This window comes from Sphingopyxis sp. LK2115 (genome assembly GCF_014595975.1).
Taxonomy (GTDB): Bacteria; Pseudomonadota; Alphaproteobacteria; order Sphingomonadales; family Sphingomonadaceae; genus Sphingopyxis.
On sequence record NZ_JABWGQ010000048.1, the window covers coordinates 1 to 56,376 of the forward strand.

A 56,376-nucleotide genomic window follows, 5' to 3' on the forward strand; every position below is an offset into this window, starting at 1 on the left:
ATCCGGCGGCCTTTCCTGTCAGAAATCCTCTGCCGCTGCCATCAGCCCGGCCAGCTTTTTCGGCGCGACCGCCAGCCAGCTCTTGCGCAGCCATTCGGCGATCGCATCCCAGTCCGTGTCGCCAAGGTCGAGCCGGATACCGATCCAGCCGTCGCCGAAATAGGCGGGGCGGTAATAGCGGTCGCCGTCCATTTCGATCAGCGCTGCCTGTTCGTCGGCACCGCTGATCTTGACCAGCAAGGCGATCTTGCCGTCGCCATGATGGTCTTCAGTGAAATAGGCGAATTTCTTGCCCTTCACGATCCCGAAGCAGGGCATCCCATGCGACAGCACTTCATCGCTTTCGGGCAGCGCCAGCGCCAGCTCGCGCACGCGGGCGCGCAGATAATCGGGCGAGCGTTCGCGCGTGACAAAGGCGGCGAGCGCCGCGGGGTAAAGCTGGTGCTCGGCAAAGCGCACGCGCGCCGCCAGTGTTTCGGGCGTGTCGCCGGGCACGATCGCAACGGGGGTTTGCGCGAGCACCGGGCCGTCGTCGAGCGCGGGGGTCACGACATGCACGCTGCATCCGCCGAACGCATCGCCCGCGTCGATGGCTTGCCGGTGCGTGTTCAGCCCCTTGTATTTGGGAAGCAGGCTGGGATGGATGTTCAGCATCCGCCCCGCCCAGCGTTCGACGAAAGCGTCCGACAATATGCGCATATAGCCCGCGAGCGCGACATATTCGGCGTCCGCGGCGCGCAATTGTTCATCGACCAGCGCGTCGAAAGCGTCGCGCGTCAACCCCTTGTGCGAATGCGCCCAGGTCGCAATCCCCTCCGCCTCGGCGATTTTCAGCCCCGGTGCGCCAGGGTCGTTGCTCGCGACGAGCACCAGTTCATAGGGACAGGTTTCGGCTTTCGCGGCGTAAAGCAGCGCGGCCATATTGGTCCCGGCGCCCGAAATCAGGACGGCAACCCTGGCTTTGGTCACGGCGTTACCCCCTGATCCGTTCGTGCTGAGCCTGTCGAAGCACTTTTCTTCGCTTTCACCCTCAAAAGGAAGGACGGCCCTTTGGCAGGCTCAGGGCCAACGGCTTTGGAAAATCACCCGCGATGCGTTGCGCTCCACGCCGCGCCCGCGCTCCAGGTTTCGGCGCTGCCGAAAACGGTGCATCCTTTTTCGCCCTCGGCGATATGCCCTATGCGGTGGACCGTCTCGCCCGCCGCTTCAAGCGCCGCCGTCACCTCGGCAACATCGGCATCGGCGACGACAACCGCCATGCCGATGCCGCAGTTGAAGGTGCGCGCCATTTCCTCCGGTTCGATATTGCCCTGCGCCTGCAAAAAGGCCATCAACCGCGGCTGCTCCCACGCATCGGCATTGACGTGCGCGTGCAGCGATCCGGGCAACACACGGGGGATATTTTCCAGTAACCCGCCGCCGGTGATATGCGCGAGCGCGTGAACCTTGCCGGTCTTCACGAGCGGGAGCAGGCTCTTCACATAGATGCGCGTCGGCGCCATCAGCGCGTCGATCAGCAGGATATTGTGGTCGAACAGCGCCGGGCGATTTAGCTTCCAGCCCTTGTCGGCGGCCAGCCGCCGCACAAGTGAAAAGCCGTTCGAGTGGACACCCGACGAGGCGAGGCCAAGGATCACGTCGCCCGCCGCGACCTTGTCGGCGGTGAGCACCTGGTCGCGCTCGACCGCACCGACGCAAAAGCCCGCAAGGTCATAGTCGCCGTCCGAATACATGCCCGGCATTTCCGCGGTCTCGCCGCCGATCAGCGCGCATCCCGCCTGCCTGCACCCTTCGGCGATGCTTGCGACCACCGCGGTCGCTTGCGTCTTGTCAAGCTTGCCTGTCGCATAATAATCGAGGAAAAACAGAGGCTCGGCGCCCTGCACGATCAGGTCGTTCGCGCACATCGCGACCAGGTCGATACCAACGCCGTCGTGGCGATCCGATTCGATCGCAAGCTTGAGCTTCGTTCCGACGCCATCGTTCGCCGCGACGAGCAGCGGGTCGTTGAACCCCGCGGCCTTCAGGTCGAAGAAACCGCCAAAGCCGCCGAGGTCGGCGTCGGCCCCAGGCCGCCGCGTCGCGCGGGCCAGCGGGGCGATGGCGCGGACCAGCGCGTTGCCGGTCGCGATCGACACGCCGGCGTCGGCATAGGTGTAGGCGGCGGGTTTGTTCTGCTTGGAATCCATGGCCCGCGCGACTAACGCTTCCGGCCGACAAATGCCATGATTTCCTTGTCGGGGCCCGCGCTTTTGGGCAGAGCATAGAGAAGATATGATTTCGGCCGCTTTCCCCCGCTTCGCTCCGCGCCTTTCCCTGGGCATTCGGCAAGGCCGCGACTGGCGCTGGGCCGCGCTGATCGGCCTGTTTTTCGCGATTTTGCTTGCGGGAATCGTCGATGGGCAGATCACGCGCGGCAACCGGGGCATCACGCCAATCAATTCGAGCGGCGATTTTCTGGCGAGCGGCATCCGCGTCGACGTCACCGGCGACAATGCCGACGACGCGCGGACCAAGGGCTGGCGCGAAGCGCAGCGGCGGGGCTGGGCCCAGCTCTATCGCCGCCTCAACGGCACCGAAGGTCCGGCGCTCAGCGATTCGGTGCTCGACGGCATCGTCACCGCGATCATCGTCGAGGACGAGCAGATCGGCCCGCGCCGCTATGTCGCCCGGCTCGGCGTCCAGTTCGACCGCGTGCGCGCGGGGCAGATTCTGGGCGTCAGCGGTCGCACGCTGCGCTCGCCGCCGCTGCTCGTCATCCCCGTCTATTCGGTCGACGGCATCCAGCAGGTGTTCGAGCAGCGCAGCGCCTGGCAACGCGCCTGGGCCGAATATAATACGGGGCAAAGCGCGATCGACTATATCCGCACGGCGGGGACGGGCGCCGACACCTTGCTGCTCAATCCGGGGCAGATCGGCCGCCGCGGCCGCGTGTGGTGGCGCGTGATCCTTGACCAATATGGCGCCGCCGACGTGCTGATTCCCATTGCGCGCGTCGAATATGCCTGGCCCGGCGGCCCGATCCGCGGCCATTTCACCGCGCGTTTCGGCCCCGACAACAAATATATCGCCAGCTTCTCGATGACCGGACCCAGCCCCGCGGCGCTGCCCGACATGATGGAAAAGGCGGTCGCACGAATGGACCGCATCTATACCGAGGCGCTGGAATCCGGCGTGCTGCGCACCGACACCTATCTCGTGCTCGAAAAGACGATCGAACGCGAGGACCTGCCCGAAGATGCGAGCGCCGACGACGCGGACGCGCTGCCCGCCGAAACCGACAGCAGCCTGCCCGCAACGCCGCCCGCCGGGGTGCAGAGCTTCACCGTCCAATATAGCTCGCCCGACGTCGAATCGGTCGCCGCCACGGAGCGTGCGGTCGCCGCCGCGGCGGGAGTCCAGTCGGCGTCGACGACCAGTCTCGCGCTTGGCGGGACGTCGGTGATGCGCGTGACCTTCCGTGGCGACCTGGCGGCGCTGCGCGCGGCGCTGGCGGCGCGCGGCTTCACCGTTCAGGAAGGCGGCGGCCAGCTCCGGATCAGCCGCTGATGGCCGCGCGCGCGCCCTCCGGCCAGATCGCGCTGCCGCTCGATTGGAGCGCGGGCGGCGCGAATGACGGCCCGCTCGTCATCGGCACCAGCAATGCCGACGCGGTGCGTTATCTTCGCCATGTCGCGACCTGGCCCGTGCGCACCGCCGTGCTCACCGGGCCGCGCGGTTCGGGCCGCAGCCTGATGGGGCGGCTGTTCGCACGCGACACCGGCGGCCGCGTGATCGACGGCCAGGCCAGCGTCAGCGAGGAAGATCTGTTCCACGCCTGGAACGCCGCCCAGGCAAGCGGGTCGCCGCTGCTGATCATCGCCGACGCGCCGCCTGCCGAATGGGATGTCGCGTTGCCCGACCTGCGCTCGCGCCTTGCCGCGGTGCCGGTGCTGGTCATCGGCGAGCCCGACGACTGCCTGGCGCGCGACCTGATCGAAGCGCTCTTCGCACAGCGCGGCGTTGCGCTTGCGCCCGGCGTCGCCTCCTATATCGTGCCGCGGATGGAGCGCAGCTATGCCACGATCCACCGCGTCGTCGCGGCGCTCGACGCCGCGTCGCTCGAACAGGGGCGGCGACTGGGCGTTCGTCTCGCGCGTGAAACATTGCTGTCACAAGGGCTGATCGACCCCGATCTCCTGGAGCGGGATTCGCGCTCCGCAAAGGCAGGATGACAACCCATGTCGATGACCGGCCAGCCGCTCCGCGCCGACAACGATCCCGTGGCCGCCGCGCCGCCACCCTGTTTCGGTCCCGAACGCTTCTTCAATCGTGAACTGTCGTGGCTCGCCTTCAATCGCCGGGTGATGGAGGAGGCGCGCAATCCCGCGCATCCGCTGCTTGAACGTCTGCGTTTCCTGTCGATTTCGGGCAGCAATCTCGACGAGTTTTTCATGGTCCGCGTCGCGGGGCTGAAGGGGCAGCAGCTGCAGGGGATCGACGATCCGTCCGCCGACGGGCGTTCGCCGGGACAGCAACTCGCCGAGATCGAGGCCGAGGTGAACCGCCTCGTCGACCAGCAGCAGAGCGAATGGCAGCGCCTGCACCGCCAGCTCGCGGACCAGGGCATCGTCGTCCACGGCGCGGGGTCGGACAAGGAGGCGCTGCGCGCCAGTCTGCGCCAGTATTTCATCGACCAGATTTTCCCGATTCTGACGCCGCAGGTGCTCGATCCGGCGCACCCCTTTCCTTTCATCCCCAATCGCGGTCTGGGGGTGATTTTCGACCTTCAGCGCCGCGCCAGCGGCGACACCGTTCTCGAACTGGTGATGATCCCCGCATCGCTGCCGCGCTTTGTCCCGGTGCCTGGCGAGGCGAGCGGTTTCGTTCCGATCGAATATCTGATCGAACTGTTCGGCGACCTCTTGTTTCCCGGCTTCACGATCCGTTCGTTGGGCGTGTTCCGCATCATCCGCGACAGCGACATCGAACTGGAGGAAGAGGCGGAGGATCTTGTCCGCCTGTTCCGCACCGCGATCCGCCGCCGCCGCCGAGGCCGCGTGATCCTGATGGAGCTGGAAGCCGACATGCCGGCAGAGATTGCCGCGGTGCTGGGCGCCGACATTCAGGGACACGAGGCGATCGTCGCCAAGATCGGCGGCTTCATCGGCCTGGCTGCGCTTTCCGCGCTCGTCGACGTCGACCGCCCCGACCTCAAGTTCCCCGCCTATTCGCCCCGCTTTCCCGAACGCATCCGCGAGCACGGCGGCGACTGTTTCGCGGCGATCCGGTCGAAGGACATCGTCGTCCATCACCCCTATGAAAGTTTCGACGTCGTCCTGTCCTTTCTGCGTCAGGCCGCCGCCGACCCCGACGTGGTCGCGATCAAGCAGACGCTCTATCGCGCCGGCAATCAGTCGCCGGTGATCCGCGCGCTGATCGAGGCGGCCGAGGCGGGCAAGTCGGTGACCGCGGTGGTCGAACTCAAGGCGCGCTTTGACGAGGAACAGAATCTCCTGTGGGCGAACCAGCTTGAACGCGCCGGGGTGCAGGTCGTCTACGGCTTCATCGAGTGGAAGACGCACGCCAAGATTTCGATGGTCGTGCGGCGCGAGGGGCAGGGGTATCGCACCTATTGCCACTTCGGCACCGGAAATTACCATCCCGTGACCGCGCGCATCTACACCGATTTGAGCTTCTTTACTGCCGACCCGCGCGCGGGCCGCGACGCGGCGCAGCTCTTCAACTACATCACCGGCTATGTCGAGCCCGAACGGCTCGAGCTCATCACCATGTCGCCGCTCAACATGCGCCAGCACCTCAGCGAGCTGATCGACGCAGAGATCGTCGCGGCCAGGGCGGGACGGCCGTCGGGCGTGTGGGCCAAGATGAACAGCATCGTCGACCCCGACATTATCGACAAGCTCTATGAGGCGAGCGCGGCGGGCGTGCCGATCGAACTGATCGTGCGCGGCATCTGTTGCCTGCGCCCCGGCGTTCCCGGCTTGTCCGACAATATCCGCGTCAAGTCGGTCGTCGGGCGTTTCCTCGAACACAGCCGCGTCTGGGCCTTTGCCAATGGTGCGGCGTTGCCGAGCCGCGCGGCGCGGCTTTACATCTCCAGCGCCGACTGGATGCCGCGCAATTTCGACCGCCGCGTCGAATATATGATCCCGATCGAAAATCCGACCGTTCACGACCAGATTCTCGACCAGGTGCTCGTCGCCAATCTGATCGACAATGAACAAAGCTGGATATTGCAGGCGGACGGCACATCGGCGCGGCTGACGCCGGGCGACAAGCCGTTCAACCTGCATCATTATTTTATGAACAACCCGTCGCTGTCGGGCCGCGGCACCGCGCTGCACCAGCGTCAGGACGTGCCGACGCTCGCTTACGATCTTCGCAAAGATTGAGACGAAACGGCTTGGCCCTGCTCCGCACCTCGAAACCGGCGGTCCATCGTTCGGCGGTCATCGACATCGGGTCCAACTCGGTCCGCCTCGTCGTTTATGAAGGGCCGGCGCGCGCGCCGGCGGTGATTTTCAACGAAAAGGTTGCTGCGGGGCTTGGCCGGGGCCTTGCGATCGACGGCCGCATCGCGGCGGCCGATGCGGAACGCGGACTCACCGCGCTGCGCCGCTATGCGCTGCTCGCGCGGCATATGGAGGTAAAGGATCTGGTCTGCGTCGCCACGGCCGCGGTGCGCGATGCCGAAAATGGCCCCGATTTCATCGCCGCCGCCGCGCAAGCGGGGCTCAAGATCCGCCTGCTGTCGGGCGAGGAAGAAGCCGAAGCGGCGGGTTATGGCGTGCTGTCGGCGATCCCCGAAGCGCATGGCATCGCCGTCGACCTTGGCGGCGGCAGCCTTGAACTTGCTGAAGTTGCGCATGGCGAGGTCGGGCGCCGCGCTTCCTTTCCGCTCGGCGTGCTGCGCCTGCCCGCGCTGCGCCGCGACGGGCAGCAGGCGTTCGAGCGCGCGGTGCGCAAGATGCTGCGCGCCGCGGGCTGGCCGGGGGGTATGGCCGGACTGCCGCTCTATCTCGTCGGCGGATCGTGGCGTGCGCTGTCGCGCCTCGACCTCGAACTCACCAATGATCCGCTCGCGGTGCTCGACCAGCACAGCTTTCCGCGCACCGCGCTCCGCCGCCTGGTGCGCGCGACGCGGCGGCTGAGTTTCGAGGAATTGCGCGCGATCCCCGGCATGGCGTCGAACCGCGCGGCGACGCTTCCCGACGCCGCCGCGCTGCTCGCGGCGCTCGTCAGCATCATCGACGTGCCCGAAATGACCGTCTCCTCTTCGGGGCTGCGCGAAGGGCTGCTTTATCAGGCGCTCGACCCCGATACGCGCGCGCAGGATCCGCTGATCGTCGCGGCTGAGTTCGAGGGGCGGCGCCTTGCGCGCTTTGCGCCGCACGGGCGCGCGATCGCCGAATGGATCGCGCCGCTCTTTTTCGGTGAAGCTCCCGCCGACAGTCGCATTCGCCTCGCCGCCAGCCTGCTCAGCGACGTCGCCTGGTCGGCCAATCCCGATTTCCGCGCCGAACGCGGGATGGAGATCGGGCTGCACGGCAACTGGCGCGGCATCGACATTCCGGGGCGCATCCTGCTGGCGCGCGCGCTCCACGCGGGCTTTGGCGGCGCCGACGGCGATTTTCCCGCGATGGGCACGCTGGTCGGCGCCGATCGGCTGGCGCGGGCGCGGCAATGGGGGTTGGCGATCCGGCTCGCGCAACGACTGACGGGCGGGATCGAGGCGCCGCTGAAGGCAAGCCGCATCGCGCTTGACGCCGGGCGGCTCATCCTCGGCTTGCAAAAAGGCTGGCACCACCTTGCGGGCGAATCGGTCGACCGCCGCCTGCGCTCGCTCGCGCAGGCGATGGGGGCCAGGCCCGAACTGGTGCTGCTATAGAGCGTCGCGCCAAGGCGGCAACGCTTCAGCTCGGCTCGTGTCCCGACGTTGCTCGATACAAACGGATCGGGGGATATGGTCGCTATTCTTGAGCGATCAATCCGCCGCCGACGACGCGTCGATCTCGCTCATCACCAGCTTGCCGTTCTTGACCGCAAAGCCCATGCGCCCTTCGACCAGGTCGAGCGCGGCGTGACCAAAGACGTCGTAACGCCAGCCCTTCATCATCGCGATGCCCTCGCGCGAACCTGCGGCCAGCGCTTCCAGGTCGTCGGTCCGCGCGATCAGCCGCGCCGCGACATTCAGCTCGCGCGCGCGGATTTTCAGAAGCAGCTTGAGCAGGTCGGCGACGAGCACGCCTTCCTTGCCCAGGCCCGGCCCGCGCGGCGCGCGATCGGGCATGTCGTCCTTGCCGAGCGGCCTGGCGTTCGTCAGCGCATCCATCAGCCGCGCGCCGATGTCGTTGCTTTTCCACGTCGCCGACAGCCCGCGGACACGGCCCAGCCCGTCCTGGTCCTTCGGCGGGTGCGCGGCAAGGTCGGCGAGCGTTTCGTCCTTGACGATGCGGCCGCGCGGCAGATTCTTGTTTCGTGCCTCGCGCTCGCGCCACGCGGCGAGCGCGCGCAGGCGGCCGAGCACGTCGGGCTTGCGCGACGGAATCTTGATCCGCTGCCACGCCTGTTCGGGATCGACGCTGTAATTGGCGGGATCGGCCAGCTTTTCCATTTCTTCGTCCAGCCAATGCCCGCGGCCGGTCTTGATGAGCTTGTCGAGCATCATCGGGAATATCCTGGCCAGATGCGTCACATCGCCGATCGCATAATCGATCTGCCGCTTGTCGAGCGGGCGGCGGCTCCAGTCGGTAAAGCGCGCGCCCTTGTCGAGCTGGACGCCCAGCCACGCTTCGACGAGGTTCGAATAGCCGACCTGTTCGGCCTGACCGAGCGCCATCTGGCCGATCTGCGTGTCGAAAATCGGGTGTGGCGTCTTGCCTGTCAGGTTAAAGATGATTTCGACATCCTGCCCGCCCGCGTGAAAGACCTTCAGCATATCCTCATTGTCGACGATCAGGTCGAGCAGGGGGGCAAGGTCGATGTCCGGCGCCATCGGGTCGATGGCCGCGGCATGGTCGGCGTTCGCGACCTGGATCAGGCAGAGTTCCGGCCAGAAAGTGTTTTCGCGCATGAACTCGGTATCGACCGCGATGAAATCGCTGTTCCCGATCAGGTCGCAGAACTGGACAAGCGCGGCATTGGTATCGATCAACGGATGGACTTGCATAGCGCGCCTATACAGCGAGTTGGAACCAACGGGCAGGAAAAATTGCGTGGCGGACGACCGCCGCTCGACGAAGAATGGGGATCGGGACACTGAAGGGCGGCGGCGGGCCTGCCGGGCAACGCGTTGCGTCGGCAGAGGCGGAGGCGTCGGCAAAGGGAAGCAGGGCCGATGACGGCCCGCGCCGCCACGCGGACTATGCCGCGCCGACGATGAGGCAACTTGACAAATCGCTCGCCGACCTGCCTTAGGCACGGCGGTAAATCAGTCGAAACCTGATGTCCCTTCATCTTCGAAAGACCATGAAATGCACGCCTATCGCACCCATCATTGCGGCCAGCTTCGCGCCGAACATGTCGGCCAGACTGTTCGCCTGTCGGGCTGGGTGCATCGCAAGCGCGACCATGGCGGGCTGCTCTTCGTCGACCTGCGCGACCATTATGGCCTGACCCAGATCGTCGTGGATTCGAGCGATGCCGCTTTCGCGACGCTCGACGGCCTCCGCGCGGAAAGCGTCGTGACGATCACTGGCCAGGTCGTCGCGCGGTCGGCGGAAACGGTGAACGTCAATCTGCCGACCGGCGCGATCGAGGTTCGCGCGCGCGACGTGGTGGTGCAGTCGGCGGCCGCCGAACTGCCGATGCCAGTCGCGGGCGAACAGGATTATCCCGAGGACATCCGCCTCAAATACCGCTTTCTCGATCTGCGCCGCGAACGGCTGCACGCGAACATCATGCTGCGCTCGAACGTGATCGCGTCGCTTCGCCGCCGCATGGTCGCGCAGGGCTTCACCGAATATCAGACGCCGATCCTCACCGCTTCGTCGCCGGAGGGCGCGCGCGACTATCTGGTGCCGAGCCGCGTCCACCCCGGCAAATTCTATGCGCTGCCGCAGGCGCCGCAGATGTTCAAGCAGCTGCTGATGGTCGCGGGTTTCGACCGCTATTTCCAGATTGCGCCCTGCTTTCGCGACGAAGACGCGCGCGCCGACCGTTCGCCCGGCGAGTTCTACCAGCTCGATTTCGAGATGAGTTTCGTCACCCAGGACGACGTCTTCAACGCGATCGAGCCGGTGCTGGCCGGGGTGTTCGAGGAGTTTGCGAACGGGAAGTCGGTCACACCGGCGGGGTCGTTTCCGCGCATCCCCTACCGCGAATCGATGCTCAAATATGGCAATGACAAGCCCGATCTTCGCAATCCGCTGATCATCAGCGACGTTTCGGCGCATTTCGCGGGTTCGGGTTTTGGCCGTTTCGCCGACATCGTCGCGGCGGGCGATGTCGTGCGCGCGATCCCGGCGCCGGGGACGGCGGACAAGAGCCGCAAATTCTTTGACGACATGAACAGCTGGGCGCAGGGCGAAGGCTTTGCGGGGCTGGGCTATGCAACGCGCAAGGGCGGCGAATGGGGCGGCCCGATCGCCAAGAATCACGGGCCAGAAAAGATGGACGCGCTGGCCGCCGAACTGGGGCTCGGCCCCGACGACGGCCTGTTCTTTGCCGCGGGCAAGGAAGCGCAGGCGGCAAGGCTCGCGGGCCTTGCGCGCACGCGCGTCGCCGAACAGCTCGACCTCATCGACGCGAACCGTTTCGAGATGTGCTGGATCGTCGATTTCCCGATGTTCGAGCGCGACGAGGAAACGGGCAAGATCGACTTCAGCCACAACCCCTTCTCGATGCCGCAGGGCGAGCTTGAGGCGTTGGAAACGCAAGACCCGCTGGACATTCTGGCGTGGCAATATGACATCGTGTGCAACGGCGTCGAGCTGTCGTCGGGCGCGATCCGCAACCATCGTCCCGACATCATGTACAAGGCGTTCGAGATAGCGGGCTATAGCCAGGCCGAAGTCGACGCCAATTTCGCGGGCATGATCAACGCCTTCAAATATGGCGCGCCGCCGCACGGCGGGTCGGCGCCGGGGGTCGATCGCATCGTCATGCTGCTCGCCGACGAACCGAACATCCGCGAAGTCGTCGTCTTTCCGATGAACCAGAAGGCCGAAGACCTGATGATGGGCGCCCCGGCGCCGGTTTCGGAAAAACAGCTTCGTGAACTGCATATCCGGCTGGTCGACGGACCCAAGGGCTGAGGCTTCGTCCTTGTCCCAAACAGCGTTAACCTCTGTTCGTCATCCCGGCGAAGGCCGGAGTCTCGCCCTCGCATCCCGTCGCAATGTCGAGACCCCGGCCTTTGTCGGGATAGTGATTCAGGGGGTGGCATGATCGAGCCACGCGAACGCCGGCTGGACAGCTCGGCCGGGGAGATATGCTGGTTTGAATGGGGCGCACCGTCGGACCGGCCCTCGCTGCTGCTGTTGCACGCGACCGGATTTCACGCGCGTCTCTGGGATCAGGTCGTCGCGGCATTGCCGCATGGCACCCACGTCATCGCGCCCGACCAGCTGGGCCACGGGCGCAGCGCCAAGCCCGCGTCGCTGTCCGATTGGGCCGTCACCGCCGACGCGCTGTTGCCGCTGGTCGACCGGTTCGCCGCGGCGCGCCTGATCGGATGCGGCCACAGCATGGGCGGCTATGTGCTGACCCGGCTGGCGGCTGAGCGGCCCGATGCCTTTGCGCATATCTTTCTGATCGATCCGGTCATCATGCCCCCCGAACTTTATGTCGGTGCCGCCGATGCGCCGGTCCCCGATCCGGCCGACCACCCGGTAGCACGGCGACGGGCGCGCTGGGACGGGTGGGAGGTGATGAACGCCCATTTTGCCGCGCGTCCGCCCTATGCACACTGGCAGCCCCAGGCGCTTGCAGACTATTGTCGTTTCGGCCTGCTTCCTGCCGCGGATGGGCATGGATGGGATCTTGCCTGTCCGCCGATGCTTGAGGCGTCGGTCTATCAAAATGCGCTCCGCACCAACCCGCACGACTGGCTGGGCGCTGTCGGCGCGCCGGCAAGCGTGATCCGCGCCAGAAACGGCGCGCGCGCGGGCAACCTCGACTTTTCGGTCAGCCCGACCTGGCCAGCCCTGGGCACCGCACTGGCGGCGGTGCGCGACGAGCAATGGGGCGACCAGAGCCACTTCATCCCGATGGAAGCGCCGCAGCGGCTGGCCGATCTGATCGCCAGCGAACTCTGACCCCGGTCCTCCAGCGGTTTTGACAGCCGCCGATGGCTGCGATAGCTCGGCGGAAACTGGCTAATTGGGGGTGCGGTCATGATCGATGCGCGATGGACGCTGGGTGCCGCCTTGTTAAGCGTCGCGGTGCCCGCGCACGCCGAAACGCTGACGATCAACAGCGGTGATCCCGCCGCCGCCGATGTCACCGACCTGCTGAGCATATCGGTCGAGCGGTTCGATGGCGAGGATGGCGCGGCCTTTGCCCAAGCGCTCGAAGCCGAACTCGCCGCCGCGACATTTCACGGCAGCCGCTTTTACCGGGTCGTTGCACCCGAATCCGGGGCACCGACCGACGCGCTGGTCACCGGGACGATCCGCGCCAGCGTCGATGATGTCCCGGTGATCGAAAAGCGCCGCCGCTGCACCGAATATGACCCCGCCGACAAAAAGAAATGCATCAAGGAAATCGACGTCGATATCCGGTGCCGCCGCCGCACGGCGGTCGTTGCGACGACGGTGCGACTGGTTGCCATCGGCGACGGATCGATCCGTTACACCCGGCCGCTGAATGCGCGCGATCAGGTGACGCTTTGCCCCGACCGGAGCGCGCCGCAAAGTGTCGAGGATTATTTCGCCGCCACCTTCCGCAACCAGGTGCGGGCGATCCGCGACGATCTTGCGCCGCGCAGTTACTCGCTCGACGTCCGGGTCGACGAGAGCACGAAGGGGCTGAACAAGCCGGCGCAGGCTGCGTTCAAGGCGGCAGTGCGGCTGACCAAGACCGATCAGGCGGGCGCCTGCGCCGCCTGGAACGCGCTGACGCGCGATGTCGAGCCGACCGCGGCACTGGCGTTCAACCTGGGGCTTTGCAACGAGATGAAGGGCGATCTCGACGCGGCGGCGGACTGGTATGGCGATGCCCAGCGACAGGGTGCGCGCGGCGGCGCGGTTCCCGAAGCGCTGGCACGCCTCGATCGCCATCGGCGCGCGCTGGCCGCGTGGACCGCCCGCAAGGGCGCCATGGGCGCCGAATAGCCGCGGCGAACCCGCTGTGCCATAAAGCGACAGCCTGAGCGCTTGGTAGGACAGGGCGGAGTGCGCTAGACAAGGATATGACCATTTCGCTGTCCGACTATGAAACCGGCGCCAAATATGACGGCGACTATGCCGCGGAACTCGACGCGCTGACCGAGCGGCTCGAACGGATCCAGGCCGCGCACATCGTCCATGCGCAGCGCAGCGTCATCATGGTCGAGGGCTGGGATGCGGCGGGAAAGGGCGGGATCATCCGGCGGCTCACCGCCTCGCTCGATCCACGCTATTTCGAGGTTTGGCCGATCGGCGCGCCGACCGAGGAGGAAAAGGCGCGGCACTTCCTCTGGCGTTTCTGGAAACGCCTGCCCGGCAAGCGTGAAATCTCGATCTTCGACCGCAGCTGGTATGGCCGCGTGCTTGTCGAGCGCGTCGAGGGGTTCGCGACCGAGGCCGAGTGGCGCAAGGCCTATGACGAAATCAACGAGTTTGAGGCGCAATTGACCGGCAGCGCGACCCATCTCGTCAAGCTGTTCGTTCATGTGACGCAGGAGGAACAGGACAGGCGCTTCGCCGACCGGCTCGATCATCCGTGGAAGCGGTGGAAGACCGGGGCCGAAGATTATCGCAACCGGGCGAAGCGCGCCGACTATCTGGCGGCGATGGACGACATGTTCGCGCAGACGCACACGCGCTGGGCGCCGTGGAAAATCATCGACGGCAATAACAAAAAGGCGGCGCGCATCGCGGCGCTAACGCATATCGCCGAAACGCTGGAGGCGGCTGTGCCGATGACTCCTCCCGAACGCGACCCCGCGGTGGTGAAACTGGCCGCCAAGGCGTTCGGTTACAAGCCGAAGGACTAGGATTTTCGGCCTGTTTGGGTAGCAATCAGGCCGCCTAGTCGCTACATGGGGTGGATGAGCCGCGCCAAAAGATCCGACGACTGGGGTTTTCCCCGCTGGCGCCCCTATGGTTCGTCGCGCGAGGCGCAGCAGGTGCGCCTTTGCGACCGGCACGGCTGCACCGAACCCGGCAATTGCCCCGCACCCAAGTCGCCGAACAGCCCTGAACGCTGGTATTTCTGCGAAAGCCACGCCGCCGAATATAATCGTGGCTGGGATTATTTCGCCGGGCTGAGCGCCGAGGACGCCGCGGCCCGCGCCGCCGAGGAAGCGCGGGGCGCGCGCAGCTATGCCCGCGCGCAGCATTATGCCTGGGGCGGCGCCGGCGACGGCAGCCGCAGCGCCGACGAGATGCGCGCGCTCGAAATCCTCGGCCTCGACCCCGACGCCGATTTCGACGCGACGAAAAAGGCATGGCGCGCCTATGCGAAGGAGTGCCACCCCGACGTCAAGCCCGGCGACGACGAAGCCGCAAAGCGCTTTACGGCAGGGCAGGCGGCGTTCGAGGTGCTCAAGCAGGCTGAAGAGCGCAAGAGCTGGAAGCCGGCCTGAGGGGTTGGGGAAGCAACCGGTTCGGGACATAATGCCCTTCCCCGGAAGCGGAGGCGTTTACGGCGCGACACCTGCTCCCGCGGCGTGGCCGCCACCAGCTCCTAATCATAAACGCACCCATCCAGCCCGTCGCGCCGGACCTGGCCGATGCGCGCGGCGATGGTGTTGCCATAACGGCGCGTGAATCCCGACGGGCTCACCGCCTCGCGCTTTTTGGGCAGCGGCAGGATGGCGGCGATGCGCGCCGCCTCGCGCGGGGTCAGCCTGGCCGCGCCATGCTTGAAATAGCGCCGCGCCCCCGCCTCGACGCCATAGGTGCCGATCCCCGTCTCGGCGACGTTGAGGTAAACCTCCATGATCCGCCTTTTGCCCCAGATCGTTTCGATCAGGAAGGTGAACCAGACTTCGGGCACCTTGCGGACATAGCGTGTCCAGCCGCTGCCCTGCCACAGGAAGACATTTTTCGCGGTCTGCTGGCTGATCGTCGATCCGCCGCGCAGCCGCTTGCCCCTGGCGTTGCGCTCGATCGCTTCCTCGATCGCTTCGGTGTCGAAGCCGCGATGGCTACAGAATTTCCCGTCCTCGGCCGCGATCACCGCGCGGACCATGTTGCGGTCGATGTCCGAAAGGCTGGTCCAATCCTTGGTGATGCCGTTGCGGTCGGCCAGCATCGTGAAGGTCACCGGCGGCGGCACCACGGCATAGACGAGCACCCACAGCACCGAAAAGACGATCAGCCATAGCAGCCATTTGAGCGGGCGGAGCAGCCAATGGGGTTTGCGGCGCTTGGTCGATTTCGCAGTGGGCATGACGGTTCATTAGCCGCTTGCCGACGCGCGGCAAGCGGCTGTTTGATGTCGGGTGGGGTGTCAAGCCTTGGGTAGTTCGCCGCCCGGCCCGTCGCCATCCTTCTTGTCGCCGTCCTTCTTGTCCGTTGCGGCGTCGATCGCCTCGCTTGCCTTGGCGGCGGCGCCCTTGGCCGCGTCGGCGGCGTCGGACGCGAGCGAGCGCATCCTTGCCTCGGCCTCGGCTTCCTTGCCGCTCATCACGATCCACGCCATCGCCGCGGCGGCGATCAGCGCAAACAGGGCGAGCCAGTATCCGATTTCCCAATTGACCTGGATCATCGCCATCGCCGCGCGGTCCATGTCGCCGCCGCCGCCGTTTTTCGCGGCCTCGGCCATGATTGCATCCTTGCTGTAGCGCCAGGTGCCAAGGAAGATCAGCACCAGCGCGGCGACCGACGTGCCGAGCACCAGCCGCGCCGCTTCGCGCCCGCGCGCGAAAAGCAGGAACAGCCCTGCCGCAATGGCCAGCAGCGCCAGGATCAGCCACAGGTTCATCGCCGCGCCATCGCCCGCCGACGCGGCGCGCCCCATCGTCGTGACATGGCCAAAGGCGAGGCCAAAGCCCGTCGCTTCGGCGAGCTTCTGTTCAGAACAGCTGATCGTCATCCATGGCAGCAGGAAGGCGACGAGGGCAATGCCCTTGGGAATCCGGATCCATTTCCACATGCTGTTTCCCCCTCACGGTAAATGTGACCCGGCGGGCAAGCTAGCCGATTGTCCCGCCGAGTCAAATCGCCGGTTCAGGGAGCGAATCGGATCACGGCATAGGGGGCGGGCAGGCCGTCGACCGGGCGCACGGGCTGCGCGCGCCAGGGTTTTCCTTCCCCAAAATCCTCGCGGGTCGCATAAGCCCCCACGACATGTCCGGCGGCCATCCGATAGGGCAGGCCTTCGCCGTCGAGCGGCGCGATGGTGTCGGCGACGTGGAAATGCAGGTGCGGCTGGGTGACATGGCCGGTCGCTCCGACCCGGCCGATGACCTGCCCTTTGCGAACGCGCTCGCCTTGCCGGACAGGGATGCCCGGCGTCAGATGCTGGTAAAAGGCATAGCGGCCGCCGGGCAGCCGTTGGACGATCATCGTTCCCGTTTCATCCTCGACGCTGGCGCGCGCACCGGGGGCGGCCGGATCCTTGACGACCAGGATTTCGCCATCGGCGACCGCCAGCACATCGGCGCCCGATCCGTCGGCGGCGACATCGCGTCCCGCCGAGGCGCGGTCGAACCCCGCTGCGGGCATCCAGTCGATCGCGTGACGTCCGGGCAGGCGGACGCGCCCGCTGACGGCATAGGGATAGCGACGATGGCCGTTATCGAGTTCGGGCAGTGCCACAGCAGTCCACGGTCCCCCGCGCAGCGGCGCGCCAAGGTCGAGGCCGGTTGCGGGCTGCGGCGCGAAGGCGCCACCCTCGATCGCAACCGGATCGCCCGGAACATCCGCGCGTTTCGGCACCAGGCCGATCCGGTGGGTCAGCGGCTCCACGCCGCGGCCGCGCCACGGCACCGTGACATAGAAGATCGCCCGCTGTCCGGGGGCGAGGTCGTGCGCACCGCCCGACTGAGCGCCGAGCCGTCGCATGACGCGGGCCGGGTCGACGCGGGCGATGATCGCGCCGTCATCAGCCGCGCGCAGCTCGACAGCGGTGACGGTCAGCGTCTGCGCGGAAAAATTGGTCGCATGAAGCTCGTAGACGAGCCGGTCCTCGCCGTCGATCCGCGCGACCGGCGGACTGTGCGGGACGGAAAGATGCAGCGATTGAAACGGTCGCACCTCGGCCATCGCAGGGGGGGTATCGGGTGCGACGGAAAGCAGGAGGAACAAGAGGCTGAACGGCATCGACGGGTCTCCACGATGAAGGGGAGTCCGTCATGGTGGGAAAGGGCGCCGTCGACGAACGCCAATCGGCGAGCGGGACTATTCGGCCGGACGAACGGGCCGCGGGTCGAGCAGCGCGGCGAGATTGTCGCGGAAGCGACGGCTCAGCCGCAATTGTTCGCCGCCGATCAGCCGGACATGCGCGTCGCCGCGCCCGATCGGCGCGATCTCGCGCACCCGGTCGATACGGATCAGCGCGCTGCGGTGGATGCGCGCGAACTCGGCGGCGGGCAGGCGCTCGCCAAGCGAGGTCAGCGATTCCTCGATCAGCATCGTGCGGCCCGCGGCGTGTATTTCGGCATAGTCGCCCGCGGCCCCGATCCAGTCGATCGTGTCCAGCGGAATGCGCGTCAGTCGTCCGCGGCTGCGCATCTCGAGGACGGCATCGGCGCGAGATCCGTCCTCCCGCTGTCGGCGCGGCCAACGCGTCCAGGCAAGCGTCAGCGCGACCACGCCCGCATAAAGCATGGTGTTGGTGTCGAAATTGCGCACGAACATGATGTCTGCCATCGCGCCCCGCGTCGCGACGCGCGCGCTGCGATAGACGGGCCAATAGACGAGCCCGAACAGCAGGACATGCGCATAAATGGTGACGGGCCACAGCAGCACATAGGCGGCGATCCGCCCCCACCACGGCTTGATCCGGCGTTCGATGGTCAGCGCCGCGCCGACGACCGGCCAGCTGAGCAGCGCCCAGATCGAATAGATGGCAGCAACATATCCGAGCGTCGGGCCCCAGTCCTGCGCATGACCGCGCCAGGCCGCGACGAAATAGCCTTGCCCGGCCTGCGCGAACGTCACCAGCGCCCACGCAGCCAGCATCAGGCCGGTCCAGCCCACAGGGGTCGATGGCACACGCAGGCGGATCACCATATTGTATCCGCCATCATTCCCCCGCCCGGCGTCAGGCGGTGAGGAGGCGCCGGTCGCCGGCGAGCTTCAGCATCGCCTTTTGCAGCTTTTCAAAGGCGCGCACCTCGATCTGGCGCACGCGCTCGCGGCTGACGTCATAAAGCTGGCTCAAATCCTCAAGCGTCTTGGGATCGTCGGTCAGGCGGCGCTCGGTCAGGATATGGCGCTCGCGCTCGTTCAGCGTGTCGAGCGCCTCGGTCAGCAGCTCATGCCGCACATCGCGCTCCTGCGCCTCGGCGACGCGTTCGTCCTGCAACGGGCCTTCGTCGCCCAGCAGATCCTGCCACTGGCTGTCGCCATCCTCGCCCATCGGGACGTTCAGCGACGTGTCGCCGCCCATCGCCATGCGACGGTTCATGCTGACGACTTCTTCCTCGGTGACGCCAAGGTCGGTCGCGATCTTGGCGACATGTTCGGGGCTGAGGTCGCCATCCTCGAAGGCTTCGAGATTGTTCTTTATCCGGCGGAGGTTGAAGAAAAGCTTCTTCTGCGCCGCAGTGGTGCCCATCTTCACGAGGCTCCACGACCGCAGGATGAACTCCTGGATCGACGCGCGGATCCACCACATCGCATAGGTGGCGAGGCGGAAGCCGCGTTCGGGGTCGAACTTCTTCACGCCCTGCATGAGGCCGATATTGCCTTCGCTGATCAGCTCGCTGACCGGCAGGCCATAGCCGCGATAGCCCATCGCGATCTTTGCGACGAGCCGCAGGTGCGAAGTGACCAACTGCGCGGCGGCTTCATTGTCGCCATGCTCCTGAAAACGCTTGGCGAGCATATATTCCTGCTCGGGCGTCAGAAGCGGAAATTTGCGGATTTCGGCCAGATAGCGGTTCAGGCTCGCCTCACCGCCGAGCGTGGGCACCACTGCCGGAACATTGCTTTTATGCGCCATGGAGAGTGTCTTCCCTAAAACCAGAAATCATCTTGCCGCGGTTGATTCCGGCGGTCAAAACAGATTTTTATTCGAAACCTAAACGCGCAGTTCATCGATCAGTTCCCGCATGTCCGCCGGGAGTTCGCTGTCGAGCGCGATGCTGTTACCGTTCACCGGATGAATAAAGCCCAAATGGGCCGCATGCAATGCCTGCCGCGCGAAATTGCAGGCCTTCAACACATCCGAAAGCGGCTTTCGGGCGCGGCCATAGACCGGATCGCCAACCAGCGGATGGCCGATATGCGCCATATGGACGCGCACCTGATGCGTGCGTCCGGTCTCCAGCCGGCATTCGATCAACGTCGCATCTCTGAGCGGCTCGATCGTGCGATAATGGGTGATCGCATGTTTGCCGCGGCCTGCCGCCACCACCGCCATTTTCTTGCGGTGGGTAGCTGACCGGCCGAGCGCGGCGTCGACCGTTCCGTTCGCTGGCATCGGCCGCCCGGTTGCAAGCGCCAGATAGCGGCGGTCGATGCTGTGCGCGGCAAATTGTTTTGCAAGTCCCTCGTGCGCCTTGTCATGCTTTGCCGCGACGATCAGGCCGCTCGTATCCTTGTCGATGCGGTGGACGATTCCCGGCCGCGCGACGCCGCCGATGCCCGACAGCTGCCCCGCGCAATGATGGAGCAGCGCATTGACCATGGTGCCGTCAAGATTGCCGGCGGCGGGGTGGACCACCATTCCCGCGGGCTTGTCGATCACGATCAGATGTTCGTCCTCATAGGCGATGACGAGGTCCAGGTCCTGCGCGGGGTTATGCGCGGGTAGCGTCGCGGGCAGGCGGATTTCGATCGTCGTGGGCGGCGCGGCTTTCGCGGCGGGATCCCACAGGATCGAACCGCGCGCGTCGATCACGCGGCCGCCCTTGATGAGGCTTTTCAATCGCTCGCGCGAGAGGCTGGGCAGCGCCTCGGCAAGCGCCCGGTCGAGCCGCAGCCCGGCCGCGCTGTCCGGAAGCGTCACGGTAAGTATCTCGTCGTCCCCCAACATTGGCAGGGATATTGTGTCAATGCCCGGTAATTCAAGGGCGTCGCAGCTTGGCGCACCCCCATCCGTTACCCCGCCGCTGGCCGGGATGACGACGAAGGGCGGGACGGACGGCGCGGAAATGGAAGCATATGGCATCGCGCTTGCCCTTCCCCCCTTGGCTGCACTAGGAGCGGCCCACGCCGGAAACACCGGCGGCCGCGCTGGGGAGCCTGTTCATCCATGTCCGACGATCGCGTCGATTTCGCCTCCATGCTGGCCTCGCGCCTGTGCCACGACCTGCTCAGTCCTGTCGGCGCCTTCGCCAACGGGCTGGAACTGCTGGCCGACGAGCAAGACCCCGAAATGCGTGCGCGCTGTGTCGAATTGCTCGAACAGAGCGCGCGGACGTCGGCGAACAAGCTCAAATTCTTTCGCCTGGCCTTTGGTTCGGCGGGCGGTTTCGGCGAGCTCGTCCCGCCCGAGGAAGCCAGATCGGCGATCGAGGGGATCATCGGCGACCGCGCGATTACGCTCAACTGGATGATCGGCGCCGACCCGCTGCCCAAACCCGCGGTCAAGATCGTCCTCAACCTCGCGCTGTTGCTGATCGATGCGCTGGTGCGCGGCGGGCGTCTCGACGTCGGTTGCGAAAAGCAGGCGGACGGCATCGAGATCGCCCTGCATGTCGAGGCCGAGCGAATCTTCCTCGACGCCGATGTCGAACGCATTCTGGCGGAAGGCGAAGAGGCCGGCCCGATGACGTCGCGCACCGCGCCCGCGGTGCTGGTGCAGGCGGTGGCGCGGCAAAGCGAGGGCAGGGTCATGCTCGCGCGCGAAACGCCGACATCGCTGCTCGTCGGCGCGGTGCTGCGGGGGCGCGGGTAAAGCCAGTTTTAACCATTGTCCGCCATGGTGTCGCCGCAAGTTTATGGGGCGCACCGATACGGCGATGGACGATCTGCTGAACGACTTTCTGGCCGAAACGGCCGAAATCCTGTCCGATGCGGGCGGGGCGATCGTGGCGTGGGAAGCCGACCCCGCCGACCGCGCGCAGCTCGACGCGATTTTCCGCCTCGTCCACACGATCAAGGGCAGTTCGGGCTTTCTGGCGCTTCCACGTGTCACCGCCCTGGCGCACGCCGCCGAAGATGCGCTCGACCAGGTGCGACGCGGCCACCGCGCCGCTGACGCCGCGCTCGTGTCGGGCGTGCTGGCGGTCATCGACCGGCTGAACGCGCTGTGCGCCGCGCTGGGGCAGGACGGCGCCGAGCCCGTCGGTGACGACGGCGACGTCATCGGCGCGCTGGCACAGCAGGCGGCGGGAGCGCCCGCGCCCGTCGAAGTGACAGGCGTCCGTTTGCGCCGCGAGGAGGATATCGGCGCAGACCTTAACGGTTGGCGGTCGATCCGCGTGCCGCTGCCCCTGCTCGACAGCGTGATGACGGGGGTTACCGACATCGTGCTGGCGCGCAACGAGTTTGCGCGGATGCTGCGCGAATCGGGCGCCGACAGCGCGACGATCGCCGCGTTCGAACGCCTTTCCGATTCGATCGCCGGGATGCGCCAGTCGGTCAGCCAGATGCGGATGCAGCGAATCGACAAATTGTTCGCGCCGCTGCCGCGCATCGTCCGCGATCTGGCGCAGGAACTGGGCAAGAAGGTCGCGTTCCAGACGAGCGGCGGCGAAGTCGAACTCGACCGCGAAATGATGGAGAATATCCGCGACCCGCTGATCCACATTGTCCGCAATGCGATCGATCATGGCATCGAAACGCTGGACGACCGGGTTGCGGCGGGGAAGGATATTACCGCGACGATTTCGGTCGCGGCGCGCCAGTCGGGCAACCAGATCGAAATCGAGGTGCGCGACGACGGGCGTGGCCTGTCGCCCGATGCGCTGGTTGCGAAAGCGATCGCGTCGCGGCTGCTGACCGCGGCCGACGCTCGCGCTCTGTCCCCCAGGGAAAAGCTCGAGCTTATCTTCCGCCCCGGTTTTTCGACCGCGGCCAAGGTCACCGCCCTGTCGGGCCGCGGCGTCGGCATGGACATCGTCAAGGCCAATGTCGAAAAGATCGGCGGCATCGTCGAGCTGCGTAACGACGAAGGCCGCGGCCTTTCGATCCTGCTGCGCGTGCCGATGACGCTGACGATCATTTCGGGGCTGATGGTGCGCGCGGCGGGGCAGTATTTCGCCATCCCGCGCGGCGCGGTGCGTGAAATCCTGCTCGAAAGCGGCGACACGGTGCGCGTCGACCGCGTCGGCGGCAGCGAGCTGGCGACGGTGCGCGGCGAACAATTCCCGCTGCTGCGCCTGGAGACCATTCTCGGCTGCGAACGCGACAGCGACGACGATGCGGACGACCGCGCGCTGGTGATCGTGCGGCCGGGGCAGGGGCAAAGCTATGCGCTGAGTGTGGCGGCCATCCATGACCATGAGGAACTGGTGATCAAGCCCGCGGCGCCGATGATTATGGCGACGGGGCTTTATGCGGGGACGACCTTGCCCGACAACGGCCGCCCGGTGCTCCTCCTCGACGTGCAGGGGCTGCTCGCGGTCGCGGGGATCGACGCCAGCGAAGCGGGGCGCAGCAAGGACGGTCTGGCCGACGCCGAGGCAGATGCGCTGGCGACGCGCAACGCGACGCAGCTGCTGCTGTTCCGCGACCTGAACGCGCGGGTGCGCGGCATCCGCCTGTCGGTGATCGAGCGCGTCGAGGACGTTCCGGCATCCGCGCTGTTCGAAAGCGCGGGCCGCGTGCAGGCGCAGATCGGCGAGGCGATTTTCCCGGTTCACGCCGCCCAGCCGCCGGCCGGAGAGGGCAACATCAAGCTTCTCCGCCTCCACGATGGCCGGTCGGTGCTATGCTACCCGATCGCCGAAGTCATCGACATCGTTCGGCTGCCCGATGCGATCCAGCCATCGCCGACGCCGGGGTTGATCGCGGGCGTTGCGCTGATCGGCGGCGAACCGGTCGAGCTGATCGACCCCTTCTGGCTGATGGAACAACAGGCCGTTCGTTCGGCCCCGTTGCCGTCGCGCGAACCGCTCTGCCATCTGGCCGACGACCATGACGGCTGGGGCGCCAATTTTCTGGCGCCGATCCTGCGCGGGGCGGGGTATCGCGTGACCCTCGCGGGGGAGGCCGCCGACGAAACCCCCGACCTGCTGCTCTGCCTGTCGGACGATGGCGGCGTTTGCGACCATGCGGCGGGCGAGGTGCCGGTGATCCGCCTGCGATCGTCGATCGAGGCGACGGCGCCCGACGACCAGAGCGTCTATCGTTACGACCGCGAGGCGCTGCTCGCCGCGATGCGCCGCCGCGTGGGGGGAGCACGGCCATGATGGAAAAACTCTATCTGATCGCGCGCATCGCCGACACGCGTGTTGCGTTGCGGAGCCGGACCATCCATTCGGTCGTGACCGTCGGAACGCCCGTCGAGGTGCCGGCCGCCCCGCCGCACGTCGCGGGGCTGTTCGCCCTGCGCAGCCGCGTTTTCACGCTGATCGACCCGCATGTCGTGATCGGCCTGCCTGCGGTCCCCGTTGTCGCCGGGCAAAGGGTGATCGTGATCGAAGTCGCCGAACATGGCTATGCGCTGCTTGCCGACGAGATCGAGGACGTGTGCTTCATCGACGCGCCCGAGACGCGCATCGCCGGAAATCTGCTTCCGGGATGGGCGCGGGTCGCCGACGCGATGATCGAACATGACGGCGCTTCGCTGCTCGTCGTCGATCCCTCGCATCTCATTCATTTGCCCTGCCTAAAGGCGGCGTGAATCGTGCCGTTCATTAACTGGCTGCACACGTCTTGCCATTAGCGTGGCGATATGTCCGGGGGTCGGAGTTAAATTGATGTCGAAATCCTGTCTGGTCGTTGATGACAGCAAAGTCATTCGCAAGGTCGCGCGCCATATCCTTGAAAGCATGTCCTTTGCGGTCGAGGAAGCCGCCGACGGGCAAGAGGCGCTGACCTATTGCCGCGCCAATCGGCCCGATGTGATCCTGCTCGACTGGAACATGCCGGTGATGAGCGGGATGGAGTTTCTGGGCGCGTTCAACGACCTGGATTACGGCCATGAGGAACGCCCGCGGGTGGTTTTCTGCACCACTGAAAACAGCATCGACCATATTCGCGCCGCGATCGAGGCGGGCGCGGATGAATATGTGATGAAGCCGTTCGATCGCGAAACGCTGGAAGGAAAGTTGCAGCTCGTCGGCGTCGCCTGACGCAAAGGTCCGGTTCGATGGCGCTTGCGCAACCTCTGGCTCCCGACCCCGATCCGCCGACGCGGGCGGTGCGGGTGATGCTGGTCGACGACAGCCTTGTCGTGCGCAGCATCCTCGAACGCATCGTCGAACAGCGGCCGGGTCTTTGCGTCTGCGCTTCCGTTGCCTCGGCAAAGGATGCATTGGACTATCTGGCGCGCGAATCCGTCGACGTCGTCGTGCTTGATATCGAAATGCCGGGCATGAACGGGATCGACGCCCTGCCGCATATATTGGAACGCGCCGCGCGGGCGCGTGTGCTGATCCTGTCGTCGAACTGCGTCGAAGGCGGTCCCGCCGCGGTCGAGGCGCTGGCGCTAGGGGCAAGCGATACCTTGGCGAAGCCGGGGCGCGGCAGTTTTTCGGGGCGCTTTGCCGAGGTGCTGACCGATCGCATCCTGACGCTGGGCAACCAGCAGGAGTTTCCCGCGCCCGTCGCGGTCGCGCAACGGCGGGCCCCTGCGCCGGTTTCGATGATTGTCGACACCGACCAGCCGATCGATTGCATCGCGGTTGCCGCGTCGACCGGCGGCATCCCGGCCTTTACCAATTTCCTCGCCAATCTCGATCCGCGGGTGACCGCACCGATCCTGCTGACGCAGCATTTGCCCGACGCCTTCATGGCGTTCTACGCGCGGCAGATCGGCATGATGACAAGTCGGCGCGTGCATGTCGCCGCGGCGGGAATGGCGGTCGAGGCGGGGCATATCTATCTGGCGCCGGGCGACGCGCATCTGCTCGTCGTCGCCAATGGCGCGCGCCGCGAGATCGCGCTTGACCGCCGCCCCGTCGACAATGGCTGCTGTCCGTCGGCCGACCCGATGCTCGATTCGGTTGCCGAAACCTATGGCAAGGGCGCCGTCGCGGTGATCCTGAGCGGCATGGGGCGTGACGGGGCGGCCGGCGCGGCGCGGGTGAAATCGGCCGGGGGCACGGTATTTGCCCAGGCCCCGGAAAGCTGTGTCATCTGGGGAATGCCGGGCGCGGTCGCAAAGGCAGGGATCGCCGCGGCGACGCTCAATCCCGATGCGATTGCGCTGATGCTCGGCAGTTTTCTCTCTGGCCGGGCGGCGGGGCGCCACAAGGCATGATGGGGGCGAGCGCCAGCGAATCGGCCTATCGTGTGCTGATGGGGGTGCTCGAATCGCGGACCGGCCAGACGCTGTCGCCCAACCGCATCTGGCGCATCGAAATGTCGCTGAAGCCGGTGATGCAACGCCATGGCATCGCCGACCTCGACGCGCTGGTTGGCGCGCTTGTCACCGCGGACAGCCGTCAGCTGCTCGACGACACGGTCGACGCGATGTTGAACAATGAAACATATTTTTATCGCGAACATAACGTGTTCGACGATATTGCCGCGACAGCACTTGAAAAGTTGCGCGCGATCAACGCCGAACGCCGGCGGCTCACCATCTGGCACTGCGGCGTTTCGACGGGGCAGGAAGCCTATTCGATGGCGATGCTGATCGCCGAACAGGGCGCGAAATGGGCGGGCTGGCAGGTCGACATCGTCGGAACCGACGTCAGCCATCAGGCGATCGGCCGCGCGCGCGTGGGGCTGTTCAGTCAGTTCGAGATCCAGCGCGGCCTTCCCGTGCAGCGCATGGTGCGCTGGTTCGACCAGACCGAGAGCGGCTGGCTGGCCAAGGCGGATCTGCGCCGCCGGATCGACTTTTCGGTGCAGAATATGCTGACCGACCGGCCGCCGCTGGCCTCGCCGGCCGACCTCATCTTCTGCCGTAATCTGCTGCTCTATTTCTCGCTGCCGATGCGGCAGAAGGCGTTCGCGCGACTGCGCGCTGCGGCGGCGCCGCAAAGCTTCCTCGTGCTCGGCGCGGGCGAAACGGTGCTGGGGCAAACCGACCAGTTCGTCGCCAGTCCGCGATTGCGCGGGCTTTACGAACCCGCCGACCAGCAGGCGCGGCGCTTCGGTTCGGGGCGGCCGGTCGCCGCCTGACCTTGCTTTTTGTCCCCCGCTGGCGCAAGCGACGGACAGGCAGCCACAGGACGGGCCCAGAAAGCGCATGAGCGATTTTGTCGAACGCTGGTCTCCCAATTTCGACGAACGCGCGCTGCCCGTTTCGATGATCGTCCTTCATTATACGGGTATGAAGACCGGCGCCGAAGCCATTGATCGGCTTGCCGATCCTGCTGCAAAAGTATCCGCCCATTATGTCGTCAGCGAGGACGGCCAGGTCACCCATATGGTGCCTGAGGACAAGCGTGCATGGCATGCGGGCAAGGCGCACTGGCGCGGCATCAGCGACATCAATTCGGCAAGCATCGGGATCGAGATGGTCAATCCGGGACACGAACATGGTTATGTCCCCTTTCCCGAACCCCAGATCGCTTCGGTCGTGCGGCTCGTTCATCTGATCAAGGACCGTTATGCGATCACGCGCGGCAATGTCGTCGGCCATTCCGACATCGCGCCGACGCGCAAACAGGATCCGGGCGAGCTGTTTCCGTGGGAAGAACTGGCGCGCCGCCGCCTCGCGCTGCCGCGCCCGACCAAGAAGCTGACCGATCCCTTGTGGACCGACGCGGGTTTCCTGCTTGCGCTCGAACGCTTCGGCTATGATGTGACCGACGGTTTTGCGGCGACGGTCGCATTTCAGCGGCGCTTTCGCCCCGAGCTGATCGACGGGACGATCGACGGCGAATGCCGGGCGATCCTGCTCGCCCTGCTGTTGCCGCAGCCCCAAGGGAATTGAGCGGCGGTTTGGGGCCGACAGCGGACAGGCAACCTCCTACATTCGCTCGCCATCCCCCATCATTCGCGCTATATTGGCCGCGTGCCAGAGGGTCGGGCGATCGCCGCTTTCGCAAGGAAGGGGAGGAAAGTCCGGGCTCCACGGAAACCACGGTGCCGGATAACGTCCGGCGGCCCCCCGAAAAGGGGGTCAGGGAAAGTGCCACAGAGAGCAGACCGCCCACGGCTTCGGCCCGGCGAAAGGTGAAAGGGTGCGGTAAGAGCGCACCGCGCGGACGGCAACGGACGCGGCACGGCAAACCCCACCGGGAGCAAGGTCGAATAGGGATGGCACGGGAAACCAGGGCTGGTTCCGGCCCCGCCATCCGGGTTGACTGCTTGAGCGTTCGGGTAACCGTTCGCCTAGACGAATGATCGCCCATCCCCGGCAACGGGGTGGACAGAACCCGGCTTACAGACCCTCTGGCATCTCTCCCCACACCCGGCCGCGGGGAACCGTGCGGCAAAAGGCTGCGTTCTAAGGCGAGGCAGAAGGGAGACATGCGATGAAAGTCGTCGACGATCATGTCGAAGTGGACGAAACCGAAGCGAGCGGCGGCGTCAAAGGGCATAATGTCCGCTATGTGCTGGCGTTTTCGCTGATCGCCGTGGTGATCGTGTTGTCGGCTATCTGGATCATCCCGGTGCTGACGCGACCCTGACGCGGCGGAGTTTCCGCTTTCCTGCCGCGCGCCGTTCACTTACCATCCTCCTGACCGATCGGAAAATGCGGGGTCGTGCGATTTCAATGCGAAGTTGCGCGGATTCCGGCGGTTGTCGATCGGGCGCGTCGCGGTGTCGCATTGGGGGATGATATGGTCGGGCGAACGCGCTTGAGCGTTTTTTCCGGGGCGTTTCTGGCGGCGTTGTTCGGCGCGCTTCCGGCATCGGCGCAGCCCGCCGCATGTGGCGAAGCGCCCTTGCGGGGCGACCGCGTCGCACTGCTGATCGGCAACAGTGCTTATAATGATTGGGAATGGCCGTCGTTGAAAAATGCGGTCAACGACATCGATCATGTCTGTGCCGCGTTCCAAAAGGCCGGCATCGCGCCGCGGATCGTCCGCAATGCCGACATGGGCGCGCTTGACGCCGCACTGACGCGCTTCGCGGCCGAAGCGGCGGGCGCGAAGTCTGTCATACTCTATTATGCGGGGCACGGTTTTGAATATGGCGGGCGCAACTGGCTGGTCCCGATGGATGCGCCGCCCGCGACACGGCGCGCCGACGTCGAAAAGCGCTATCTGTCGATCGAGGCGGCGGTCGAGCGCATCGTTCCCGACGGCGCGTTCACGCTGGTCTTTGTCGATGCTTGCCGCACCGCCGAACCGGTCGTGCGAATCGCCGACGTCGACACCGCGCGCGGCGAGGCCGGTTCGGCGCCACTCGGCCTGCTCGACATTGCGCAGGGAGCCGTTTTCTATTCGACCGCAAAGGGGCGCCCGGCGCTCGATTTCGCGCCGCCGGGGTCGCCGGTCAGCCCCTTTGCCGCGGCGGTGGTCAAGGAACTGGCGATACCGGGGCTGGAGATCGGCGATTATTTCAAGGTCGTGTCGCGCGAAGTTTACAAGCGGACGCACGGCATGGAACTGGGTCCGCAGCAGCCCTTTCATTATGGCAGCTGGTTCGAGGATTATTATCTCGTCGCGCCGCCCGAAATACCGGTGCGGGTCGCGCCGCCCGGCGGAATCAGGCCCCTGGCGGCGCCGCCACCGCCGCCATCGACGGCGGCCGTCCGCGGCACCGCCGCCGATCCGCTCGCCGACATTTCGCTCGACCGGCTGGCGATCGAGGATGAGCCGGTGCTGATCGCCGATGTGCTGTCACGCCATCCTGCGGCGAAGCTCGTCGCGCTTGCCGACGGCGGCCATCCGCTCGCGCAGCAGCTGGTGGGCTATATGTTCTCGCTGGGGGTCGGGGTGAAGAAGGATGTCGCCCGCGCGCGCGCCTATCTTGAACAGTCGGCGGCGCAGGGGTTCCCGGCGGGGCAGCAGGAACTTGCCTATCTGATTCTTGAAAACGAACCGTCGCCCGCCGACGTCAAACGCGCCTATGACCTGTATGTCGCGGCGTCGAATGCAGGTTTTTCGAAGGCGAAGACGCACCTCGCCTATCAATTGACCGTGGGACGCTTTGGCCCGCCCGATTTCGCGCGGTCGCAGGCGCTCTATGCCGAGGCGGCCGGGAAGGGGCATCCCGCGGCGATCTTTGCGCTTACCTTTTTCCCCGACACGCGCGCCGCGAACCTCGCGCGGCTTCGCGCCCTCGCCGATGCGGGCAATCCCGAAGGCAATCACTGGCTGTGCGAGGCGCATTTCGCCGACAAGACGCTGGCGGCGGCGATCGAGGATTGCGCCCTCGCGGCGCGCGCGGGCTTTGCGGGATCGCGGGCGATCCTGGCGCTTGCCTATGCCAGGGGAACGGGGGTTGCCGCCGACGCCCGCGAGGCGGCGCATTGGGCGCGGCTGGCGCGCAACCTGCCCGAACTGCGCAAGGACCAGCGCGAACTGATCGCGGGCATCGGCGAATGACGATCAGGGATAGCGGATCGCGATCACTTCCCATTCTTTCGGCCCCGCGGGAAGCTGCACTGTCCGAAGATCGCCGACCGCCGCGCCGCGCAGGGCGCGGGCGAGCGGGCTGTTCCAGCCGATCCGGCCTTCGCCCGCCGCGGCCTCGTCGTCGCCGACCAGCGTGACGGTGCGCCGCGCATCGTCGTCATCGGCCAGCTCGACCGTCGCGCCGAACCAGATGCGGCTCTTGTCGGGCTGCTCGGCCGGGTCGACGATGCGCGCGGCCTTCATGCGGCGTGCGAGAAAGCCGAGGCGCCGGTCGATTTCGCGAAGGCGCTTGCGGCCATAGATATAGTCGCCATTCTCGCTGCGGTCGCCATTGCCCGCGGCCCAGCTGATGACCTCGACCAGCTTCGGCCGCTCGTCGCCGAGCAGCGCGTCATATTCGGCGCGCAGCGCGGCAAAACCCGCGGGGCTGATGATATTGGTCTTGTCCCCCGGCATCGTTCAGACTTTCGAGTCATTCCGGTCTTCGCCGGGATGACGACCATCAGCGGACGGCATTCGGGATCTACCCCGGCGTGTGCTTGCCGAGATAGAAGCTCAGCGGCGCCTTCGGCAGCGGCTTGCCGTCGCGCAGCGTGTCATAGACGACGGCATTTTCGAGCACGCGCTGGACATAGTTTTTCGTCTCGAAGATCGGGATCGCCTCGATCCAGTCGAGAATGTCGATCGCGCCGGTGCGCGGGTCGCCATTGGCGCGCAGCCATTTGTTCACATTGCCCGGCCCGGCGTTATAGGCGGCGACCGCGAGCGGATAGCTGCCGCCATAATAGCGCAGCATCTGCTGAAAATAGGTCGAACCCAGCGTCATATTATAATTGGTGTCGGTGGTCAGCGCGCCGCCGTCATAGCTGAGGCCCAGCTTGCCCGCGACTTCGCGCGCCGTGCCGGGCATCAGCTGCATCATCCCGCGCGCGCCGGCGTGGCTGATCGCGGCGCGGTCGAACTGGCTTTCCTGCCGCGTGATCGCGTGGATGAAGGTCCAGTTATTCTCATGCCCCGCGGGGATGCGCACCGTCGGGAAGCCCGAAACCTCGACCGCGTCGAGGCTGTTCGCCTGCGCGCTGCGGCCGATCATCACGCCGAGGTCCGGGCGGCCGATCTCGGCGGCGAGCTTGCCTGCGAGCACATGGTCGGCGGGGGTGCTCGCCCGTTGCGCGAGCGCGCGGAGGAAAAGCGACTGTTCGCGCCACGCGCCGATTTCGCCGAGCGCGCGCGTGGCGCGGACCAGCCGGTCGTCCTCGAACGCGCGCTGCTCGTCGGCGCCGATCTCGATGGTCGGGTTCGGCGTCGGTTTGGGTTGCGGGCGGCCCAGCCGTTCGAGCGCCAGCTGGCCATAGAATTGGTCATAATGTTGCGCGGCGTCGGCGAAATGGGCGTTCGCCGCCGCGCGGTCGCCCGCGGCGAGCGCGGCACGGCCCGCCCAATAGAATCCCTTGGTGCGCGTTTGCGCCGAGCGCGCCGCCTCGCCATAGGCGCGGAAGAGCTTGGCGGCCTCGGCCGGGCGGCCGAGATCCTTGAAGGCGAGCTGTCCCGCCAGCCAGGCCAGCGACGTATAATCGTCGCGCACGCCGAGCGGTGTTTCGCGGACCACGGTGCCGGGCGGCAGCGCGTCGTCGAGCTGGCGGGCGATATTATAGGCGGTGAGCTTGTCGCCGCCGCTGTCGGCAAGGCGTGCGTTGGTGAGCAGGGTTTCCAGCCACTCCTCGGCGTCGGTCGGCGCGCTTGTCAGCGACCGGGGCGCGGCGAGCAGCGCGCGGGCTTCGCCGACGCGGCCCGACGCACGCAGCCAGGTCGCCTTGTCGGCGATATAACCGGGGTCGGTGCGGACGAGCGACGGATTGGCGCCTTCGACCGCCGAGGCCTGGAAGGCGGCGTCGACCGCGCCGCTGCGCATTGCGAGGCGCGCGGCAAAGATCGCGCGCTTTTCGGGCGACGTATAGCCGAGCTGGCGGCTGGCGGCCGAGGTTTCTCCCCTCCACAGCAGCCTGTCCATGCGCGCGTCATGGTCGGCGAGCGTCAGCGCGCCGGGGAACATGCCGAGCACGCGGCTGGTTTCATAATCGTCGAGCGGCCCGCTCGTCCACGCGCGGCGCACCGCGGCATGGGCTTCCTGGCGCCGACCGGAGGCGTTCAGCGCCATCGCCATGCGCAGGTGGCCGCTGGCGGTCTGCGGCGGATAGGCGGCGAAATAGGCGAGCGTGCGCGCGGGATCGAAACTGTCGAGCGCGATCGCCTTTTCAGCGCGCAGGCGCAGCTTGTCCGTATCGGGCCAGCCCTTGTTCGCCATCAGGAAACGCGAGAGCTGATCGAAGGACGCGCCGCTGTTCGCGGTGAGGCGCCGCCATTCCAGCACCGCTTCGCCGACCATGTTGGGCGCGGGCGGGGGCCCCGATACCGAGGCCAGTCCCATCTGGGCGCGATACCAGGCCATTTGTTCGGGGGTAAGTTCGCTGGCGGTGGCCGCGGCGGGAAAAGCGAGCGCCAGCGCGAGAGCGAGGCGCGAGAGGGAAGATATCGCGAACATGGCGGTCATCGTAACGCCAAACTCCTTGCGGGTCGCTGAATAGACGTCCAATAGCGGCGCGCGGCCCGGATTCTATCGGGGCGGCCATGTCCTTGTAAAGGAGCGGAGCATGTTTTCGGGTTCCATTCCCGCCTTGGTGACGCCATTTCGCGACGGGGCGTTCGATGCGCCGGCCTTTGCGCAGCTTGTGGATTGGCAGGTCAAAGAAGGATCGAGCGCGCTGGTGCCGTGCGGGACGACGGGCGAAAGCCCGACGCTGGGATTTGACGAACATTATCGCGTGATCGACTGCTGCATCGAAGCGGCTGCCGGGCGCGTTCCGGTGATCGCGGGTTGCGGATCGAACGACACCGCGACCGCGATTCGCCATATGCGCCACGCGCAGGCGTCGGGCGCCGATGCGGCGCTGATCGTCGCGCCCTATTACAACCGGCCGAGCCAGGAAGGGATGATCGCGCATTTCGAGGCGCTGGCTGACGCCAGCGACCTTCCGATCGTCGTTTATAACGTCCCCGGCCGCACCGTCGCCGACATCAGCGCCGAAACGATGTGCAGGCTGGCCGAGATCCCGACCGTCGTGGCGGTCAAGGATGCGAGCGGCGACCTTGCCCGCGTGACCGTCCATCGCGCGGGGGCGGGGCATGATTTCTGCCAGCTGTCGGGCAACGACGATCTGTGGCTGCCTCACGCGGCGATGGGCGGCGCGGGGTGCATTTCGGTCACCGCCAATGTCGCGCCGCGGCTCTGCGCCGATTTCGCCGCCGCCTGCGCCGCGGGCGACTGGGCGCGGGCGCTGATGCTCCACGACCGGCTGTTCGCGCTGCACAAGGCGATGTTCTCCGACACCTCGCCGGGGCCGGTCAAATATGCGCTGTCGCGCGTGCACGACTGGTTTTCGCCCGAAGTGCGCCTACCTATCATCCCGGCGTCCGCCGCATCGCGCGCGGCCGTCGATGCCGCGCTGTCGTCGGCAGGAGTCGTCTAGCTTTCGTCATGGCCCGTCCGCAGTCCGCCGCCGAGTTTGACAAGAAAAAGGTCGTCGCCGAGAACCGGCGCGCGCGCTTCGACTATGCCATCGAACAGGTTTTCGAGGCGGGAATCGCGCTGCAGGGCACCGAGGTCAAGTCGCTGCGCTTCGGCGAGGGGACGATTGCCGAAAGCTATGCCGAGGTGAACGGCGGCGAGGTGTGGCTGATCAACGCCAATATTCCCGAGTTCAGCCACGGCAATCGTTTCAATCACGAACCGAGGCGGCCGCGCAAGCTGCTGCTCAACTGGCGCGAGATCAACAAGCTGCATGCGGGTGTGATGCGGCAGGGGATGACGCTCGTGCCGCTCAGCATTTATTTCAACAGCCGCGGCCGCGCCAAGGTCGAACTGGCGCTCGCCAAGGGCAAGAAGGCGCACGACAAGCGCGAATCGATCAAGGAACGCGACTGGAAGCGCGACAAGCAACGACTGCTGAAGGACCGCGGATGAGCGGCGACACGCCAAGGGATGGCAAATCCCGCGACAAGGCTGCGGTGATGAACTGGATCCGCCGCAATTCGCCGACGCGCGAGGAACTGCTGGCAAGCCGTTTCGTCAAGCCGTTCGCCCATCGGGTCGCGCACAGCCATTTGTGGCGCTTCACGCGCACCTCGGTGCCGCGCGGCACTGCGCTCGGCCTGTTCGTCGGCATTTTTTTACTGATTCCCGGCGTCCAGATTCTGGGCGTCGCGCTGCTCGCGCTGCCGGTGCGTGCGAATATTCCGATCGGCGCGGCGATGACATTTTTGTCGAACCCGGTGACGACCCCGTTCATCATCCTCGCTTCGGTCTGGCTTGGCGACTGGCTGTTCGGGCTTCAGGCGAACAGCGCGACCTTTTCGGCGATGATCGAGCATGGCGCATCGGCGGGCGAGTGGGTGCGCTGGACCTTTTCAGACGCCGCGCCGGCGATGCTCGCTGGGCTGTTCGTGATTTCCCTCGTCGCGGCGGCGGTCGGCTATGTGCTGGCCGCAATCGTCTGGGACAATTGGATTCGCCTCCGCTGGCGGCGCAAGCTGGCGCGCGCACGCGACCAACGACATGAGGCATCGACGAGCGACACGGCGGCCGGTTGAACCGGCCCTTCGCCGGCGTATAGCTGATCCATCGCCGACCCGTTCCGCCCCGATGCGGCACGGGTTGCCGCTTCATGCTGATAACTGGGGAATATCATGATCCACCTGCCCAAGACTTCGCGCCTGATGGCGAGCGCCGCGCTCGGCGCGCTGATGCTGACCGCCTTGCCGGCGGCGGCCGAGGAAAAACCCGCAGCGGCGCCCGCGGCCACGAGCGCCGCGAAACCCGCGCTTGGAACCTTTGGTTTCGACCTTTCGGGGATGGACAAGAGCGTCCAGCCGGGCGACGATTTTTACGCCTATGCCAACGGCACCTGGGCCAAAAACACGCCGATCCCGGCCGACAAGTCGAACTTCGGCATGTTCACCGTGCTGGCCGATCTGTCGCAGACGCGCACGCAGGAAATCCTGGAGGCGGCCAGGACCGATCCGAACAGCATGATCGGCCGCGCCTATGCCGCCTATCTCGACGCGGCGACGGTCGAGGCCAGGGGCCTCGCGCCGATCGAACCGTGGCTGAACCAGATCCGGGCCGTCGACAAGGCCGGGCTGGCCAGGCTGCTTGCCGAGGCCGACCGCAACGGAGTGCGGCATTTCTTCGGCGGCTATGTCGGGCAGGACGACAAGAATCCGGACGTTTACATCTATACGATGTTCCAGGGCGGTATCGGTATGCCCGACCGCGATTTCTATCTGAAAGAGAATGAGCGCAATACCAAGCTCCAGGCCGCCTATCTGAAGCATCTGGAAAATGTCCTGACGCTGGCTGGCGAGGCGAACGCCGCGGCGCGCGCGCAGGCGATCTATGATTTCGAAAAGCAGATCGCGACCGTCCACTGGGACAAAAATGACAGCAGCGACGCCACCAAAGTCTATAACAAGATGACGATCGCCGAGCTGGCGGCCGCGGCGCCGGGGTTCGACTGGGCGACCTTCATTCGCGGCATCGGTGTCAGGGAGGATTCGCTGCTCGTGTCGCAGCCGAGCGCCTTCACCGGCGAAGCGAAGCTGCTCGCCGACGCGCCGATCGGCGTTATCCGCGACCTGCTGATCGTGCGCAGCCTTGACGGTTTTTCGGATGTGCTGCCCGACGCGGTCGCGCAGGAAGCCTTCTCTTTCTATGGCACCGCGCTGTCGGGCACGCCGCAGATGCAGGAACGCTGGAAGCGCGCGGTCGACTTTACCACGAACAATTTGGGCGAGGCGGTCGGCCAGGATTATGTCGCCAGATATTTTCCGCCCGAAACCAAGGCGGCGATGGACCAGCTCGTCAAGAATGTGCTGGCGGCGATGGGCGACCGCATCGACGCTCTGAGCTGGATGCAGCCCGAAACCAAGGTCAAGGCGAAGAAGAAGCTTGCCAATTTCACGACCAAGATCGGTTATCCCGACCGCTGGAAGGATTACAGCAAGCTGGAAATCAAGGCGGACGACCTTTTCGGCAATGCGCTGCGGTCGAACCGGTTTGCGCACGATGACAATATCAGCCGCCTTGGCGGGCCGATCCGCCGCTGGGAATGGGGCATGACCCCGATGACGGTCAACGCCTATGCCAATTTCGGCATGAACGAGATCGTCTTTCCGGCCGCGATCCTGCAACCGCCCTTTTTCGACCCGCACGCCGACCCCGCGATCAACTATGGCGGCATCGGCGCGGTGATCGGGCATGAGATCAGCCATCATTTCGACGACCAGGGCGCGAAATATGACGAGACGGGCAAGCTCGCCGATTGGTGGACCCCCGCCGACGTCGCGGCGTTCGAGGCAGCGGGCAAGGCATTGGTTGCGCAATATGACGCCTATGAAGTGCTGCCCGGCGAAAAGCTCGACGGCACCTTCACGCTCGGCGAAAATATCGGTGACCTTGCCGGTCTGACCGTCGCTTACGAGGCGTATAAGAAGTCGCTCGGCGGCAAGGAGGCGCCGGTGCTGGACGGCCTGACCGGCGACCAGCGCTTCTTCCTCGGCTGGGCGCAGGTGTGGCGGCGCAATTACCGCGAGCAGAATCTGTCGCAGCGGATCACGACCGATCCCCACGCGCCCTCGATTCAGCGGACTTGGGTCTCGCGCAACCTTGACCCTTGGTATAAGGCGTTTCAGGTTAAGCCCGGCCAGAAGCTGTACCTGACGCCCGAAGATCGTGTCCGCATCTGGTGACAAAGCGATAGAAAGTCCGTGATTTGACCGCGCAAAGCCTGCCCTCCGCTGATGGTGACGTCATCAGGGGGGCGGGCCCTGCCGGGACGATCGCGCCGCCCGCCACCTTGTCGCGCGTCGATCTGGCGCTGCTCGCCGGACTGGCGCTCGTGTCCGCCGCGCTGCTGTTGTGGGCGACGGGCAGCGCGATCCTTGCCGCGGGTTTCGCCGCGGGCCTGGCGGTGGCGGCGGGCGGCGTGGTGCTGGCGCGTCGACTGTTCCCCGCGGCGACGCGCGGCGAGGCGGCGGCGCCCGACTGGACGATATTGCGTCAGGCGGTCAATCACGACGATGTCGCGATCGCGGTCACCGATCGCGCCGGGCGGATGGTATGCGCCAACGACCTGTTCGCGACATGGATGGGCGGCTTTGTCACGCCGCCGGGCCTGCCGCTCGACGGCCGCGGCGTCGAGCTTTTGAAGAACGCCGGGCGCGCGGCGTGGCGCGACGGCGAAGGACGCGCCGACGATATCGCGATCGGCCCCCTGCAACTGCGCGCGCAGGTGACGCGCACCGGGCAGGCCGAGGATTATCTCGTCTGGCGCTTTGCGGCCGTCGAGCGTTTCGATCTGGTCGCCGAACTCACCCGACATCTCGGCGGCCCGGCAGGGCGCACGTTGGGCCATGCCGGGGTGATGGCGGCGCTGGTCAACCATGAGGGACGGCTGCGCGCCGCGAACGAGGCCTTTCTGCTGCGCGCGCTGGGCGAGGATGACGCGCGCCATTTCGCCGGGCGCGACGTTGCGCCGATGCTGCGGCTCGACGATGGCGGCGCGCTCTATTTCGCGCGCGAGGGCGACCGCGCGACGCCGGTGCGGCTGATCCAGATCCCGCTGGCACCCGCCGACAGCACAACACCCGTGCTGCTCGCGATGCTTGACGAAGAGATGGGACCGGCGGACCGCGGCACCGCGCAAACCTATGTCGAGACACTGTTGTCGCTGCTGCCCTTCGGGCTGGCGCTCGTCGACCGCGACGGGCGCTTTCTGTACATGAACCGCGCGTTCGTCCGCGCCGCGAACCTGCCCGACGGCAAGAAACCGCGCTATCCGGGCGACATCGTGGTCGCCGAGGACAAGGGGCCGCTCGCCGATATGATCCGCCGCCACAGCAGCGGGCAGCAGGTGGGCGGCGACCTGTCGATCCGCCTTGCGGGGCAGAGCGGTGAACCTGTGTCGATGCGCATCGTCGGCGTGCGCGGCCTCGGCGAAGCGGCGGTGCTGCTCAGCCTCAAGGATTCGAGCGAGGAATCGCGGTTGAAGCGCCAGGTTGCGCAGGCATCGAAGATGCAGGCGGTGGGGCAGCTCGCGGGCGGCGTCGCGCATGATTTCAACAATATCCTGACCGCGGTGCTCGGCGCGTGCGACCTGATGCTGATGCGCCACACGCCCGGCGACAGCGACTATGACGACATTCAGCAGATCCGCAGTAACGCCAATCGTGCCGCCAGCCTGACGCGGCAATTGCTCGCTTTCTCGCGGCAACAGACGCTGCGCCCGCAGATTTTGCAGCTGCCCGACGTGATTTCCGAAGTGTCGCATCTCCTGAAGCGCCTGATCGGCGAGACGGTGCAACTGTCGGTGCGCCATGGCCGCGGCCTTGGTGCGGTGCGCGCCGACCCAGGCCAGCTCGAACAGGTCATCATCAACCTGGCCGTCAACGCCCGCGACGCAATGCCCGGCGGCGGGACGCTGACGATCGAAACCTATCCGGTGTCGGCCGCCGATGTGCGCCAGATCGGCAACGAGTTCATGCCGCCCGCCGATTATTGCGCGCTCAAGGTCAGCGACACGGGCACGGGCATTCCCGCCGATATTTTGCCCAAGATTTTCGAGCCCTTTTTCACGACCAAGGATGTGGGGAAGGGAACGGGGCTGGGATTGTCGACCGTTTATGGCATCATCAAACAGTCGGCGGGTTTCATCTTTGCCGACAGCCAGCCGGGCGAGGGCACCAGCTTCACCATCTACCTGCCTGTCCACCGCGTCGCGGGCGAGGCTCCGGCGGCGCCGCAGCCGACTGCCAAGCCCAAGAAGAGCCAGTGGGGCAGCGGGACGATCCTGCTTGTCGAGGATGAAGATATGGTGCGTGCGGTCGCGGAACGCGCACTGGCCCGCGCGGGTTATACAGTCATCACCGCCGCGCAGGGCGAGGAGGGACTTGAACGCTTTGACGAGCTGGAGAAGGTTGATTTGGTCATCAGCGATGTCGTGATGCCGACGATGGATGGGCCCGCGATGGTGCGTGCGATGCGCACCAGGCGCCCCGGCCTGCCGGTGCTGTTCATGTCGGGCTATGCCGAGGAGCAGCTTCGCCAGTCGATCGACATCGACGATGTGTCCTTCCTGCCCAAACCCTTTTCGGTCGCGCAGCTCGCCGAGGCGACGTCGGCGGCGCTGGACGAGGCGGCGCATCGTGGGCGACGGGATGGCTGATCCGCGCATCCTGATCGTCGAGGACGATGTGCTGATCGGCATGATGCTGGTCGACATGTTCGACGCGCTCGGCCTGCCCGAACCCGCGCAGGCGACGGGCAAGGACGAGGCGCTGGCGCTGATCGCGTCCGAACCGCTCGCGGGGGCGCTCGTCGACATCAACCTCGGCGAAGACAAGGGCTGGCCCGTCGCCGACGCGCTCGTCGCCATGGGAATACCCTTCGCCTTCACCTCCGGCGGCGGCGATGTCATTCCGGCCGCGCACGCGAGCCGTCGGTTGATTCCCAAGCCGTTCCGGATCGGCGACATCGAGGCCGCGCTGCGGGATTTCGGCGTGTAGCGCTAATCTGTCGTTCCCCTCTTGTTCCTGTAGAACAAATGTGGCACACGGGTCCGGCGTTGCGATGCGTCCGCGGTCGCTCTAGAGCAGGAAAGGACGGCAAATGGCCGGACAATTGTCACTCGTCGAATCGGGGAAATCAGTGAACGGAACGGACAGGCAGAAGGCGCTCGACGCCGCATTGGCGCAGATCGACCGCGCCTTCGGCAAGGGCTCGGTGATGAAGCTGGGGTCGAAGGAAGCGATGCAGGTCGAGGCGATTTCGACCGGGTCGCTCGGCCTCGACATCGCGCTGGGGGTTGGCGGTCTGCCGCGCGGCCGCGTCGTCGAAATCTACGGCCCCGAAAGCTCAGGCAAAACGACGCTCGCGCTGCATTGCATCGCGGAAGCGCAGAAGATGGGCGGCACGGCGGCGTTCGTCGATGCCGAACATGCGCTCGACCCCGTCTATGCGCGCAAGCTGGGCGTCGACATCGACGAACTTATTGTGTCGCAACCCGACACGGGCGAACAGGCGCTGGAAATCGTCGATACGCTCGTGCGCTCGAACGCGATCGACGTGCTCGTCGTCGACTCGGTCGCCGCGCTTGTGCCGCGCGCCGAGATCGAGGGCGAGATGGGTGACAGCCATGTCGGCCTGCAGGCGCGGCTGATGTCGCAGTCGCTGCGCAAGCTCACCGGCTCGATCAGCCGCTCGCGCTGCATGGTGATCTTCATCAACCAGCTGCGCATGAAGATCGGCGTGATGTACGGCAACCCCGAAACCACGACCGGCGGCAATGCGCTCAAATTCTATGCCTCGGTCCGCCTCGACATCCGCCGCACCGGCCAGATCAAGAATGGCGATGAGATCGTCGGCAACACCACGCGCGTCAAGGTGGTGAAGAACAAGGTCGCGCCGCCGTTCAAGCAGGTGGAGTTCGACATCATGTACGGGCAGGGCATTTCCAAGATCGGCGAGATTCTCGACATCGGCGTCAAGGCCGGGCTGGTCGAAAAATCGGGCGCCTGGTTCAGCTATGATTCGATCCGCATCGGGCAGGGCCGCGAAAACGCCAAAAACTTCCTGACCGAAAATCCCGAACTTCGCGAACGGCTCGAAGCCGCGATCCGCAGCCGCACCGACGCGGTCGCCGAAGAAATGATGGCAGGCCCCGACGACGACGCGGGCGACGACATCTGACGATCGTCCTGCCGGTTCGCGCGTTCGTGCGACCCGGTGGGTAAACGGCGGCGGGCCACGCGACCTCCTTGTATCGCGGCCACCTGCATGCCCCTCTCCCCCGCGGGTGGGCCCGCTTGCCGTTGATCGGTCGTCTGGCAGCTTCTTTGTCCGGGTGCGCGCGATAAGGGGCATCCCGGCCTTGCTCGATGCGAACCGGGTTGGGTTGCTGCATGGCCACCGGTCGTCAGCCGCCATCGGCACGGCGCAGCCCGTTCGGCGTTGACCCGTCCGTGGCGGCGGCGCCTTGCGTGGCGGCCGGCAACGGCTACAGATGAACCATGCCCGCGATCCGTCTCTTCGGCCTGCCGACCGACATCAACAGCAGCTTCGAACGCGGCGCGGCGGCCGGCCCGGCCGCGATCCGCGCGGCGCTGTGGAGCGACCGCGGCAACATGGCGACCGAACTCGGCGGCGAAATCGGCACCGACATCGCTTTCGCCGACGATGGCGACCTGCCGCTCACCGAGCGCACCGCCGAGGATGACGCCGCGATCCGCCGCCACGTCGCGATGCTGTGCGAGGATGGCGAGGTGCCGCTCGCGCTCGGCGGCGATCATGCGGTGACCTTTCCGCTCGTCCAAGCCGCCGCGACCTGTTTCGGGCCGCTCAATATCCTGCACATCGACGCGCACCCCGATCTCTATGCCGACTTCGGTGGCAATCCGCGCAGCCACGCCTCGCCCTTTGCGCGCATCTGCGAGGCGGGTCATGCGGCGCGGCTGGTGCAGGCCGGTATCCGCACGCTGACCCCACATTGCCGCGACCAGGCGACACGTTTCGGGGTCGAGATCATTCCGATGGCGGGCTTCACGCCCGACAAGGTGCCCGTGCTCGAAGGGCCGCTCTATATCTCCATCGACCTCGACGGGATCGACCCGTCCGAGGCGCCGGGCGTCGCGCACCCTGAGCCTGGCGGGCTGACCGTGCGCGAAGTGCTGGCAGTGCTGCACAAGCAGACCGCGCCGATCGTCGGCGCCGACATCGTCGAGCATCACCCCGGCCGCGACATCGGCGGCGTGACCGCGATCGTCGGCGCCAAGCTGGTTCGCGAAGTCGCGGCGCTGATCGACCGCAACGGCCGCTGCCGGACCTGACCTTTTTGAGGAGAATATCATGACGCTGATCGTCCATCATCTGAACAACAGCCGCTCGCAGCGTATCCTGTGGCTGCTCGAGGAAATCGGCGCGCCGTATGAGATCCGGTTTTACGATCGCGATCCGGTGACCAACCTCGCGCCGCCCGAACTTGTCGCGGTCCATCCGCTCGGCAAGTCGCCCGTGATCGAGGATGACGGCCGCGTGGTCATCGAGTCGGGGGCGATTACCGAATATCTGTGCGAACGGCACGGCGGCGGGCATCTCGTCCCCGAACGCGGCACCGACGATCATGTCAGCCATCTCGAATGGCTGCATTTTGCCGAAGGGTCGGCGATGACCCCGATCCTGCTGCGCATATATACCGCGCGGCTCGGCGAAGCGGCGGCGCCGCTCGAACCGCGGATCAACCAGCAGCTCGATTCGCATTTTTCCTATATGGAAAGCCGCATCGGCGACGGTGGCCATTTCATCGGCAACAGCCTGTCGGCGGCCGACATCATGTTGAGCTTTCCGGCGGAGATCGCCGTCATGCAGGGCATGGCGCCGCGCTATCCCAAGCTCGCGGCCTTTGTGAACGCCTGCCACGCGCGACCCGCCTGGCAGCGGGCGCGGGAGAAGGGCGGCGCCTATTATGGCTATTGACCGGCGCGGCTGGGTGCCGCTCGCCGTGCTGGCCCTGTGGTCGGGGGACGCGGCGGCACAGTTGCCAGCGCTCGGCCCGGATGTCGAACGCGCCGCGCCGGAGTCGGCGGGCGTCGCGACCGGCGACGAAGATGCGGCACTGGCCCGCTTCGCCGCTTACACCATGGCGCTGGCAAGGCGCGACTATGCCAGCGCCTATGCGATGCTGCGCCTGTCGTTTCAGGCGGCGAGCCCGCGGCTTGAATGGGAGATGAACCTGCGCAAGCGCGCGGTGCTGTGGGCCGACGGGACGCTGCGCGTGCTGCGGCTGAGCTGGTATGCGGACCCCGCGGGCCAGCCGCCGGGTCTCTATGCGGCCTTTGATTTCCGCGGCGACCGGACGGATGGCACCATGGATTGCGGCTATGTCGTGGTCCACCGCGCAGCGCCCGGCGCGGCGTGGACCGTGGTGCGCACCGATACGTCGGAAGTGCCGCCCGATCTGATCGAGAAGGGCGTGCCCAAGGCCGATGTGCTGACCCAGCTCCCCTGCTATCTGGGCAAGGGAATCGCGACGGCCTTCTGAACGGTGCCGTTGATCAGCGTCATCGCGACGAAGCGGCTTGTCGCACCGCCGCAAAATGCCTAATTCGCGCGCATGACATCGACCAACGACATTCGCCGCGCGTTCCTCGACTATTTCGGAGGCACGGGGCACCATATCGAACCGTCGGCGCCGCTGGTGCCGTACAACGACCCGACGCTGATGTTCGTCAACGCGGGCATGGTGCCGTTCAAGAATGTCTTTACCGGGCTGGAAAAGCGTCCATACAGCACCGCGGCTTCGTCGCAGAAATGCGTGCGCGCCGGCGGCAAGCACAACGACCTCGACAATGTCGGCTATACCGCGCGGCATCATACTTTCTTTGAAATGCTGGGCAATTTCTCGTTCGGCGACTATTTCAAGGAACAGGCGATCCACCATGCCTGGACGCTGATCACGAAGATTTGGGGGCTGGCGCCTGAGAAGCTGACCGCGACCGTCTATCACACCGACGATGAAGCGTTCGACCTGTGGAAGAAGATCGCGGGCCTGCCCGACGATCGCATCATCCGCATTCCCACCAGCGACAATTTCTGGTCGATGGGCGATACCGGGCCGTGCGGGCCGTGCAGCGAAATCTTCTATGACCATGGCGACCAGATCCGGGGCGGCCCGCCGGGATCGCCGGATGAGGACGGCGACCGCTTCGTCGAAATCTGGAACCTGGTGTTCATGCAATATGAACAGATGCCGGGCGGCGAGCGCGCTCTCCTGCCGCGGCCGAGCATCGACACCGGCATGGGGCTGGAACGCATCGCCGCGGTGCTGCAGGGTGTCCACGACAATTATGACACCGATACGTTCAAGGCGTTGATCGAGGCGTCGGTCGAGCTGACGCATGTTCCCGCCGACGAGGCGCACAAGGCGAGCCACCGCGTGATCGCCGACCACCTGCGCGCGTCGAGCTTCCTCGTCGCCGACGGCGTGCTGCCGTCGAACGAGGGCCGCGGCTATGTGCTGCGCCGGATCATGCGCCGCGCGATGCGCCACGCGCATCTGCTTGGGGCGAAAGACCCGCTGATGCACCGCCTGCTGCCGTCGCTCACCGCCGAGATGGGCGCCGCTTACCCCGAGCTGATCCGCGCGCAGCCGCTGATTTCGGAGACGCTGGAGCGCGAGGAGGTCAAGTTCCGCCAGACGCTCGACAAGGGGCTGAAGCTGCTCGACGAGGCGACCGCGGGCATGGGCAAGGGCGATACGCTGGCGGGTGAGGTCGCGTTCAAGCTCTATGACACCTATGGTTTCCCTTATGATCTGACCGAAGATGCGCTGCGCGCGCAGGACATTTCGGTCGATCGCGCGGGATTCGACGCGGCGATGGCGCAGCAGAAGGCGGCGGCGCGCGCGGCGTGGAAGGGCAGCGGCGAAAAGGCGTCGGACGATATCTGGTTCGACCTCGCCGAGGCGAACGGCAGCACCGAATTCACCGGCTATACCTCGACAACGGGCGAGGCGACGGTGATCGCGCTCGTCAAGGACGGCGCCCCCGTGAATGAAGCCAGCGCGGGCGACGAAGTCGTGGTGCTCACCAACCAGACGCCCTTTTATGGCGAAAGCGGCGGGCAAATGGGCGACACGGGGACGATCGCGACGCTGGACGGCGCGAAGGCGTCGGTGAGCGATACCGGCAAGCCGCTCGGCCGCCTGCACACGCATCAGGCCAGGCTGGAGGCGGGAACGCTGAAGGTCGGGGACACGGTGCAGCTGATCGTCGATGCCGAACGCCGCGACCGCATCCGCGCCAATCACAGCGCGACCCACCTGCTGCACGCGGCGCTCCGCAACAGGCTGGGCGGGCATGTCACGCAGAAGGGCAGCCTGGTCGCTGCCGACCGTCTCCGCTTCGACTTTTCGCACCCCAAGGCGCTGACGGCTGAGGAGATCGCGGACATCGAGGCGGAGGTGAACGCGCAGATCCGCCGCAACGAGCCGGTGACGACGCGGCTGATGACGCCCGACGACGCCGTTGCGGCCGGCGCGCTCGCGCTGTTCGGCGAAAAATATGGCGACGAGGTGCGCGTGCTCAGCATGGGGACGGCCGACGACAAGAGCTATTCGGTCGAGCTGTGCGGCGGCACCCACGTCCGCGCGCTGGGCGACATCGCGCTGTTCAAGATCGTCGGCGAAAGCGCAGTGTCGTCGGGGGTGCGGCGTATAGAGGCACTGACCGGCGAGGCGGCGCGACAATGGCTGAACGGCCGCGACGAGGCTTTGAAGGCCGCGGCGGCGGCGCTCAAGGCGTCGCCCGACGAGGTGCCGGCGCGCGTCGCACATCTTGCCGAGCAGCTGAAAAAGGCCGAACGCGAACTTGCCGATGCCAAGAAGGCGCTGGCGCTTGGCGGTTCCGGCGGCGGTGCCGCGACGGGACCGGCGGTCGAGCAGGTCGGCGATGTCGCATTCCTCGCGCAGGTTGTCGACGGGCTCGATCCCAAAGAACTGCGCGGCACGGTCGATGGGCTCAAGAAACAGGTCGGCAGCGGCGTCGCGATGCTCGTCGCGGTCAACGACGGACGCGCCTCGGTCGCGGTCGGGGTGACCGACGACAAGGCGGGCAGCCACAGCGCGGTCGATCTGGTCAAGGCGGCGGTCGCGGCGCTGGGCGGTCAGGGCGGCGGCGGGCGGCCCGACATGGCGCAGGGCGGCGGCCCGAACGGCGGCGCGGCGAATGATGCGGTGGCGGCGGTCAGGGCCGCGCTCGCTTGAGGCCGACAAAAAAGACGCGGCGCACCGATCATGCGCAGCGGCTGATCGCGGCGCCGCTGGTCGATGTGTTTGCGGCCTTCACCAGCGCCGACAAGCTGGTGCACTGGTTGCCGCCTGAAGGGGCGACCGGTGCGTTCGAGCATGTCGATTTGCGGGCCGGGGGCGGCTTTCGGATGCGGCTGACGTTCGACGATGTCGAGGTCGAAACGAAGAACGACGACGACAGTGATGTCGTTGACGTGCAGATTCCGGTGCTCGACGACGGGCGCTTGATCGTGTGGGAGGTCGCATTCGAATCCGACGACCCGCGTTTTTCGGGGACGATGGCGATGCACTGGTATCTGTCGCGGCAGGGCGGCGGCGGCACGCTGGTGACGGTCGATGCGCATCATGTGCCGCCGGGGATTTCGGCGAAGGATCATATCGAGGGATTGAACGGCTCGCTCGCGAATCTGGCGGCGGCGGTGGAGGGATAAGGCTCAACTCAGATCCCGTTCGCCCTGAACCTGTCGAACGACGGTTCGTTTCTTCAATACCGGCAGAAGGAAGATCGGTGCTTCGACACGCAGAGGGCGAACGGCAAAGAGGTCAGGCTTCGATACCCTTCGCTTTCCCCCACGCGCGCGCCGCGGTATATCCCAGATAACCGGTGCCGAAGAGCGCATAGAGCGGTTCGGGGATGCCCGACAGATAGGCGTTCATGCCCTCGGCGATGCTTTTGGCCATTTCGGGGCGCGCGGCGGCGATCAGGCCCATCGGGATGGCCCAGAGCAACAGCGCATACATGACATAGAGGAAGCTCGGCCGCGCGCGGCTGGTCCAGGGGTCGGCGCTGTTCGCTTCGGCGACGATTGCGGTCATGCGCGTGCGGATCGCTTCCATTTCCTGGCTGCCTTCGAGTTTCAGCAGTTCCAGCTTGGCGCGGTCGCGCGCTTCGGGGTCGGGGATGATCTTGTCGATCAGCTTGGCGATGGGGCCGATCAGCCCTTCGATAATGCTCATGTCCATTCTCCTTTGCCGTCAAAGGTGAGTAAGGTTCCGCCCAATGGCGCGCCACAAAGCGTCAGTCCCGGCCGATCCGGTTCGCGAGCCAGCCGTAGAGAAAGGCTTCCTGGCTGGGGCGGCGTTCGGCGAGCGCGATGTAGCGTTCGCCCTGCAACGCCTCCATCGCGCGCAGCAGGATGGTTTCGCCGCCCTTGCCGCGCGCGTCGAGGAAGCTGTCGAGCGCGGCGAGGGTGCGCGGGCCGATCGCGCGGTCGACCGCGATGTCGGGATAGTCGCGCGCGGCGCGGTTGAGCGCGTTGAGCGCGCGCTGAAGAAAGCCGGTCGCGGTGGCGCTGCCCATGTTGACGCCGGTGTCGAACAATTCGGCGGCGATCGCGGGGGCGCGGAGCGCGACCCGGTCGAATCCGGGACGAAGCCAATAGAGGCGGCGATAGATGGCGGCGGCGGTGTCGCGCGGCAGCGTTCGCATCGCGCCCGCATAGCCCTCGGCCCGCGCGACCGCTTCGGTGATGCCCCAGCAGGTCGCGCCGCCGCGGTCGGCGGGGTGGTTTACATATCGGCCTTCGCGGTCGATGACGGCGTCGATCAACGCGTCAACGTCGCATGTCGGGGATTGGGATCGGGGCATGATTCGTTCCTTTGGTTCGGTCGGACATCATAACGAACCATATAGGAACAATGTAGGAAAGGATTTTCTCCATGCGGGCATTGCAAGTGCGCGAATTGCGGCCCGATCATGCGGGCGCGGGGCTCGCCGAACTGCCGGTTCCGGCCGCGGGGCCGGGCGCGGTGCGCGTGCGGGTGCGCGCGGCGGCGGTGAACTTTCCCGACCTGTTGATGACGCGCGGCGCCTATCAGCTCAAACCCGACCTGCCGTTCGTGCCCGGACTTGAGTTTTCGGGCGAGGTCGACGCGGTCGGCGCGGGGGTCGAAGGCTGGTCGGTCGGCGATGCGGTGGTGGGGGGCAATCGGTTTGGCGCGATGGCGGACTATACGGTCGTGCCCGCGGCATCGCTGCGGCCCAAGCCCGCGGCGCTGGACTGGGACGCGGCCGCGGCCTATCCCGTCGCCTATCTGACCGCCTATGTCGCGCTGGTGCGTTGCGCGCGCCTTGTCGCGGGCGAATGGGTGCTGGTCCATGGCGCGGCGGGCGGCGTCGGGCTGGCGACGGTCGATCTGGCAAAGACGCTTGGCGCGCGCGTGATCGCCGCGGCGAGCCGCGCCGAAAAACGCACGGCGATCGAACGACTCTATGCCCCCGACGCGGTGATCGACGGCGCGGCGGGCTTTCGCGACGCGGTGAAGGCGCTGACCGGCGGGCGCGGCGCCGACGTCGTCGTCGATCCGGTCGGCGGCGACATATTCGACGAATCGACGCGCTGCATCGCCTTTGGCGGCCGCCTGCTCGTGGTCGGCTTCGCATCGGGGCGTATCCCCGATCTGCCTGTCAACATGCCGCTGATCAAGGGATTTTCGGTCGTCGGCGTGCGCGCGGGCGAATATGGCCGCCGCTTTCCCGAACGCGGCGCCGAAAATGTCGCGGCGATCGACGCGCTCGCGGCTCAGGGCAGAATCCGGCCGCATGTCCACGCGGCGCTCGACCTCGGCGACTGGCGCGAGGCGTTCGCCATGCTGGAACGGCGCGAGGCGGTGGGCAAGGTCGTGCTGCGGCCCTAGGCGCCCTTGGGCGGCCGCTGGGGGGCTATGCCGCTTTCGGCGGGGAATGGGCATCCGATCATCGTCATCCGGCCTTCACCGGGATGACGGGTAAGCTGATGGCAGTTCCCACCCCGGCGCCGACGATCCGCGGGCGGGTTGGCGATCGTGGCCGGTCCGCACGCCGACCCGCCATGAATGGATTGTCCGGTAAATTGGTCGGGACGAGAGGATTCGAACCTCCGACCCCCACACCCCCAGTGTGATGCGCTACCAGGCTGCGCTACGTCCCGACCGGCCCGATTGGGCAGGCGAGGCCCCTAGCGTGCCTTGGCAGGCGATGCAAGGCCATCCTGAGCGCAGTCCGGGGGGTATCAGGCCTCGCCCGCGGCGCATTCCGCACGACGCCCTTGATCCTGGCCGCCTGCTTCCCATTTTCTGCCGACGCCTGCCGCCGGGGGCGCGGCGCGCGCGACCGGTTGCGCGCGCGGCCCCTCGTGTGATAGGCGCCGCGCCATCCTTGCGTGCCGGTCCCGGTGGACCGCGCGACGCTTTCGAACGAAAGTCTTTCATCCATGTCGACGCAATTGCTTCTGACCCAGGCGGCCGGATCGGGCGGCGGGGCGGCCGGTTTCCTGATGCTGGTGCCCTATATCCTGATTTTCGCAGTCTTCTGGTTCTTTCTGATCCGCCCCCAACAGGTGCGCGCGAAGCAGCATCGCGCCAAGATCGCGGCGGTCAAGCCGCGCGACCAGGTCGTCACCGGCGGCGGCATCGTCGGCAAGGTCACGCGCGTCGATGACGATTATGCCGACGTCGAAATCGCGCAGGGCGTCAAGGTCAAGGTCGTCAAGGCGACGCTGGCCGACGTGCTGCAGCCCGGCGGCAAGCCCGCGAACGACTGACGCGACGGGGCGGGCGGGTTTCCGCGGCCCCTTTTTGCAATCGGATCACAGACCATGCTCGATTTCCCGCGCTGGAAAACCATCGGCATCAGCATTATCCTGCTGCTCGGCGTCCTTTTTTCCATTCCCAGCTTTTTGCCGCCCAAGGCGTTTGAAAGCCTGCCTGCCTTTGCGCAGGCCAAGGTCAATCTGGGGCTCGACCTTGCCGGTGGCAGCCATTTGTTGCTCGAGGCCGACATCAACGACCTCAGGAAGACGCAGCTCACCAATATGGAAAAGACGGTGCGCACGGCGATGCGCGGGCAGAGCGGACCCGACGACGATATCGCGATCGGCGAATTGTCGACGACGGGCGGCCGCATCAGCTTCCTTGTCCGCGATGCCGCGAAGCTGGACGAAGCGCGCGAGCGGCTGTTCAGCGAGACGCAGGGCGCCGGGCTGACCGGCCAGCGCGACTGGAATATCGACGTCGTCGATTCGACGCGGATCGTGATGACTCCGACCAGCGCCGGGCAGACGCAGGCAGTGGCCAATGCAATGGACACCGCGCGCGACATCATCGACAAGCGCGTCAACGCGCTCGGCACGCGCGAGCCGACGATCATCCGCGAAGGCGCGGACCGCATCGTGGTGCAGGTTCCGGGGCTTCAGGACCCGGCAGCGCTCAAGGAACTGATCGGCAAGACCGCGCGGCTCGAGTTTCGCATGGTCGACGCCAACGCCGACCCCAACGAGGCCGCCGCAGGCCGCGTGCCGGTGGGCAGCGAGATCGTCCCCTATGCGGAGGGCGAAGGCAATGGCGCAGCGTTCGAGGTGCTGCGCCGCCAGGTGATGATCAGCGGCGAACAGCTCATCAATGCGCAGCAAAGCTATGACCCGCAGACGAACGAACCGGTGGTGTCGATCCGTTTCGATTCGGCGGGGTCGAGCACCTTTGCCAAGGTGACCGCGCAGAATGTCGGCAAAAGGTTCGCGATGGTGCTCGACGGCAAGGTGCTGTCGGCGCCGTCGATCAACGAGCCGATCTTGGGCGGCAGCGCCCAGATTTCGGGCAGTTTCAGCGTCGCGAGCGCCAACAATCTGGCGATCTCGCTGCGGTCGGGCGCGCTGCCGGTGAAAATGACGGTTGTCGAGGAACGCACGGTCACCCCCGAACTGGGCGCCGATTCGATCCGCAAGGGCGTGATTGCGGGCATCATCGCGACCGTTGCGGTGCTGGTGGTCATGATCATCGTCTATGGCCGTTTCGGCATTTATGCGAATGTCGCGCTGGTCTTTAACATCGGATTGATCATCGCGATCATGGCGGCGTTCAACGCGACGCTGACGCTACCGGGCATCGCGGGCTTCGTGCTTACGATCGGCGCCGCGGTCGATGCGAATGTGCTCATCAACGAGCGTATCCGCGAAGAACTGAAACGCGGGCGGCGCGTGTTCCAGGCGGTCGAGCTTGGCTATTCGGAAGCGAGCCGCGCGATTTTCGATGCCAATATCACCAATGTCATCGCGGCCGGACTGATGTTCTGGTTCGGCTCCGGCCCGATCAAGGGCTTTGCCGTGGTGCTGACGATCGGCATCATCACCAGCGTGTTTACCGCCGTCACCGTGACACGGCTGTTCGCGGCGCGCTGGCTGCACAAGACGCGCCCCGCGTCGCTGACCATTTGAGGAGGGACCGGTCATGCGTCTCCTGAAACTCGTCCCCGACGACACCAACATCCAGTTCCTGAAATGGCGCAACGTCGCGATGGCGATCAGTTTTCTGATGATCGCCGCGTCGATCGCGCTCGTCGCGGTGCGTGGGCTCAACCTTGGCGTCGACTTTGTCGGCGGCCAGTCGGTGCGCGTCGAGTTCACCGGGGCGATGCCGCCGATCGACGAAATCCGCGAAAAGATTGGCGCCATCGGCCTTGGCGAAGCGACGATCCAGCAGTTCGGATCGGACAAGGCGGTGTCGATCCGAACCGCGCTGCCCGAAGGCGACAAGGCCGCCGCCGAGCGCGCCGGGCAACAACTGGTCGCGGGCATCGCCAAGGCGTTCCCCACCGCAAAGACCGGATCGGTCGAAACCGTTTCGGGCAAGGTGTCGGAAGAGCTGCTGCGCACCGGGGCGCTCAGCCTGATCCTCGCGATGATCGCGATCTCCATCTATATCTGGATCCGCTTCGAATGGCAGTTCGGCGTCGGCGCGCTGTTCGCGCTGTTCCACGACGTCACGCTGACCTTTGGCTTCTTTGCGCTGACGCAGATGCAGTTTGACCTCAACATCGTCGCCGCGTTGCTCACCATCATCGGCTATTCGCTCAACGACACGATCGTCGTGTTCGACCGGATTCGCGAGAATCTGAAGAAATACCGCAAGATGGAGATCATCCCGCTGCTCGATCTCAGCATCAACGAGACGCTGGCGCGCACGGTGATGACCAGCTTCACGATGCTGATCGCGCTCGCCGTCCTGCTGTGGGTCGGGCCTGACGTGATCTTTGGCTTCACCGCGGCGATGCTGCTCGGCATCTTCATCGGCACCTATTCGTCGGTCTATATGTCGGCGCCGATCCTGGTGTGGCTGAAAGTCGGTCCGCACAGTTTCGTGCCGCGAACGACCGCGGCGACCGAAGGCGCGGAACGCGTTGCAAGCAAGGGTGACGACGGCGCGGTGGTTTGATCGGGGCCGGGATCGCCACAGGATAAAGGTCCAGCGATCCAAACCCCGCCGTGCCGCCGTTCTGGCACCCTAACCCCCCGCGCAGCGCCGCAGATGGTCGGCCAGTTCGCGGCCGTTGCGGTTCCAGTCGAAACGGTCGCCGAGGCTCGCGGCGACGTCGGGCGGTGACGGAGGGGCGCTTAAAACTTCCTTCACCGCTGCCGCTATCGCTTCGGGCGTCCGCGCGACGATGCGCCCTTGGGTCGCCGACGTGACGAGTTCGGCGGCGCCGCCCGCGCGGCTGATGATGATCGGCGTGCCGCAGGCGAGCGCTTCGACCCACGCATTCGCGAGACCTTCGCTGGCCGAGGGCATGACGACGACGTCGGCGGCGCGATAGAGCATCGGCAGATCGGCATGAGCGACCGGCCCCATAAAATGCACGCGCGTTTCGACGCCAAGGCTCCGCGCGAGCGCGCGGTAGCGGGTTTCCGCTTCGCCCGCGCCGGCGAGCCAATAATGCACGCCGGGCAGCGCGGGCAGCGCCGCTATGACGAGCGCCTGCCCCTTGCGCTCGATCAGCGCGCCGACCGAGAGGATCGCGGGCGCGTTGTCGATGCCGAGCGCCGCGCGCGCTGCGGCGCGGTCGCCGGGATGGAAACGCGCGGTGTCGATGCCCGTGTAGTGGACCGCAGTCTTTGCCGGGTCGATGCCGATCGCGGCCATGTCGCGGCGCATGGCTTCGGAGACGGCGAGCAGGCCCGCGGCTTTCGCGGCGGCGCCCAGCACCTGCGCGCGCGTCGCCGGGGCGTGGCCGAAATGGCTGATGTCGGCGCCGCGCGCCTTGACGGAAAAGGGCAGGCCGAGCGTATCCGCAACCCGCATCGCAGCCGGGCCGTCGGGGTAAAAGAATTGCGCGTCGACGATGTCGAAACTCCGGTCCTTGACCGTGGCGAGCACGGCGCGTGCGATCGCCGCGGGGTTGAAGCGTGCGCCATAGCGCGGGATGAGCGGGAAGCGCGGGCGGAGCACGGTGAGGCCTTGCCATATTTCGGCGCGTGGCAGGCTGCGCAGCGCGCGATAGCGCGGGTGGAGCGCGAGCGGGAAGGGCGGCAGGCCGACCGGCGCGGCGACGGTCAGTTCGATCGCTGGCTGGGCGGCCAGCGCGCGCAGGCTCTTTTCGACGAACAGGCCGAAGTTCGGGCGCGCGGCGTCGGGAAAGAGGGTGGCGATCGACAGGATGCGCAGGGGATTCATTTCCAACCTCTCATCCCTTTGTGCTGAGCTTGTCGAAACACCATTTTCCCTTAGGCGCAGAGTGAAAAGGACGGCCCTTCGACAAGCTCAGGACAGGCGGGATCGGATCAGAGCGTGCGTATCAAGCGCACCGCGACCGCGGCCCACGGCGGGTTGCTGACGACCTGTTGCCGCTGCCCGGCGCCGAGCGGGAGCAAGTGGAGCTTTTCGCCGTCGACGTTGAGCAGGCGCGCAAAGAAGAAGCGGCCGGCCGGGCGCGGGACGAGCAGGTCGCGGTTGAGCGCCTGCGCCCAGTCATCCTCTATCCGGCGGCACCAGATTTCGTCGCCCGCGCGATAGTCGCCGATCGACGAGGTGACGCGCACTGCCACCATATCCTCGCCCGGTCGCGCGGTCAGCGCCTGTTCGGGGCGCGTCGGCGCGTGCGCGCCGTCGGCGCCGAGCAGCGCGGTGATGGTCAGCTGCGCGTCCTGCGGCAACCGCACCAGTTCGGCGGCGTCGACGCCGAGCGCCGCGGCAATGCGGTTCATCCAGCCGAGCGACAGCGTCCGCGTCCCGGTTTCGAGACGGCCGATCGTCTGCGCGGTCGTCGGCGGATCGCAGCGCCGCGCAACCTCTTCGAGCGTCAACCCCTTGGCGCGGCGGACGGTTCGGATGCTGTTGATCACGACCCTTGCCTTTCTGTAACCAAATCGGTTTTTTCTTTCCTACATAATCATCCAATGTCAAGCCGCGTCTCCTTCACAAGGAGACCGATATGACTGCACGCCGCCTCGAATCGCGTATCCATCCCGACGACCGGATCGATCCGGGCAAGACGGGGCCGCAGGTGATGCGGCATGTGACCGTCAATGTCGCCGAAAGTCCGATCGCCTGGCTTGCCTCGCGCGGGCTGCTCACCCCGGCGCAATTGCTGGCGGGCGAGCGGTTGCGCGCCGATTATGAGCGCGCGGGGCTGGCGGCGCGGGTGACGATGCGCTGGGACGCGGCGCCGCCGGGCAAGCGCCGCGGCGGCGCACGCGCGGCCGATGCGTCGCTGGCGCGGATCGACGCGCACCGGCGCTTTCACGGCGCGCTCGACGCGGCGGGGCCGGGGCTTGCCGACATTTGCTGGCGCGTGATCTGCGCCGGCGAGGGGATCGGCGGCGCCGAAAAGGCGCTGGGATGGCCCGCGCGGTCGGGCAAGCTGGTGCTGGGGCTGGCGCTCGACCGCCTCGCGCGCTTTTATGGCACGGGGTAGCGGGGTTGTTTGGGGGAATGGAGTCCCTCCGCGAAGGGGAGGGGCTTTGTCATGCGCATTTTGTCGCACCGCGCGATTGCCAGCCCCGCCGCGCCGTCCTATTCCCGTTGCATCCAGAAACTGAAATGCGACGGGAGATGCGCGATGACCGACCTGCCCCAAACCAACCTGACCATGCTGACCCTCGTGAAGCCGGAGGGGCAGCTCGAAGTCTCGCTCGAACGGCGGCCGATGCCCGAACCCAAACCGCATGAGCTGCTGGTGAAGATGCTCGCGGCGCCGATCAATCCGTCGGACCTGGGGCTGCTTTTCGGCGGCGCCGACATGAGCACCGCGCGCGCGTCGGAGCGGGACGGCCTGCCCGTGCTGGTCGCCGATGTGCCGCCCGCGGGAATGCGCGCGATGGCGGGGCGCGTGGGCGAGGCGATGGCGATCGGCAACGAAGGCTGCGGCATCGTCGTCGCGGCGGGCGCGTCGGCGGAGGCGCAGGCGCTGATCGGCAAGACGGTCGCGGTGCTGGGCGGCGAGATGTATGCCGAATATCGCTGCCTTCCCGTGCAGATGGCGATGCCGCTGCCCGATGGCACCGATCCCAGGGACGGCGCCTCCTGCTTCGTCAACCCGCTCACCAGCCTGGCCTTTACCGAAACGATGCGGATGGAGGGGCACAGCGCGATCGTCCACACCGCCGCGGCGTCGAACCTGGGGCAGATGCTCGTCAAGATTTGCGCGAAGGACGGCATCCCGCTGGTCAACATTGTGCGCAGCGACGCGCAGGTCGCGCTGCTGAAAGGCATCGGCGCGCGATATGTCGTCAACAGCAGCGCCGACGATTTCATGGACCGGCTGATCGACGCGGTCGCCGAAACGCGCGCGACGATCGGTTTCGACGCGACGGGCGGCGGCAAGCTGGCGGGGCAGATTTTGACCGCGATGGAGGCGGCGGCGGTGCGGCGCATGACGACATACAGCCGCTATGGCTCCGACACGTTCAAGCAGGTCTATATCTATGGCGCGCTCGACCTGTCGCCGACGAGCTTTTCGGCGCGTAGTTTCGGCCTGACCTGGGCGCTCGGCGGCTTTTTGCTGACGCCGTTCCTGGCGAAGGCGGGCGCCGAAGTCGTGGGGCGGATGCGCCAGCGCGTCGTCGACGAGCTGACGACGACCTTCAAAAGCCATTACAGCCACGAAATCTCGCTGACCGAGGCGCTGGATGTCGCGACCGCGCAGGCCTATAATGCCAAGCGGACGGGCGAGAAATATCTGATCCGCCCGCACGGATAAGGCAAAGGGCCCACCGGCGGCGGCCGGTGAGCCCCTGATTTCGGGAATGGGGGCCGGTGAACGGGGCGCCTGTGGCGACCGGCCCTTGGCTGTCCTATGGCGCGAGGATCGCGACGGTCAGGTACAGCAGCAGCGGCAGGCCGAAGCCCAGAAGCGTCAGGGCGACAAAGGCGACGCGCGTCCACAAGACATCGAAGCCGAAGTGGTCCGCCATCCCGGCGCACACGCCGAAAAGGATGCCGCTTTGGCGATTCTTGCGAAAACCCTGTTTCATTTCTTTCCTTTCGATCCCGGCCGGGAAGGCCGGCGTTCCTTTGTGGGGAGGTCGTCAGCCGATCAGACGATCAGCTGACCGACCTCGGCCCCATTCTGGCCGACGATGGCGAGCAGCATCACCGAGGCATAAAGCGAGGCGAAAGCGGCGAGGGCGTAGCTTTTGATGGCGTTGACGTTGAAATGGGCCATGATTTTATCCTTCTTGAACCTTCCACTCGGACCATCCGGTGGATGCCAGCAGCTATGCAGGAGGCGTGCCAACTTCATTCATCGGCGGTTAACCGCGGTTTTCGGGTTCCATAAATGATATGAGGATGCGCATTATCCCTCCAAACCGGAAAAATTGCCGGATAGCGGGAAAACTCGCCATGTCGTGTCGAGGCGCG

Annotated in this window: 53 protein-coding genes, 1 tRNA gene and 1 other RNA gene; 37 read left to right on the forward strand and 18 right to left on the reverse strand. The window is 66.3% G+C overall.

Features of this window, described 5'->3' with window-relative positions; all coding sequences use genetic code 11:
• Window positions 1-18: 18 nt before the first annotated feature.
• Both purN and purM read right to left on the reverse strand, forming a co-directional pair.
• Window positions 19-969 carry a phosphoribosylglycinamide formyltransferase gene (gene purN / locus HUW43_RS11000; protein WP_188237450.1) on the reverse strand — a complete coding sequence of 317 codons (951 nt, stop codon included), beginning with the start codon at window positions 967-969 and terminating at the stop codon, window positions 19-21.
• A 113-nt stretch (window positions 970-1,082) separates the two neighbouring features.
• On the reverse strand, window positions 1,083-2,189 hold the full coding sequence (gene purM / locus HUW43_RS11005; RefSeq protein ID WP_188237451.1) for a phosphoribosylformylglycinamidine cyclo-ligase: 1,107 nt from the start codon (window positions 2,187-2,189) through the stop codon (window positions 1,083-1,085).
• A gap of 85 nt (window positions 2,190-2,274) precedes the next feature.
• On the opposite strand from purM, the gene HUW43_RS11010 reads away from it, so the two are divergent.
• The 4 genes from HUW43_RS11010 to HUW43_RS11025 are packed head-to-tail and all read left to right on the forward strand — an operon-like array spanning window position 2,275 to window position 7,891.
• A complete protein-coding gene (locus tag HUW43_RS11010; RefSeq protein ID WP_188237452.1) occupies window positions 2,275-3,549 on the forward strand; it encodes a heavy-metal-associated domain-containing protein in 1,275 nt (424 codons plus the stop codon).
• A complete protein-coding gene (locus tag HUW43_RS11015; RefSeq protein ID WP_188237453.1) occupies window positions 3,549-4,214 on the forward strand; it encodes an HdaA/DnaA family protein in 666 nt (221 codons plus the stop codon). The genes HUW43_RS11010 and HUW43_RS11015 overlap by 1 nt, the downstream gene beginning before the upstream one ends.
• Window positions 4,215-4,220: 6 nt before the next feature.
• Complete coding sequence (locus tag HUW43_RS11020; protein WP_223181476.1) at window positions 4,221-6,395, forward strand: RNA degradosome polyphosphate kinase; 2,175 nt, start codon at window positions 4,221-4,223, stop codon at window positions 6,393-6,395.
• 11 nt (window positions 6,396-6,406) lie between these two features.
• Window positions 6,407-7,891 carry a Ppx/GppA family phosphatase gene (locus HUW43_RS11025; protein ID WP_223181477.1) on the forward strand — a complete coding sequence of 495 codons (1,485 nt, stop codon included), beginning with the start codon at window positions 6,407-6,409 and terminating at the stop codon, window positions 7,889-7,891.
• Window positions 7,892-7,987: 96 nt separating this feature from the next.
• On the opposite strand, the gene rnd is transcribed toward HUW43_RS11025, so the two are convergent.
• Window positions 7,988-9,172: a ribonuclease D gene (gene rnd, locus HUW43_RS11030; RefSeq protein ID WP_188237455.1), complete on the reverse strand. Its 1,185-nt coding sequence runs from the start codon at window positions 9,170-9,172 to the stop codon at window positions 7,988-7,990.
• A 304-nt stretch (window positions 9,173-9,476) separates the two neighbouring features.
• On the opposite strand from rnd, the gene aspS reads away from it, so the two are divergent.
• From aspS to HUW43_RS11060, 5 genes are all read left to right on the forward strand, one after another.
• Window positions 9,477-11,258 (forward strand): aspartate--tRNA ligase, encoded by a 1,782-nt coding sequence (gene aspS / locus HUW43_RS11040; RefSeq protein ID WP_188237457.1) that lies wholly within the window; start codon window positions 9,477-9,479, stop codon window positions 11,256-11,258.
• Window positions 11,259-11,387: 129 nt separating this feature from the next.
• The gene (locus tag HUW43_RS11045) at window positions 11,388-12,260 is read left to right on the forward strand and encodes an alpha/beta fold hydrolase (protein WP_188237458.1); all 873 of its coding nucleotides are present in this window, start codon (window positions 11,388-11,390) and stop codon (window positions 12,258-12,260) included.
• A 78-nt stretch (window positions 12,261-12,338) separates the two neighbouring features.
• The gene (locus tag HUW43_RS11050) at window positions 12,339-13,277 is read left to right on the forward strand and encodes a hypothetical protein (RefSeq protein ID WP_188237459.1); all 939 of its coding nucleotides are present in this window, start codon (window positions 12,339-12,341) and stop codon (window positions 13,275-13,277) included.
• A gap of 77 nt (window positions 13,278-13,354) precedes the next feature.
• Complete coding sequence (locus HUW43_RS11055; protein WP_188237460.1) at window positions 13,355-14,140, forward strand: polyphosphate kinase 2 family protein; 786 nt, start codon at window positions 13,355-13,357, stop codon at window positions 14,138-14,140.
• 54 nt (window positions 14,141-14,194) lie between these two features.
• The gene (locus HUW43_RS11060; RefSeq protein WP_188237461.1) at window positions 14,195-14,731 is read left to right on the forward strand and encodes a J domain-containing protein; all 537 of its coding nucleotides are present in this window, start codon (window positions 14,195-14,197) and stop codon (window positions 14,729-14,731) included.
• A 101-nt stretch (window positions 14,732-14,832) separates the two neighbouring features.
• Here HUW43_RS11060 and mtgA read toward each other — a convergent pair whose 3' ends face one another.
• The 6 genes from mtgA to HUW43_RS11090 all read right to left on the reverse strand — a co-directional run bounded on the left by mtgA (window position 14,833) and on the right by HUW43_RS11090 (window position 20,295).
• Window positions 14,833-15,540: a monofunctional biosynthetic peptidoglycan transglycosylase gene (gene mtgA, locus HUW43_RS11065; RefSeq protein WP_188237462.1), complete on the reverse strand. Its 708-nt coding sequence runs from the start codon at window positions 15,538-15,540 to the stop codon at window positions 14,833-14,835.
• Between the two features lie 60 nt (window positions 15,541-15,600).
• On the reverse strand, window positions 15,601-16,245 hold the full coding sequence (locus tag HUW43_RS11070; RefSeq protein WP_188237463.1) for a hypothetical protein: 645 nt from the start codon (window positions 16,243-16,245) through the stop codon (window positions 15,601-15,603).
• A gap of 74 nt (window positions 16,246-16,319) precedes the next feature.
• On the reverse strand, window positions 16,320-17,414 hold the full coding sequence (locus HUW43_RS15965; RefSeq protein WP_188237464.1) for a M23 family metallopeptidase: 1,095 nt from the start codon (window positions 17,412-17,414) through the stop codon (window positions 16,320-16,322).
• Window positions 17,415-17,492: 78 nt separating this feature from the next.
• Window positions 17,493-18,326 carry a LytTR family DNA-binding domain-containing protein gene (locus tag HUW43_RS11080; RefSeq protein WP_188237465.1) on the reverse strand — a complete coding sequence of 278 codons (834 nt, stop codon included), beginning with the start codon at window positions 18,324-18,326 and terminating at the stop codon, window positions 17,493-17,495.
• Window positions 18,327-18,357: 31 nt separating this feature from the next.
• Window positions 18,358-19,260 (reverse strand): RNA polymerase sigma factor RpoH, encoded by a 903-nt coding sequence (gene rpoH / locus HUW43_RS11085; RefSeq protein ID WP_188237466.1) that lies wholly within the window; start codon window positions 19,258-19,260, stop codon window positions 18,358-18,360.
• Window positions 19,261-19,338: 78 nt separating this feature from the next.
• Window positions 19,339-20,295 (reverse strand): RluA family pseudouridine synthase, encoded by a 957-nt coding sequence (locus tag HUW43_RS11090; RefSeq protein ID WP_188237467.1) that lies wholly within the window; start codon window positions 20,293-20,295, stop codon window positions 19,339-19,341.
• 219 nt (window positions 20,296-20,514) lie between these two features.
• Between HUW43_RS11090 and HUW43_RS11095 the strand changes: the two genes are divergently transcribed.
• From HUW43_RS11095 to HUW43_RS11140, 10 genes are all read left to right on the forward strand, one after another.
• Complete coding sequence (locus HUW43_RS11095; protein ID WP_188237468.1) at window positions 20,515-21,159, forward strand: histidine phosphotransferase family protein; 645 nt, start codon at window positions 20,515-20,517, stop codon at window positions 21,157-21,159.
• A 43-nt stretch (window positions 21,160-21,202) separates the two neighbouring features.
• On the forward strand, window positions 21,203-23,617 hold the full coding sequence (locus HUW43_RS11100; RefSeq protein ID WP_223181478.1) for a chemotaxis protein CheA: 2,415 nt from the start codon (window positions 21,203-21,205) through the stop codon (window positions 23,615-23,617).
• Window positions 23,614-24,051, forward strand: coding sequence for a chemotaxis protein CheW (locus HUW43_RS11105; RefSeq protein ID WP_188237469.1), 438 nt, complete (start codon window positions 23,614-23,616; stop codon window positions 24,049-24,051). The genes HUW43_RS11100 and HUW43_RS11105 overlap by 4 nt, the downstream gene beginning before the upstream one ends.
• Window positions 24,052-24,127: 76 nt before the next feature.
• Window positions 24,128-24,502 (forward strand): response regulator, encoded by a 375-nt coding sequence (locus HUW43_RS11110; RefSeq protein ID WP_120219927.1) that lies wholly within the window; start codon window positions 24,128-24,130, stop codon window positions 24,500-24,502.
• Between the two features lie 17 nt (window positions 24,503-24,519).
• Window positions 24,520-25,632, forward strand: coding sequence for a chemotaxis-specific protein-glutamate methyltransferase CheB (gene cheB / locus HUW43_RS11115; protein ID WP_188237470.1), 1,113 nt, complete (start codon window positions 24,520-24,522; stop codon window positions 25,630-25,632).
• Window positions 25,629-26,501 (forward strand): CheR family methyltransferase, encoded by an 873-nt coding sequence (locus tag HUW43_RS11120; protein WP_188237471.1) that lies wholly within the window; start codon window positions 25,629-25,631, stop codon window positions 26,499-26,501. The genes cheB and HUW43_RS11120 overlap by 4 nt, the downstream gene beginning before the upstream one ends.
• Before the next feature lie 67 nt (window positions 26,502-26,568).
• Window positions 26,569-27,258: an N-acetylmuramoyl-L-alanine amidase gene (locus tag HUW43_RS11125; protein ID WP_188237472.1), complete on the forward strand. Its 690-nt coding sequence runs from the start codon at window positions 26,569-26,571 to the stop codon at window positions 27,256-27,258.
• A gap of 84 nt (window positions 27,259-27,342) precedes the next feature.
• An RNA gene (gene rnpB, locus HUW43_RS11130) (RNase P RNA component class A) lies at window positions 27,343-27,727 on the forward strand.
• A 75-nt stretch (window positions 27,728-27,802) separates the two neighbouring features.
• A complete protein-coding gene (locus tag HUW43_RS11135) occupies window positions 27,803-27,958 on the forward strand; it encodes a hypothetical protein (protein ID WP_188237473.1) in 156 nt (51 codons plus the stop codon).
• A 171-nt stretch (window positions 27,959-28,129) separates the two neighbouring features.
• A complete protein-coding gene (locus HUW43_RS11140; protein ID WP_188237474.1) occupies window positions 28,130-29,824 on the forward strand; it encodes a caspase family protein in 1,695 nt (564 codons plus the stop codon).
• A 3-nt stretch (window positions 29,825-29,827) separates the two neighbouring features.
• Here HUW43_RS11140 and greB read toward each other — a convergent pair whose 3' ends face one another.
• Both greB and HUW43_RS11150 read right to left on the reverse strand, forming a co-directional pair.
• Entirely contained in the window at window positions 29,828-30,310 is a 483-nt protein-coding gene (gene greB / locus HUW43_RS11145; protein WP_188237475.1) for a transcription elongation factor GreB, read from the reverse strand.
• A 67-nt stretch (window positions 30,311-30,377) separates the two neighbouring features.
• Window positions 30,378-32,405: a lytic transglycosylase domain-containing protein gene (locus HUW43_RS11150; RefSeq protein WP_188237476.1), complete on the reverse strand. Its 2,028-nt coding sequence runs from the start codon at window positions 32,403-32,405 to the stop codon at window positions 30,378-30,380.
• A 100-nt stretch (window positions 32,406-32,505) separates the two neighbouring features.
• On the opposite strand from HUW43_RS11150, the gene dapA reads away from it, so the two are divergent.
• From dapA to HUW43_RS11210, 12 genes are all read left to right on the forward strand, one after another.
• Window positions 32,506-33,381 carry a 4-hydroxy-tetrahydrodipicolinate synthase gene (gene dapA, locus HUW43_RS11155; RefSeq protein WP_188237477.1) on the forward strand — a complete coding sequence of 292 codons (876 nt, stop codon included), beginning with the start codon at window positions 32,506-32,508 and terminating at the stop codon, window positions 33,379-33,381.
• An 8-nt stretch (window positions 33,382-33,389) separates the two neighbouring features.
• Window positions 33,390-33,875 carry an SsrA-binding protein SmpB gene (smpB, locus tag HUW43_RS11160; protein WP_188237478.1) on the forward strand — a complete coding sequence of 162 codons (486 nt, stop codon included), beginning with the start codon at window positions 33,390-33,392 and terminating at the stop codon, window positions 33,873-33,875.
• On the forward strand, window positions 33,872-34,501 hold the full coding sequence (locus tag HUW43_RS11165) for a DUF2062 domain-containing protein (protein ID WP_188237479.1): 630 nt from the start codon (window positions 33,872-33,874) through the stop codon (window positions 34,499-34,501). The genes smpB and HUW43_RS11165 overlap by 4 nt, the downstream gene beginning before the upstream one ends.
• 96 nt (window positions 34,502-34,597) lie before the next feature.
• Window positions 34,598-36,658 carry a M13 family metallopeptidase gene (locus HUW43_RS11170; protein ID WP_188237480.1) on the forward strand — a complete coding sequence of 687 codons (2,061 nt, stop codon included), beginning with the start codon at window positions 34,598-34,600 and terminating at the stop codon, window positions 36,656-36,658.
• 89 nt (window positions 36,659-36,747) lie between these two features.
• Window positions 36,748-39,132 (forward strand): ATP-binding protein, encoded by a 2,385-nt coding sequence (locus HUW43_RS11175; RefSeq protein ID WP_188237504.1) that lies wholly within the window; start codon window positions 36,748-36,750, stop codon window positions 39,130-39,132.
• Window positions 39,125-39,472: a response regulator gene (locus HUW43_RS11180; protein ID WP_188237481.1), complete on the forward strand. Its 348-nt coding sequence runs from the start codon at window positions 39,125-39,127 to the stop codon at window positions 39,470-39,472. The genes HUW43_RS11175 and HUW43_RS11180 overlap by 8 nt, the downstream gene beginning before the upstream one ends.
• A gap of 103 nt (window positions 39,473-39,575) precedes the next feature.
• A complete protein-coding gene (gene recA, locus HUW43_RS11185) occupies window positions 39,576-40,655 on the forward strand; it encodes a recombinase RecA (protein ID WP_188237482.1) in 1,080 nt (359 codons plus the stop codon).
• Between the two features lie 320 nt (window positions 40,656-40,975).
• Window positions 40,976-41,791, forward strand: coding sequence for an arginase family protein (locus tag HUW43_RS11190; protein ID WP_188237483.1), 816 nt, complete (start codon window positions 40,976-40,978; stop codon window positions 41,789-41,791).
• Between the two features lie 19 nt (window positions 41,792-41,810).
• Window positions 41,811-42,437: a glutathione S-transferase family protein gene (locus tag HUW43_RS11195; protein WP_188237484.1), complete on the forward strand. Its 627-nt coding sequence runs from the start codon at window positions 41,811-41,813 to the stop codon at window positions 42,435-42,437.
• Window positions 42,427-43,002 carry a hypothetical protein gene (locus HUW43_RS11200; RefSeq protein WP_188237485.1) on the forward strand — a complete coding sequence of 192 codons (576 nt, stop codon included), beginning with the start codon at window positions 42,427-42,429 and terminating at the stop codon, window positions 43,000-43,002. Before HUW43_RS11195 ends, HUW43_RS11200 begins: the two co-directional genes overlap by 11 nt.
• Before the next feature lie 72 nt (window positions 43,003-43,074).
• Window positions 43,075-45,723, forward strand: a complete 2,649-nt coding sequence (alaS, locus tag HUW43_RS11205; protein ID WP_188237486.1) for an alanine--tRNA ligase — start codon at window positions 43,075-43,077, stop codon at window positions 45,721-45,723.
• Window positions 45,720-46,199, forward strand: coding sequence for an SRPBCC domain-containing protein (locus HUW43_RS11210; RefSeq protein ID WP_188237487.1), 480 nt, complete (start codon window positions 45,720-45,722; stop codon window positions 46,197-46,199). Before alaS ends, HUW43_RS11210 begins: the two co-directional genes overlap by 4 nt.
• Before the next feature lie 112 nt (window positions 46,200-46,311).
• On the opposite strand, the gene HUW43_RS11215 is transcribed toward HUW43_RS11210, so the two are convergent.
• The gene (locus HUW43_RS11215; protein WP_188237488.1) at window positions 46,312-46,725 is read right to left on the reverse strand and encodes a holin family protein; all 414 of its coding nucleotides are present in this window, start codon (window positions 46,723-46,725) and stop codon (window positions 46,312-46,314) included.
• Window positions 46,726-46,786: 61 nt separating this feature from the next.
• Window positions 46,787-47,356: a glycoside hydrolase family 108 protein gene (locus HUW43_RS11220; RefSeq protein WP_188237489.1), complete on the reverse strand. Its 570-nt coding sequence runs from the start codon at window positions 47,354-47,356 to the stop codon at window positions 46,787-46,789.
• 71 nt (window positions 47,357-47,427) lie between these two features.
• Here HUW43_RS11220 and HUW43_RS11225 point away from each other — a divergent pair, with 71 nt between their 5' ends.
• A complete protein-coding gene (locus HUW43_RS11225; RefSeq protein WP_188237490.1) occupies window positions 47,428-48,405 on the forward strand; it encodes an NADPH:quinone oxidoreductase family protein in 978 nt (325 codons plus the stop codon).
• A gap of 195 nt (window positions 48,406-48,600) precedes the next feature.
• Here HUW43_RS11225 and HUW43_RS11230 read toward each other — a convergent pair.
• Window positions 48,601-48,677, reverse strand: a tRNA-Pro gene (locus HUW43_RS11230).
• Between the two features lie 282 nt (window positions 48,678-48,959).
• Here HUW43_RS11230 and yajC point away from each other — a divergent pair.
• From yajC to secF, 3 genes are read left to right on the forward strand one after another with little or no spacing between them, the layout of a single operon-like run.
• Entirely contained in the window at window positions 48,960-49,289 is a 330-nt protein-coding gene (yajC, locus tag HUW43_RS11235) for a preprotein translocase subunit YajC (RefSeq protein WP_188237491.1), read from the forward strand.
• Between the two features lie 54 nt (window positions 49,290-49,343).
• Complete coding sequence (gene secD, locus HUW43_RS11240) at window positions 49,344-50,957, forward strand: protein translocase subunit SecD (protein ID WP_188237492.1); 1,614 nt, start codon at window positions 49,344-49,346, stop codon at window positions 50,955-50,957.
• 13 nt (window positions 50,958-50,970) lie between these two features.
• Complete coding sequence (gene secF, locus HUW43_RS11245; protein ID WP_188237493.1) at window positions 50,971-51,954, forward strand: protein translocase subunit SecF; 984 nt, start codon at window positions 50,971-50,973, stop codon at window positions 51,952-51,954.
• A 69-nt stretch (window positions 51,955-52,023) separates the two neighbouring features.
• On the opposite strand, the gene HUW43_RS11250 is transcribed toward secF, so the two are convergent.
• Window positions 52,024-53,190: a glycosyltransferase gene (locus HUW43_RS11250; RefSeq protein ID WP_188237505.1), complete on the reverse strand. Its 1,167-nt coding sequence runs from the start codon at window positions 53,188-53,190 to the stop codon at window positions 52,024-52,026.
• Between the two features lie 107 nt (window positions 53,191-53,297).
• Entirely contained in the window at window positions 53,298-53,858 is a 561-nt protein-coding gene (locus HUW43_RS11255; protein ID WP_188237494.1) for a helix-turn-helix domain-containing protein, read from the reverse strand.
• Between the two features lie 164 nt (window positions 53,859-54,022).
• Between HUW43_RS11255 and HUW43_RS11260 the strand changes: the two genes are divergently transcribed.
• Window positions 54,023-54,430, forward strand: a complete 408-nt coding sequence (locus HUW43_RS11260) for a DUF6456 domain-containing protein (RefSeq protein ID WP_188237506.1) — start codon at window positions 54,023-54,025, stop codon at window positions 54,428-54,430.
• Between the two features lie 144 nt (window positions 54,431-54,574).
• Window positions 54,575-55,714 (forward strand): zinc-binding dehydrogenase, encoded by a 1,140-nt coding sequence (locus HUW43_RS11265; protein WP_188237495.1) that lies wholly within the window; start codon window positions 54,575-54,577, stop codon window positions 55,712-55,714.
• 94 nt (window positions 55,715-55,808) lie between these two features.
• Here the strand turns inward: HUW43_RS11265 and HUW43_RS11270 are convergent, their stop codons facing one another.
• Window positions 55,809-55,988 carry a PspC domain-containing protein gene (locus HUW43_RS11270; protein ID WP_120219901.1) on the reverse strand — a complete coding sequence of 60 codons (180 nt, stop codon included), beginning with the start codon at window positions 55,986-55,988 and terminating at the stop codon, window positions 55,809-55,811.
• Window positions 55,989-56,050: 62 nt separating this feature from the next.
• The gene (locus HUW43_RS15875) at window positions 56,051-56,179 is read right to left on the reverse strand and encodes a hypothetical protein (RefSeq protein WP_262926802.1); all 129 of its coding nucleotides are present in this window, start codon (window positions 56,177-56,179) and stop codon (window positions 56,051-56,053) included.
• Between the last annotated feature and the right edge of the window lie 197 nt (window positions 56,180-56,376).

Bases quoted from the DNA above. Each gene is read 5' to 3' on its own strand.
- purM (WP_188237451.1), bottom strand. From the start codon at position 2,189: ATGGATTCCAAGCAGAACAAACCCGCCGCCTACACCTATGCCGACGCC.
- HUW43_RS11010 (WP_188237452.1), top strand. From the start codon at position 2,275: ATGATTTCGGCCGCTTTCCCCCGCTTCGCTCCGCGCCTTTCCCTGGGC.
- HUW43_RS11015 (WP_188237453.1), top strand. From the start codon at position 3,549: ATGGCCGCGCGCGCGCCCTCCGGCCAGATCGCGCTGCCGCTCGATTGG.
- HUW43_RS11020 (WP_223181476.1), top strand. From the start codon at position 4,221: ATGTCGATGACCGGCCAGCCGCTCCGCGCCGACAACGATCCCGTGGCC.
- rnd (WP_188237455.1), bottom strand. From the start codon at position 9,172: ATGCAAGTCCATCCGTTGATCGATACCAATGCCGCGCTTGTCCAGTTC.
- aspS (WP_188237457.1), top strand. From the start codon at position 9,477: ATGCACGCCTATCGCACCCATCATTGCGGCCAGCTTCGCGCCGAACAT.
- HUW43_RS11045 (WP_188237458.1), top strand. From the start codon at position 11,388: ATGATCGAGCCACGCGAACGCCGGCTGGACAGCTCGGCCGGGGAGATA.
- HUW43_RS11050 (WP_188237459.1), top strand. From the start codon at position 12,339: ATGATCGATGCGCGATGGACGCTGGGTGCCGCCTTGTTAAGCGTCGCG.
- HUW43_RS11055 (WP_188237460.1), top strand. From the start codon at position 13,355: ATGACCATTTCGCTGTCCGACTATGAAACCGGCGCCAAATATGACGGC.
- HUW43_RS11060 (WP_188237461.1), top strand. From the start codon at position 14,195: ATGAGCCGCGCCAAAAGATCCGACGACTGGGGTTTTCCCCGCTGGCGC.
- mtgA (WP_188237462.1), bottom strand. From the start codon at position 15,540: ATGCCCACTGCGAAATCGACCAAGCGCCGCAAACCCCATTGGCTGCTC.
- HUW43_RS11070 (WP_188237463.1), bottom strand. From the start codon at position 16,245: ATGTGGAAATGGATCCGGATTCCCAAGGGCATTGCCCTCGTCGCCTTC.
- HUW43_RS15965 (WP_188237464.1), bottom strand. From the start codon at position 17,414: ATGCCGTTCAGCCTCTTGTTCCTCCTGCTTTCCGTCGCACCCGATACC.
- HUW43_RS11080 (WP_188237465.1), bottom strand. From the start codon at position 18,326: ATGGTGATCCGCCTGCGTGTGCCATCGACCCCTGTGGGCTGGACCGGC.
- rpoH (WP_188237466.1), bottom strand. From the start codon at position 19,260: ATGGCGCATAAAAGCAATGTTCCGGCAGTGGTGCCCACGCTCGGCGGT.
- HUW43_RS11090 (WP_188237467.1), bottom strand. From the start codon at position 20,295: ATGTTGGGGGACGACGAGATACTTACCGTGACGCTTCCGGACAGCGCG.
- HUW43_RS11095 (WP_188237468.1), top strand. From the start codon at position 20,515: ATGTCCGACGATCGCGTCGATTTCGCCTCCATGCTGGCCTCGCGCCTG.
- HUW43_RS11100 (WP_223181478.1), top strand. From the start codon at position 21,203: ATGGGGCGCACCGATACGGCGATGGACGATCTGCTGAACGACTTTCTG.
- HUW43_RS11105 (WP_188237469.1), top strand. From the start codon at position 23,614: ATGATGGAAAAACTCTATCTGATCGCGCGCATCGCCGACACGCGTGTT.
- HUW43_RS11110 (WP_120219927.1), top strand. From the start codon at position 24,128: ATGTCGAAATCCTGTCTGGTCGTTGATGACAGCAAAGTCATTCGCAAG.
- cheB (WP_188237470.1), top strand. From the start codon at position 24,520: ATGGCGCTTGCGCAACCTCTGGCTCCCGACCCCGATCCGCCGACGCGG.
- HUW43_RS11120 (WP_188237471.1), top strand. From the start codon at position 25,629: ATGATGGGGGCGAGCGCCAGCGAATCGGCCTATCGTGTGCTGATGGGG.
- HUW43_RS11125 (WP_188237472.1), top strand. From the start codon at position 26,569: ATGAGCGATTTTGTCGAACGCTGGTCTCCCAATTTCGACGAACGCGCG.
- HUW43_RS11135 (WP_188237473.1), top strand. From the start codon at position 27,803: ATGAAAGTCGTCGACGATCATGTCGAAGTGGACGAAACCGAAGCGAGC.
- greB (WP_188237475.1), bottom strand. From the start codon at position 30,310: ATGCCGGGGGACAAGACCAATATCATCAGCCCCGCGGGTTTTGCCGCG.
- HUW43_RS11150 (WP_188237476.1), bottom strand. From the start codon at position 32,405: ATGACCGCCATGTTCGCGATATCTTCCCTCTCGCGCCTCGCTCTCGCG.
- dapA (WP_188237477.1), top strand. From the start codon at position 32,506: ATGTTTTCGGGTTCCATTCCCGCCTTGGTGACGCCATTTCGCGACGGG.
- smpB (WP_188237478.1), top strand. From the start codon at position 33,390: ATGGCCCGTCCGCAGTCCGCCGCCGAGTTTGACAAGAAAAAGGTCGTC.
- HUW43_RS11165 (WP_188237479.1), top strand. From the start codon at position 33,872: ATGAGCGGCGACACGCCAAGGGATGGCAAATCCCGCGACAAGGCTGCG.
- HUW43_RS11170 (WP_188237480.1), top strand. From the start codon at position 34,598: ATGATCCACCTGCCCAAGACTTCGCGCCTGATGGCGAGCGCCGCGCTC.
- HUW43_RS11180 (WP_188237481.1), top strand. From the start codon at position 39,125: ATGGCTGATCCGCGCATCCTGATCGTCGAGGACGATGTGCTGATCGGC.
- recA (WP_188237482.1), top strand. From the start codon at position 39,576: ATGGCCGGACAATTGTCACTCGTCGAATCGGGGAAATCAGTGAACGGA.
- HUW43_RS11190 (WP_188237483.1), top strand. From the start codon at position 40,976: ATGCCCGCGATCCGTCTCTTCGGCCTGCCGACCGACATCAACAGCAGC.
- HUW43_RS11195 (WP_188237484.1), top strand. From the start codon at position 41,811: ATGACGCTGATCGTCCATCATCTGAACAACAGCCGCTCGCAGCGTATC.
- HUW43_RS11200 (WP_188237485.1), top strand. From the start codon at position 42,427: ATGGCTATTGACCGGCGCGGCTGGGTGCCGCTCGCCGTGCTGGCCCTG.
- alaS (WP_188237486.1), top strand. From the start codon at position 43,075: ATGACATCGACCAACGACATTCGCCGCGCGTTCCTCGACTATTTCGGA.
- HUW43_RS11215 (WP_188237488.1), bottom strand. From the start codon at position 46,725: ATGAGCATTATCGAAGGGCTGATCGGCCCCATCGCCAAGCTGATCGAC.
- HUW43_RS11220 (WP_188237489.1), bottom strand. From the start codon at position 47,356: ATGCCCCGATCCCAATCCCCGACATGCGACGTTGACGCGTTGATCGAC.
- HUW43_RS11225 (WP_188237490.1), top strand. From the start codon at position 47,428: ATGCGGGCATTGCAAGTGCGCGAATTGCGGCCCGATCATGCGGGCGCG.
- yajC (WP_188237491.1), top strand. From the start codon at position 48,960: ATGTCGACGCAATTGCTTCTGACCCAGGCGGCCGGATCGGGCGGCGGG.
- secD (WP_188237492.1), top strand. From the start codon at position 49,344: ATGCTCGATTTCCCGCGCTGGAAAACCATCGGCATCAGCATTATCCTG.
- secF (WP_188237493.1), top strand. From the start codon at position 50,971: ATGCGTCTCCTGAAACTCGTCCCCGACGACACCAACATCCAGTTCCTG.
- HUW43_RS11250 (WP_188237505.1), bottom strand. From the start codon at position 53,190: ATGAATCCCCTGCGCATCCTGTCGATCGCCACCCTCTTTCCCGACGCC.
- HUW43_RS11260 (WP_188237506.1), top strand. From the start codon at position 54,023: ATGCGGCATGTGACCGTCAATGTCGCCGAAAGTCCGATCGCCTGGCTT.
- HUW43_RS11265 (WP_188237495.1), top strand. From the start codon at position 54,575: ATGACCGACCTGCCCCAAACCAACCTGACCATGCTGACCCTCGTGAAG.
- HUW43_RS11270 (WP_120219901.1), bottom strand. From the start codon at position 55,988: ATGAAACAGGGTTTTCGCAAGAATCGCCAAAGCGGCATCCTTTTCGGC.
- HUW43_RS15875 (WP_262926802.1), bottom strand. From the start codon at position 56,179: ATGGCCCATTTCAACGTCAACGCCATCAAAAGCTACGCCCTCGCCGCT.